Here is a 57,671-nt window from a genome sequence, read left to right as displayed (position 1 = left end):
CAGCAGTTTCTCTTTCAGGCCGCCAATCGGCAACACCTGACCACGCAGGGTAATTTCACCGGTCATTGCCACATCGGCGCGAACCGGATTCCCCGTCAGGCAGGACACCAGCGCGGTACACATTGCGATACCGGCGCTTGGGCCGTCTTTTGGCGTTGCCCCTTCTGGCACGTGAACGTGAATATCACGTTTCTCGTAGAAATCACCGTTGATACCCAGCTTTTCCGCACGAGCACGGACGACGGTCAGCGCCGCCTGGATAGACTCCTGCATAACTTCACCGAGGGAGCCGGTATAAGTCAGCTTGCCTTTACCCGGTACGCAGGCGGTTTCGATGGTCAGCAGGTCGCCGCCCACTTCCGTCCACGCCAGTCCGGTCACCTGGCCTACGCGGTTTTCGCTGTCGGCACGGCCGTAATCAAAGCGCTGCACCCCAAGGTAATCCTTCAGGTTGTCACCGTTGATTTCGATGTGCTTGAGCGATTTATCCAGCAGCAGCTGTTTCACCGCTTTACGGCAGAGCTTGGAGATTTCACGCTCCAGGCTACGGACACCCGCTTCACGAGTGTAGTAGCGGATAATGCCCACAATGGCGCTGTCATCCACTTTCAGCTCGCCTTTTTTCAGGGCGTTGCGCTCAATCTGCTTCGGCAGCAGGTGCTGTTTGGCAATGTTCAGCTTTTCGTCTTCGGTATAGCCAGACAGGCGAATCACTTCCATACGATCCAGCAGCGGCGCCGGAATGTTCATGGAGTTAGACGTTGCGACAAACATCACGTCGCTAAGATCGTAGTCCACTTCCAGGTAGTGATCGTTAAACGTCACGTTCTGTTCTGGATCAAGCACTTCCAGCAGCGCAGAAGCAGGATCTCCGCGCATGTCGGAAGACATCTTGTCGATTTCATCCAGCAGGAACAGCGGGTTTTTCACCCCGACTTTGGCCATCTTCTGGATCAGTTTACCCGGCATAGAGCCGATGTAAGTCCGGCGGTGACCGCGGATTTCCGCTTCATCACGCACGCCGCCCAGCGCCATACGCACATATTTACGGCCCGTGGCTTTAGCGATGGACTGGCCCAGAGAGGTTTTACCTACCCCCGGCGGTCCAACCAGGCACAGAATTGGCCCTTTCAGCTTGTTCACGCGGCTCTGGACTGCGAGATATTCCAGAATGCGATCTTTCACACGTTCCAGACCGTAATGGTCGGTATCGAGGATTTCCTGCGCCTGACGCAGATCTTTTTTGACCTTGCTGCGGGCGTTCCACGGAACCTGAACCATCCAGTCGATGTAGCCGCGCACCACGGTGGCTTCCGCAGACATCGGCGACATCATTTTCAGCTTCTGCAGCTCGGCTTCGGTTTTCTCGCGCGCTTCTTTCGGCATTTTCGCCGCGTCAATTTTGCGCTTAAGCGCTTCATTTTCATCAGGCGCGTCGTCCATTTCGCCCAGTTCTTTCTGAATCGCCTTCATTTGCTCATTCAGATAGTACTCGCGCTGGCTTTTTTCCATCTGCTTTTTAACGCGGTTGCGAATGCGTTTCTCAACCTGCAGCAGATCGATTTCCGACTCCATCATCGCCATCAGGTATTCGAGACGCTCGTTGATATCGGACATCTCAAGCACAGATTGCTTGTCCGACAGCTTAAGCGGCATATGGGCGGCAATGGTATCGGCCAGACGTGCAGGATCGTCGATGCTGTTCAGCGACGTCAGCACTTCTGGTGGAATTTTTTTGTTCAGCTTGATGTAGCCTTCAAACTGATTGATTGCGGTGCGAACCAGGACTTCCTGCTCGCGCTCTTCAATCGCCGGCGAGTTCAGGTACTCCGCCTGCGCAGAGAAATGGTCGCCGTTGTCAGACAGCGTGGTGATACGCGCGCGCTGAAGCCCTTCTACCAGTACTTTTACCGTACCGTCAGGCAGTTTCAGCATCTGCAGAATTGAAGCAACAGTACCTACAGTGAACAGGTCGTTAACACCTGGCTCATCCGTCGAAGCCTCTTTCTGCGCCACCAGCATGATTTTCTTATCATGGTCCATTGCAGCTTCCAGGCAGCGAATGGATTTTTCACGCCCGACAAACAGTGGAATAACCATGTGCGGATAAACCACCACATCGCGCAGCGGCAATACGGGGATTTCAATGCGTTCAGAACGCTCAGGATTCATAGAGCTCTCTCTTAGTTTAATGTCCGCCAGGTGATTTGGTGAACGCTTCCGCTCCACCAACAAGTAAATCAGTATATGGGGCTGTTTCCCGGACATTCAACTGTAGGAATGCAGGAAAAATAAATGGGGGATAAAATCCCCCATTTTCTTATTAACTGACTGGTTATTCTGGCGAATTATTCACCGGATGCCTGCTGCGCTTCCGGCTTACCATAAATTAATAGCGGTTTGGACTGGCCAGCGATGACGGACTCGTCAATCACCACTTTTTCCACGTCATCCAGAGATGGCAGATCGTACATAGTGTCCAGCAGCGCGCCTTCCACGATGGAACGCAGGCCACGAGCACCGGTTTTACGGATCATCGCTTTCTTCGCAATCGCGTCGAGCGCTTCATCCCGGAATTCCAGCTCTACGCCTTCCAGATTGAACAATGCCTGATACTGTTTGGTCAGGGCATTTTTCGGCTCTTTCAGGATCTGGATCAGCGCGTCTTCGCTCAGTTCGCTTAAGGTCGCAACTACCGGCAGACGACCAATGAACTCAGGGATCAGACCAAATTTGATCAGATCTTCTGGTTCTACCTGGCCGAGCAACTGGCCTTCGCTGGCTTTCTCAGACTTCGCTTTTACCGTTGCGCCAAAACCGATACCTGAACCCGTTTCCACGCGGTTGGCGATAACTTTATCCAGGCCTGCAAATGCGCCGCCGCAGATAAACAGAATCTTGGAGGTATCAACCTGCAGGAATTCCTGCTGCGGATGCTTACGGCCACCCTGAGGTGGAACGGCAGCCACGGTGCCTTCAATCAGTTTCAGCAGCGCCTGCTGTACGCCTTCACCGGACACGTCACGGGTGATGGACGGGTTATCAGATTTGCGGGAGATTTTATCGATCTCATCGATGTACACGATACCGCGCTGAGCTTTCTGTACGTCGTAGTCGCATTTCTGCAGCAGCTTCTGAATAATGTTTTCAACGTCTTCGCCCACGTAACCTGCTTCAGTCAGCGTGGTAGCATCGGCCATAGTAAATGGTACATCCAGCAGGCGAGCCAGCGTTTCTGCCAGCAGCGTTTTACCGCTACCGGTCGGGCCGATCAGCAAGATGTTGCTTTTACCCAGCTCAACGCCGTTGGACGTGTCGCTGTTGCGCAGACGTTTGTAGTGGTTGTAAACCGCAACCGCTAACACTTTTTTCGCTTGCTCCTGGCCGATAACATAATCGTCAAGATGGTGGCGAATTTCGTGCGGCGTTGGCAGCGCGCTGCGTTCACGGTGCGGCGCAACTTCTTTAATCTCTTCGCGAATGATGTCGTTACATAAATCGACACACTCATCGCAGATATACACTGACGGCCCGGCAATCAGCTTGCGCACTTCATGCTGGCTTTTGCCGCAAAAAGAGCAGTACAGCAGTTTGCCTGAACCGTCTTTGCGCTTATCTGTCATCAGTAAAACCTCTTCTCTTTTCTGTGTGCTACCACCGGTAGCACAAGTGCCATTCTACGGCGCAGCCGATAGCGAAGCGTTAAGTCAGGCCGCGACTTTGACTATAGTATAGCGGCCTAAAGCTTCGGGCATTAGTTACGGTGAGTCAGGATCGAATCGACTAAACCGTACTCTACCGCTTCGCTTGCGGAGAGGAAACGATCGCGCTCGGTGTCTTTCTCGATTTGTTCAAGCGATTTGCCCGTATGTTCCGCCATCAGCTCGTTCATACGTGCTTTCACTTTCAGGATCTCTTTCGCGTGGATTTCGATATCCGTCGCCTGGCCCTGATAGCCGCCCAGCGGCTGGTGAATCATGACGCGGGAGTTCGGCAGGCAGAAACGCTTACCTTTTGCCCCAGCGGTCAGCAGGAATGCACCCATCGAGCAGGCCTGGCCCATACAAATGGTGCTGACGTCCGGCTTAATAAACTTCATGGTGTCGTAAATCGACATCCCGGCCGTAATTACGCCACCCGGAGAGTTGATGTAAAGATAGATATCTTTTTCCGGGTTTTCTGCTTCCAGAAACAGCATCTGCGCCACAATCAGGTTAGCCATATGATCTTCTACCTGACCGGTCAGGAAGATGACGCGCTCCTTAAGCAGACGAGAATAGATATCGTATGAACGTTCGCCGCGGGATGTTTGTTCAACAACCATCGGCACCAGGGCCATATGGGGTGCTAATTGATCTCGTTCGCCACTGTATGACATGTCCGTCTCCTGGAGTAATTAAGCCTACTGTACTGATTCTACTTGAGACGCAGGATATTGACTATGTTCCTTGCGCCAATTCTGGACGGAGTCAGTCAGGGATTGTTAATGGAACCTCACCCGAATAATGGGGATGATTTGCCCTGTTTCAAGCATAACAACCTTTTGTTGTTACGCTAACCCTGAAATGGGGATTTATTGATGGCTTATCGTGTGATTTAGCAATAAAAAAAGCCCGCCACCAAAAGGTGACGGGCCTGATGCAGCGGTTTTTGGCTAATTAGCCAAAAAGCACTTACGCCTGCTGGTTCATCAGCTCGCTGAAAGTGGTCGCTTTTTCGGACACTTTCGCTTTAGCCAGAACGGCTTCAACAGCCTGCTCTTCCAGCGCAACGTTGCGCATGTTGTCCATCAGCTCTTTGTTTTTACCGTAGAACTCGATGACTTCAGTCGGATCTTCGTAGGCAGAAGCCATTTCTTCGATCAGACCTTTAACACGCTCTTCGTCAGCTTTCAGCTCATGGGTACGAATCACTTCGCCCAGCAGCAGACCAACAACTACGCGACGTTTAGCCTGCTCTTCGAACAGTTCACGTGGCAGTTCCAGAGCCTGTTTCTCGTTGCCACCGAAACGCTGTGCAGCCTGACGACGCAGAACGTCGATTTCGCCGTCGATCAGCGCAGCTGGCACATCGATGTTGTTGGCGTTAACCAGACCGTCGATTGCCTGAGACTTGATGCGGTTACGCACGGCGCCTTTCAGTTCGCGATCCATGTTTTTACGCACTTCGGTACGCAGACCAGCTACGGAACCATCTTCAACGCCGAAACGCTTGATGAACTCTTCTGTGAATTCTGGCAGCTCACGTGCTTCAACTTTCTTCAGCACGATGTCGAACTTCGCCGCTTTCCCTTTCAGGTTTTCAGCGTGATATTCTTCCGGGAAGGTCACTTCGATAGTGAACTCTTCGCCCGCTTTGTGGCCAACGATACCGTCTTCGAAGCCAGGGATCATACGACCCTGACCCATTGCCAGCACGAAGTCAGAGGCTTTGCCGCCTTCGAACACTTCGCCGTCAACGGAACCGGTGAAATCGATGGTAACGCGATCTTCTGCAGTCGCTGCAGCGTCGCTGTCTTTCCAGGTCGCCTGCTGCTTGCGCAGGGTGTCCAGCATGGCATCAACGTCTTCGTCGGTCACTTCAACAACCGGTTTTTCAACTTCGATGGCTTCCAGACCCTGCAGCTCAACTTCTGGGTACACTTCAAACTCTACCGCGTAGGTGAAGTCTTCGCCCAGTTTGTATTCGCCCGGCACGTAGTTAGGTGCGCCAGCCGGATTGATCTTCTCTTTGATGATCGCATCAATGAAGTTGCGGCTCATCAGTTCACCCAGCACGTCCTGGCGTACAGATGCGCCATAACGCTGAGCAACTACGGTCATCGGCACTTTACCCTTACGGAAGCCGTCGATACGTACTTTTTTAGCCACGTTGACCAGCTCGCTTTTTACAGCGGTTTCGATGCTGTCTGCAGCGATGGTAAGCGTGAGACGGCGGCCAAGGCCCTGAGTGGTTTCAACTGAAACTTGCATCTTGTTACCTCAAAAAATCACAGTGCTCGGTCAACTCTGGAAGCCCTGGTGGCTTCACAGAACCAGGATGTTCTCTGAATCAGAAACACATTCCCTGTCGTCAGAATCATCCCGAAGACATTCAAAAAATAAGACGCAGCATTATAGCGGCATCACTGGGGTGAGTCGAGAACGGCAATAGCGCTCGGCTGCGGCCTTTTTCACACTTCTTTGTCATTTATTCTTTTTTGCCCGCTCCCTTAAAGAGGCAGACAAAACAAAACGGCCCGCAGGCCGTTTTTGGAAACGCAGTATACATACCGCAACATAACGGAAAAGTTCCCTTAGTTGCAAACGCTTAGCGGTTAATCAGGCAATGCTGCCCGCGCCACGGCAGTTCGGGGAGGCAAACACGGTATCCTGCAGCCCTTCCCACTCTTTGACAGTGTAAGTGTGCAGCGCCAGCGCGTGTACCGGGCCTGCCAGTTCCTCGCTCAATGTGCCATAAATCATGCGATGGCGGTTTAAAAAGCGTTCGCCGGTGAAGCGATCGCTAACCAACACGACTTTAAAATGGCTTTCTGAACCCGCGGGGACATTGTGACGATAGCTTTCATCCACGACTTCCAGGTACGCGGGGGTAAAGGCGGCTTTTAACTTCTCTTCTATCTGCTCGCGTATCAGCATGAACTTTCTCCTCGACAACGTAGAGATGCCACTCATCCCTTTAAATGTTAGCCGCTTTTAGCCAGATTTTGCTTTGAACACAACAAAAATTTAACTTTCGCGGGCCTTTCTTCACCCGGTTATCAGAACGTTCATAGGGTTAAGGCACTAAACCGAATGAAAAGTGTCAGAAGGTTTTGCTGAAGCCCGGAAAAATGGCAACGCGATGAAATTCCGTGCGTTAAGCACTTCCCCTGCACGACCGCAGTGTTATGATGGCGTGATTTTTTATCAGCCTGCCCTTTGAGTACATTGAGAAAGCGAACATGTTAAAAAAATTACTTTTCCCGCTGGTTGCCATGTTTATGCTGGCCAGCTGCGCAACACCGCCAACGACCATTGAAGTGTCACCAAAGATCACTCTGCCACAGCAGGATCCAAGCCTGATGGGCGTGACGCTAAGCATCAACGGTGCCGATCAGCGTACCAGCCAGGCGCTGGCGAAAGTGACCCGTGACAATCAGCTAGTCACGCTGACGCCATCCCGCGATCTGCGCTTCCTGCTGCAGGAAGTGCTGGAGAAGCAGATGACCGCGCGCGGTTATATGATTGGGCCAAACAGTCCGGTTGATCTGCAGATCATCGTTAACCAGCTGTATGCAGACGTTTCCCAGGGTAACGTGCGCTACAACATCGCCACTAAAGCGGATATCTCCATCATTGCTACCGCGAAGAACGGTAACAAGATGACCAAGAACTACCGCTCCAGCTATAACGTTGAAGGCGCGTTCCAGGCTACCAATAAAAATATCGCTGACGCGGTTAACTCCGTGCTGACCGATACCATTGCGGATATGGCTCAGGACACCAGCGTTCACGACTTCGTCAAGCAGAACGCTCGTTAATTTTTACCCCGTTGGCCTGCTCACGCGGGCCAACAACAGAGTTTGCACAATTCCCCTATGTCCAATCATTATCTGCGCATCTTTCAGCAGCCAAAATCAGCCATTTTGCTGATTCTGGGCTTTGCGTCCGGCCTGCCTTTAGCCCTGACTTCAGGTACGCTTCAGGCCTGGATGACCGTCGAAAATATCGACCTGAAAACCATCGGTTTCTTCTCGCTTGTAGGCCAGGCCTACGTCTTTAAGTTTCTTTGGTCGCCGGTAATGGACCGCTACACCCCGCCGCTGCTTGGGCGTCGACGTGGCTGGCTGTTAATCACGCAAACTCTGTTGTTGGTGGCGATTGCCGCCATGGGGTTCCTTGAACCTTCCTCGCAGCTGCGCTGGATGGCTGCGCTGGCGGTGATCATCGCCTTCTGTTCAGCCTCTCAAGACATCGTCTTTGATGCCTGGAAAACTGACGTTTTGTCTGCCGAGGAACGCGGGACCGGCGCCGCCATCAGCGTGCTTGGCTACCGCCTGGCAATGCTGGTTTCCGGCGGTCTCGCGCTGTGGCTGGCGGACCGCTATTTAGGCTGGCAGGCCACCTACTGGCTGATGGCGGCCCTGCTTGTGCCCTGTATTATCGCCACACTTTTGGCGCCAGAACCTACAGATGCCGTCCCCGTCCCTAAAAGTCTGGAGCGCGCCGTCGTTGAACCGCTGCGTGACTTCTTTGGCCGCAACAATGCCTGGCTAATTTTGCTGCTAATTGTGCTTTATAAGCTGGGCGATGCCTTTGCCATGAGCCTGACTACCACGTTCCTGATCCGCGGCGTTGGCTTTGATGCCGGTGAAGTCGGCGTGGTGAATAAAACGCTGGGGCTGTGCGCCACCATTTTCGGCGCGCTGCTTGGCGGAATGCTGATGCAAAAGCTAACGCTGTTCCGCGCCTTGCTGATCTTCGGCATTTTGCAGGGCGTGTCCAACGCCGGTTACTGGCTGCTGTCGGTAACGGATAAAGACATGATTACCATGGCGAGCGCGGTGTTCTTCGAGAACCTCTGCGGCGGCATGGGCACTGCAGCCTTCGTGGCGCTGCTGATGACGCTGTGCAATAAGTCATTTTCAGCCACCCAGTTTGCGCTGCTTTCCGCGCTTTCCGCCGTTGGCCGAGTGTATGTCGGCCCGATTGCTGGCTGGTTCGTGGAAGCCCACGGCTGGCCAACGTTCTACCTGTTCTCTGTCGTCGCCGCAGTACCGGGGATCCTGCTATTGCTGGTCTGTAAGCGCACGCTGGAGTTCACTCAGCAAAACGAAACCTTCATGTCACGTAGCGAATTTGCCCCGGCTTACCGCCTGGCGCTGCGTATTCTCGGCTTTGGCTGCCTGCTGCTGGCGGCGTGGCTGCTGGTTATTATCAGCAATGCGCTGGGGCTGACCGAATGGACGTTTGGTTTACAGCTGCTGGAATGGGGCGCTTTGTTCGCCATCGGTGGGATTCTGTTTGGCGGCCTGCTGGACTTCCTCGCCCTGCGCAAAACGGCGCTTATCTGATAAGAATAAAAACCGGGCAGATTACCGCCCGGTCTGAGAAAGCCGGCAAGGTCACCCTGCCGGCTTTTTTATCGCCTTAAGCCAGCGCGTGCGCCGCTGCGTTTTGCCCGGCAAGCGTACCAAAGATGATGATATCGGCGACGGCATTACCGCCGATGCGGTTTGCACCGTGAATACCGCCCACAACTTCACCCGCAGCCCAGACGCCCTGAATCACCTGATGCTGTTCAGTCACCACTTCTGCGCTGGTGTTAATAGTGACACCGCCCATCGTGTGGTGAACCCCCGGCGCAATGCGGATCGCGTAGTATGGCCCGGTGTCCAGCGGGAAACGCATCCCGGTGGTACGCCCAAAGTCTTCGTCCTTTTTCTGCTTCACAAAGCCGTTGTAACGATCCAGCGTTTGCTGCAGCGCGTGCGCATCCATATTCAGCTTCACCGCCAGCTCTTCCGCCGTTGGGGCGCTGATCACAAACCCACGGGCAATATATTCATCCGCCGCTTTGTTGTTCTGGCGTACCTGCTCATCAAACAGGATCCAGGCACTTTTTTCCGGCAGAGCGATAATCTCTGCGGAAACCTTGTCACGGGTTTCCAGCTCATTGAAGAAGCGCTGCCCTTCCTGACTGACCAGAATAGCCCCGCCGCCGCGAATGGACTCGGAGATCAGATAAGAGGTGGTTTGCTCCACGGTCGGGTGGATCTGGATCTGATCCATGTCCACCGTACCGGCGCCGATCTTCTCCAGCAGGGCAATACCGCTCCCGGTTGCGCCTTTATGGTTGGTGGTCACAAAACCTTTCAGCTCAGGGCGGTAGTGAACCACCATTTTACGGTTGGCGCTGAAGCCGCCGGTAGCCACAACCACGCTTTTCGCCAGCAGAATATGGTGCTCGTTATATTCGTTCGCAACCTTAACCCCGGTTACCACACCATTTTCATGCAGGATCTCCTCCACGGTGGTATCCAGCAGAACGTCGATACTGCGCTGGTTGACGTTGTTGACCAGGCCGCTTATCAGGAAGCCACCAACGGCCGAGCGGTCTGCCGGGCGGTGCGTACGGTCAATGCTCATCCCGCCGGTGATGGTGATGTCGTTCAGGACGATATCCAGGCTTGCCAGCCAATCAATGGCGCCTGGCGCGCGCTCGACGAACTCTTTGAGCAGCTCAGTATTGTTTCTGAATTTACCGCCTTTCAGCGTCTCATCGTAAAACAGCTCTTTGCTGTCTTTGATGCCCTTCATCGCCTGGAAGCGAGTCTCCGCGGCGTTCATGCCTACGGAAGCTTTGATGGTGTTGCCGCCGATGGTTGGCATCTTCTCGATGATCACCACGCGGGCACCGGCGTCGGAAGCACGAATAGCCGCCGCCAGTCCTGCGCCCCCGCTGCCGATCACCGCCACATCGTAGCTTTGTGGCGCATCCGGGTTACCGCCTTCTTCAATCACATGCTCTTTGCTGGACGTGGTCATCGCGCGGGAGACTGCTTTCTTCAGGGCCTCACTTTGTGCCGTTGCCCCGGTCACCGCATCCACATACGGGCTGTTGGCCACCAGCATACGCGAACGTAAAATTTCGAAACTTGGGGTGAAGTCGACATCTACCGAATCGTCCTGCACCAGGGTAATGTCGGTGATACGGTCGGTGTCGAGCGTGACGCTGATTTTGAGCTTGAGCGCTTCGGCCTCCACTTTCTCCTGGAAGACCCCGGCTTTGTATTTGCGGCCAGACGTACTGGTGTCGCGGATCATGGCATCGACCAGCGAGAAGCGCCACAGCGGCTCGGGGATCAGCAGCTCTTCGCGCTTGGTGCTGTCGATGAACAGATCCAGCGTTTCATTTTTTAGAATGCGATCGGCCCAGTCCGGGTAAGCAATACAGGCTTTACCGACGGCAATCAGGTCGTAACCCAGGCCCAGCGCTTCTTCGGCATCGCTGCGGTTAACGACGCCCCCGACCCCGATAACCGGCACTTTCGCCAGCGTTTCAGACCGCATCGTCAGATATTTGTTGATCAGCATGGTCGGATCTTTGGTATCAACGATCGACGCACGCTTGAAATAACCCACGGAGAAGTGCAGGTAATCCACGCCCCTTTCCGCCAGCTTTTCCAGCAGGTACATGGTGTCGTCAAAGCGAATGCCCGGTACCTCAATCTCTTCCGGCGAGAAACGGTAGCCGATAATAAAGGAAGCATCGGCGAAGCGGCTGGCCATTTTGTGGGTGATTTCGAGCACTTCCAGCGGGAAGCGTGCGCGGTTGTCTCGGCTGCCACCCCACTTATCGTCACGCTGGTTAGAGTTTGGCGAATAGAACTGCTGGATCAGGTAAGTGTTTGCGCCGTGGATCTCCACGCCGTCAAACCCGGCTTTAATGGCACGGTTAACGGCATCGCCAAACTTGGTGATCATCACATCCACTTCTTCGGCGGTAAGGGCTTCTGGCGTGGTGGCCCCTTCACGCGGTGCGGCAATGGCGCTTGGCGCGACGGGCTTCTTGCCACCAATCAGCTCCGGCTCAACCATCCGGCCGCCGTGATAAATCTGCAGAATGGCTTTAGAGCCACGGGATTTAATCGCGCTGGCAATGCGCGCGAGTCCTGGGATTTTGTTGTCACTGTCGATAGCCAGTGCGCCAGGGAAAGCGGGACCTTTAGGATCGATAAAGCAGCATTCAACAATGACCGTGCCGATCGTGCCGGCACGTTCGCGATAATATTCAACCAAATCACTCGGCACGCTACCGTCGTAAAAACCGGTACAGGTGGTCATCGGCGCCATGATCAGGCGATTTTTCAGCACCGCGCCGTTGGGCAGGGTGAGTGGCTTCAGGATCGGAGTTTTGGAGTTCATTCTTTATCATTCCAGCAGGTGAGGTCGACATTGTCCGGCACTCAATGAATAGCCCCGGCAGGCAACACAATTATCAGGAGTAACGTAATTTGAATTTGGGAACAGAAACGGCAATTTTGCGGAATATATTTTTCGAATGTTAGTCAACACCTTAAAAAAAGCAAATACAAATAATAACCATAAATAACAAAAGGTTTTATATCACTTTGCTTCTACTGAATAGCCGATGGCAATCAGCGACGCGGCATATTTACATCAGGTTACGATTTGATCTTTAACCACTTAAATACTATGGATATAAATGATACGAATTTTTTAGTTAAATAAAATCGTTGGCTTTTTGCTATACAGAAACCAAAATCAAATACCTGGCACGGCCAGCAGGAGCGCAAAAGAAGGGATAATCTCCCACTATTTCAGTATGATGAAGGATTCAAGAAACAATCTCTTATCACTCAATAAATATGAGGTTAAAGGGAGGCAGGGAGCTGGTGCGATGAGCGGTCAGATTTGCACCGGTTAAAAAAACTATCATGAATGTATAAAATTCTGCCTATAAAAGATGAGGTGGAAATAAAAGTCGGGAAACAGGTTTTACAGGGAATATTAATCGAATTCATCATGATAACTTTAAGGCACAGGCTATGACTAACACCTCACCAATAAGCGCGACAACGAAAGCATCGCCCCCAGATGCGGGGAATAAAAAGCGCTTGATATTGCTATTTTTACCGATCCTTATCAGCATCATTATATTACTGCTTCCGGTTCCGGCCGGATTAGAGCCCTACGCATGGCACTTCTTCGCCATCTTCGTCGGCGTGATTGTCGGGCTGATCTTCGAACCCTTACCAGGGGCAGTTATCGGGTTGACGGGCATCGTGGTTATCGCGCTGTTCAGCCAGTGGCTATTGTTTAGCCCGGCCGAGCTGGCAGATCCTAAATTTAAGCTGGCGAGCCAGTCCTTCCAGTGGGCGGTCAGCGGCTTTAGCAACTCCACCGTGTGGCTGATCTTCGGCGCCTTTATGTTTGCCGCCGGCTACGACAAAACGCAGTTTGGCCGCCGTCTGGCGCTGATTCTGGTGAAGTACCTGGGTCGACGCAGCCTGACGCTGGGCTACGCGATCACCTTCGCCGACCTGCTGCTCGCCCCGTTCACGCCGTCTAACACCGCGCGCAGTGGGGGCACTATTTACCCGATTATTGCTAACCTGCCGCCGCTGTATGGCTCTCTGCCGAATGACCCAAGCTCGCGCAGAATTGGCTCTTACCTGATGTGGGTGGCGATCAGCGCCGCCTGTATCACCAGCTCGATGTTCCTCTCCGCACTGGCACCGAACCTGCTGGCGCTGGCGCTGGTGAAAAGCATCATCGGCTTTGAGATCTCCTGGGGCATGTGGTTCCTCGCCTTCCTGCCGCTGGGCGTGCTGCTGATCCTCACCATGCCGCTGCTGGCTTACTGGTTCTACCCGCCGGAAGTGAAGGTGAATGACGAAGTGCCGAAGTGGGCTGCCGCAGAGCTGGAAAAACTGGGCAAACTGTCGCGCAACGAAATCCTGCTGCTGCTGTTCGTGTGTAGCGCCCTGTTGATGTGGATTTTTGCCGCTGCGTGGATTGAACCTGCGATGGCCGCCCTGCTGGTTATCGTGTTGATGCTGTGGACCGGGGTTCTGAACTGGAACGATATCATCAGCAATAAACCAGCCTGGAATACCTTCGCCTGGTTTGCCACCCTGGTGGCGCTGGCCGATGGCCTGGCCCGCGTGGGCTTTATTGCCTGGCTGGGTAAAGAAGGTGCCGCACTGCTGCACGGTTTCGACCCACAGGTGTCGGCGGTGATGCTGCTGGTGGCGTTCTACCTGCTGCACTATCTGTTTGCCAGCACCACGGCACATACCACCGCCCTGCTGCCGGCCACGCTGACCATCGCCGCATCCATTCCGGGTATTAATATGCCGGTCTTCTGCCTGATGATGGTGACCTCGCTCGGCGTGATGGGGATCATCACCCCGTACGGCACCGGCCCAAGCCCGATTTACTACGGCAGCGGCTACCTGCCAACCAAAGATTACTGGCGCATGGGCACCATCTTTGGCGCCATTTTCCTCTGTTCGCTGATGCTTATCAGCTACCCGTGGATGGTGCTGATGTTCTGATGCACAACGTTTGATGCGAAAGCCCCCGAATTAATCGGGGGCTTTTTTTGCTTATGAGACATGTCAGAGACGCTCGCACAGTAAAGTTAGCGCTGTAGGTGTCGGATAGAATATGACCAGACGCACCTTAAAGACACTCTCCTGACTGTATATAAAACACTCAAAACCGAAAGCAATCGGCGTTTAATCCCCTGGATGAAATGTAATTAATACCGGATAGTTACTTTTTTTGTCTATTAATTACCCAGACCATTAAGTGTTACCGTCGAGGACTATTTATCGTAATTAAATACAGTTTTCTTTAATTACTTTGTTCAATAAGCATTAAAAGATTATCCTTAACGATTCAGCCCGGTGAGAAATTAATATTTGTTGGAAACATGTGACAAATGCTGCCGCATTGTTAATTAAATGTATTTTAATTTGACTGGTTATACTCATTTCCCCGGACTATTTCCGCCAACATAGGTTTTCGTTATAACCTGCGGAGCCCGCGCACCAACGCTAGATTTTACAGTTTGTTGCATTCTGTGTGACATCGTAGGCAGAACCCGGTAACACCCTACTGACACTGCGCCATTCATGTTTACAGTAATGTAACCTTCCCGTAAAATGCCGGCACACTTTAAACGACAATAGAGCTCCCTGGAATTGAGGTCGTTAAATGAGACTCAGGAAATACAATAAAAGTTTGGGATGGTTGTCATTAATCGCAGGCACTTTTTTACTCAGTGGCTGTGATTCTGCACTCCTGGATCCCAAAGGACAGATCGGACTGGAACAACGTTCACTGATACTGACGGCCATCGGCCTGATGTTGATTGTCGTTATCCCTGCAATTGCAATGGCTATCGGTTTTGCCTGGAAGTATCGGGCATCCAACAAAGACGCCAAATACAGCCCTAACTGGTCGCACTCGAACAAAGTGGAAGCTGTAGTCTGGACGATTCCTATCCTTATCGTTATCTTCCTCGCGGTACTGACCTGGAAAACCACTCACTCTCTTGAACCTAGCCGCCCGCTGGAACATGAAGCGAAGCCGGTGACCATCGAAGTTATCGCCATGGACTGGAAATGGTTCTTCATCTATCCGGAGCAGGGTATCGCTACGGTGAATGAAATCGCCTTCCCGGCCAATACCCCAGTGGAATTCAAAATCACCTCTAACTCGGTGATGAACTCCTTCTTTATTCCGCGCCTGGGTAGCCAAATCTACGCAATGGCAGGTATGCAGACCAAACTGCACCTGATTGCCGATGAAGCAGGCACCTACGACGGTATTTCGTCAAACTACAGCGGTAAAGGTTTCTCCGGCATGAAGTTCAAGGCTATCGCCACGCCGGACATGGACACCTTTAACCAATGGGTTGCTAAAGCGAAACAGTCTCCTGAAGTCATGAACGATATGGCGACCTACGAGAAACTGGCCGCACCAAGCGAATACAACAAAGTCGAATACTTCTCCAGTGTTAAACCTGATTTGTTTAAAGACGTGATTAACAAATTTATGGGACACGGGAGCATGCACATGACCAAGCCGGAAGGTGAACAGGCTTCCCATGACGATATGAAAGGCATGGAAGGTATGGAAGGCATGGACATGAGTCACGCGGAAACCTCTCACTAAGGGGCCGAGGAATAATACGATGTTCGGAAAACTTACACTGGATGCAATCCCGTACCATGAGCCAATTGTCATGGTTACGGTTGCGGCAATCATCGTCGGGGGACTGGCGCTGCTTGCGGCTATCACTTACTTCGGTAAGTGGGAATATTTATGGAAAGAGTGGCTAACTTCCGTTGACCACAAACGCCTCGGCGTGATGTACGTTATTCTTGCTATCGTCATGCTGCTGCGCGGCTTTGCCGATGCGGTAATGATGCGTAGCCAGCAGGTGCTGGCCTCCGCCGGCGAAGCGGGCTTCCTGCCGCCTCACCACTACGATCAGATCTTTACCGCCCACGGCGTTATCATGATCTTCTTCGTGGCGATGCCTTTTGTTATCGGCCTGATGAACATCGTTGTGCCTTTACAGATTGGCGCGCGTGACGTTGCCTTCCCATTCCTGAACAACCTGAGCTTCTGGTTCACCGTTGTCGGCGTGGTGCTGGTTAACATCTCCCTTGGGGTGGGCGAATTCGCTCAGACCGGCTGGGTGGCATATCCGCCGCTATCGGGGATTGAGTACAGTCCGGGCGTCGGGGTCGATTACTGGATCTGGAGTCTCCAGCTATCCGGTATCGGTACGACACTGACCGGTATTAACTTCTTTGTGACCATTCTGAACATGCGTACCCCGGGTATGACTATGTTCAAAATGCCGGTGTTCACCTGGGCTTCGCTGTGTACTAACGTACTGATTATCGCCGCGTTCCCAATCTTCACCGTGACCGTCGCGCTGCTGACCCTTGACCGCTACCTTGGCACCCATTTCTTTACCAACGATATGGGTGGCAACATGATGATGTACATCAACCTCATCTGGGCATGGGGCCACCCGGAAGTTTATATCCTGGTGCTGCCGGTGTTTGGTGTGTTCTCTGAGGTGGTTGCAACCTTCTCTAAAAAGCGTCTGTTCGGTTACACCTCTCTGGTGTGGGCGACCATCGCGATTACCGTTCTGTCGTTCATCGTTTGGCTGCACCACTTCTTCACCATGGGCAGCGGTGCGAACGTAAACGCCTTCTTCGGTATTGCCACCATGATTATCGCCATCCCGACCGGGGTGAAGATCTTCAACTGGCTGTTCACCATGTATCAGGGCCGCATCGTCTTTAACTCTGCGATGCTGTGGACCATTGGCTTCATCGTCACCTTCTCTATCGGTGGGATGACCGGTGTTCTGCTGGCTGTGCCGGGCGCGGACTTCGTGCTGCACAACAGCCTGTTCCTGATTGCACACTTCCACAACGTTATCATCGGCGGCGTGGTCTTCGGTTGCTTCGCAGGTCTGACCTACTGGTGGCCAAAAGCGTTCGGCTTCACGCTGAACGAAACCTGGGGCAAACGCGCCTTCTGGTTCTGGATTATCGGTTTCTTCGTGGCATTTATGCCGCTGTACGTGCTCGGCTTCATGGGCATGACCCGTCGTCTGAGCCAGCAGATCGATCCACAGTTCCACACCCTGCTGGTTGTTGCGGCCTGTGGTGCGGCGCTGATCGCTCTGGGCATTCTGTGCCAGCTGATTCAGTTCTACGTCTCTATCCGTGACCGCGAGCAGAACCGCGATCTGACCGGTGACCCATGGGGTGGCCGTACGCTGGAGTGGGCAACTTCTTCCCCACCTCCGTTCTATAACTTCGCCCACCTGCCGCACGTTCACGAGCGTGATGCATTCTGGGAGATGAAAGAGAAAGGTGAAGCGTACAAGCAGCCTGCGCACTATGAAGAGATTCATATGCCGCGCAACAGCGCAGCCGGTATCATCATCGCTGCATTCAGCACCGTGTTTGGCTTTGCCATGATCTGGCACATCTGGTGGCTGGCGATTGTTGGCTTTGCCGGCATCGTTATCACCTGGATTGCGAAAAGCTTCGACGAAGATGTGGATTACTATGTTCCGGTGGCTGAAGTCGAAAAACTGGAAAATCAGCATTTCGAAGAACTCACCAAAGCAGGGCTGAAAAATGGCAACTGAGACTGTAAATAACGCCCACGCCGCGGAGCACGGGCACCACGATGCAGGAACCAATAAGGTCTTTGGTTTCTGGATCTACCTGATGAGCGACTGCATTCTGTTCTGTTGCTTGTTCGCGACCTATGCCGTTCTGGTGAACGGCACTGCAGGTGGCCCGGCAGGGAAAGACATCTTCGAACTGCCGTTCGTGGCCGTTGAAACTGCCCTGCTGCTGGTGAGCTCCATCACCTACGGCATGGCGATCATCGCCATGAACAAAGGCAACAAAAGCCAGGTTATCTCCTGGCTGGCGCTGACCTTCCTGTGCGGTGCAGGCTTCGTTGGGATGGAAATCTATGAATTCCATCACCTGATCAAAGAAGGCTACGGCCCGGATCGCAGCGGCTTCCTGTCAGCGTTCTTCGCGCTGGTTGGTACTCACGGTCTGCACGTAACGTCCGGTCTGGTGTGGATGGCATTCATGATGATTCATGTTTCCCGTCGCGGCCTGACCAGCACCAACCGTGCGCGTCTGATGTGCCTGAGCCTGTTCTGGCACTTCCTTGACGTGGTTTGGATCTGCGTATTCTCTGTAGTCTATCTGATGGGGGCAATGTAATGAGTCATTCAACTGAACATAGCGGCGCCCACCACGGTAGCGTGAAGACCTACATGACAGGTTTTATCCTGTCTATCATCCTGACGGCTATCCCGTTCTGGATTGTAATGGAAGGCACGGCCTCTCACGGCACCATGCTTGCCGTGATCCTGGTGACTGCAGTCGTCCAGATTCTGGTGCACCTCGTGTGCTTCCTGCATCTGAACACCTCGTCGAGTGAGCGCTGGAACCTGGTGGCCTTCGCCTTTACGGTGCTGATTATTGCCATTCTGGTGATTGGCTCGATCTGGATTATGTGGAACCTCAACCTGAACATGATGGTTCACTAAGAGCGGCATGTATGATTAAGCAATACCTGCAAGTAACGAAACCAGGAATTATTTTCGGTAATTTAATTTCTGTCATTGGGGGATTTTTACTGGCCTCGAAGGGCAGCATTAATTACCCGCTGTTCCTCTACACGCTGGTTGGCGTATCACTGGTGGTCGCATCAGGTTGTGTTTACAACAACTTTATCGACCGCGACATCGACCAGAAAATGGAGAGAACAAAAAATCGGGTGCTGGTTAAAGGCCTGATTTCACCGAAAATTTCGCTGGTGTACGCCACCGTGTTGGGTATTGCTGGCTTCATGCTGCTGTGGTTTGGTGCTAATCCGCTGGCGATGTGGCTGGCCGTGATGGGCTTCGTGGTGTATGTCGGGGTGTATAGCCTCTACATGAAACGCCACTCGGTCTACGGCACGCTCATCGGCAGCCTGTCCGGTGCGGCTCCTCCGGTTATCGGCTACTGTGCCGTGACCAACGAGTTCGACACCGGTGCCGCTATCCTGCTGGCTATCTTTAGCCTGTGGCAGATGCCGCACTCGTACGCGATTGCCATCTTCCGCTTTAAAGATTACCAGGCCGCCAATATTCCGGTACTGCCAGTGGTAAAAGGCATTTCCGTCGCCAAGAACCACATCACGCTGTACATCATCGCTTTTGCGGTGGCGACGCTGATGCTTTCTCTGGGCGGCTATGCCGGATACAAATACCTGATCGTCGCCGCGGCGGTCAGCGTCTGGTGGCTGGGCATGGCGCTGCGGGGCTATAAAGTGGAAGACGATAAGGTCTGGGCGCGCAAGCTGTTCATCTTCTCTATCGTGGCCATTACCTCGCTGAGCGTCATGATGTCGGTCGATTTTATGGTGCCAGACTCACATAATCTGCTGACTTACGTCTGGTAAGTCGCGAAAAGCATAAAAGGGCACCTCGGTGCCCTTTTTTATCAGTATCATCAAAGCACCTGCCCTGTAATATCTGCTAAATAACTAACGATTTACCCTCCCCTGCCCTCGCACTACACTAAGGCCGACTTTTTATCTGAGGTGGTAATGAACGATTACAAAATGACGCCCGTCGAGCTGCGTGCGACGTGGGGTTTAGGCACTGTCTTTTCCCTGCGCATGCTGGGTATGTTTATGGTATTGCCGGTTCTTACCACCTGGGGTATGGCGCTGCAGGGCGCAAGCGAAGCGCTCATCGGCCTGGCGATCGGCATATATGGCCTGGCTCAGGCCGTCTTCCAGATCCCTTTCGGCCTGCTTTCTGACCGTATTGGCCGCAAGCCGCTTATCGTTGGCGGGTTGGCTATCTTTGTGCTCGGCAGCGTTATTGCCGCGCTGAGCGACTCCATTTGGGGCGTCATTTTAGGCCGTGCGCTGCAGGGCTCCGGCGCAATCGCCGCCGCTGTCATGGCGCTACTCTCCGATCTAACCCGTGAACAGAATCGAACCAAAGCGATGGCCTTTATCGGCGTCAGCTTCGGGGTAACGTTCGCCATCGCAATGGTGCTCGGCCCGATCATTACTCAGGCGCTTGGCCTGCAGGCGCTGTTCTGGATGATTGCTGTCTTAGCCACCTGCGGCATTTTGATTACGATTTGGCTGGTCCCGAATACCAAAACGCACGTGCTTAACCGCGAGTCGGGAATGGTCAAAGGCTGCTTCCGCAAGGTGATGATGGAGCCGAAGCTGCTGAAGCTGAATTTCGGCATCATGTGCCTGCATATCATGCTGATGTCCACCTTTGTCGCCCTGCCGGGCCAGCTTGAACAAGCAGGCTTTCCGGCGGCTCAGCACTGGAAAGTCTATCTCTGCACCATGCTGATTTCGTTTGTTTCGGTCGTACCCTTCATTATTTATGCCGAAGTTAAACGCCGCATGAAGCACGTCTTTGTGGGCTGCGTAGCGGTACTTCTGGTTGCCGAGATCGTGCTTTGGGGCGCGGGCCCACACTTCTGGGATCTGGTGATTGGCGTGCAGCTATTCTTCCTCGCCTTTAACCTGATGGAAGCGATTCTGCCTTCACTTATCAGCAAAGAATCTCCGGCGGGCTACAAAGGCACCGCCATGGGCATCTACTCCACCAGCCAGTTTATCGGCGTAGCCATCGGCGGATCGCTAGGCGGCTGGCTGAACGGGCTGTTTGATTCGCAAACTGTCTTCCTGGCAGGCGCGGTGCTGGCGATGGTCTGGCTGTTCGTCAGTTGGACAATGCAGGAGCCGCCTTACGTCAGCAGCCTGCGCATTGAGCTGCCGGAAAGCAGCGCGAACGACGAGCATTTGCGTGAAAGATTACTGGCTCAGCCAGGCGTGAGTGAAGCGAATATCATTCCGGAAGAACGCAGCGCGTATGTCAAAATCGACAGCAAGCTGACAAACAGATATGAGATTGAGCAGGTGGTAAAAGGATAAAACATCCCTCACCTGATGCGGTGAGGGATTAAGCAGCATCCCCTCTCTTTTTAAGGAGAGGGAATAGATCAGTCGCGGAAGTTCTTAAACTGGAACGGCTGCCCCAGATTGCCGCCACGAATCAGCGCCATTACGGCCTGTAAATCATCGCGAGCTTTACCCGTCACGCGGATCTCTTCACCCTGAATCTGGGTCTGAACCTTCAGCTTGCTGTCTTTAATCAGCTTAATGATTTTCTTAGCAACGCTTGCTTCAATACCCTGTTTCAGCTTAGCTTCCACGCTCCAGGTTTTGCCGCTGTGAACAAACTCTTCAGGCACATCAATAGAGCTGCCTTCGATGCCGCGCTTAAGCAGCTTGGCGCGCAGGATATCCAGCAGCTGGTTTACCTGGAAGTCAGATTCGCTGGCAACTTTGATGGTCTGATTTTTTTCATTCAGCTCAAAGCTTGCCGGCACGTTGCGGAAGTCAAAACGGGTCGCCAGCTCGCGCTCGGCGTTCTCTACCGCGTTGTTTACTTCCTGCAGGTCGATTTCAGAAACGATATCAAAAGATGGCATGTGTTTTCTCCCTCTCTGGTTTGCGTTGCATAATACCCGCTGGGCTGCGCAAAACAACCTGTTAAAGAGCCGGGAAGCCGATAACGCTATAATAGAAAGTAAGTTTAGCATTCGCGTAGTGTGCGAATGGGGAGGCAATAATGAAAATCACCGTGCTGGGTTGCGGTGCGCTGGGTCAGCTCTGGTTGACCGCACTTCACAAGCAAGGGCATGAGCTTCAGGGCTGGCTGCGTGTGCCGCAGCCGTATTGCCACGTCAATCTGCTCGATAACACCGATGGCAGCGTCTTTAACGAGTCCTTCACGGCTAACGATCCCGAATTTCTCGCCACCAGCGACCTGCTGTTAGTAACGCTCAAAGCGTGGCAGGTTTCCGATGCCGTGCGCACTTTGGCGGCCCAACTTCCTTCGGGCTGCCCGATATTGCTGCTGCATAACGGGATGGGCACGCTGGATGAGCTAAGTGGCCTGCCCCAACCTTTGTTACTCGGGTTAACTACTCAGGCGGCCAAAAGAGACGGAAACGTGATTGTGCACGTCGCTTCCGGCATCACTCACGTTGGCCCGGGGAACGCAAAAGCCAGCGACTTCAGCTACCTTGCCGATATACTCCATGCCGCGCTGCCCGATGTGGCCTGGCACAACAATATCCAGCCGGCGAGCTGGAACAAGCTTGCGGTAAACTGCGTGATAAACCCGCTGACCGCGCTGTATAACTGCACGAACGGCGAGCTGAAGCATCATCCCGATGAGGTGGCCAGCATTTGTGAGGAAGTGGCCCAGGTGATGACGCGCGAGGGCCATCATACCTCACCCGAAAGTTTGCTGGATTATGTCGGGCAGGTGATTGAAAGCACGGCTGAAAATACCTCATCGATGCTGCAGGACATCCGCCTGGAGCGCCACACGGAAATTGACTATATCACCGGCTACCTGCTGCGCAGAGCGAGAGCTCACGGCGTCCCTGTGCCGGTGAATGCCCGGCTCTATGAGCAGGTTAAACGTAAGGAGAATAAATATGAGCGCACAAGCGCTGGTCTGCCTGGCACCTGGCACTGAAGAGACCGAAGCGGTTACCACTATCGATCTGCTGGTTCGCGCCGGGATCAAGGTGACGACGGCAAGCGTTGCCCCCGACGGCGACCTGAAAATTGTTTGCTCACGTGGCGTGAAATTACTGGCGGATGCACCACTGGTTGAAGTGGCCGACGGCGATTTTGACATCGTAGTGCTCCCTGGTGGCCTGAAAGGTGCCGAATGCTTCCGCGACAGCCCGCTGTTGGTCGAGACCGTGCGTCAGTTTCATCTGTCGGGCAGAATCGTTGCTGCCATTTGCGCGGCGGCGGGCACGGTTCTGGTCCCGCATGAGCTGTTCCCGATAGGTAACATGACCGGTTTCCCTGGCCTGAAGGACACCATTCCCGAAGGGCAATGGCAGGATAAACGCGTCGTCTGGGATCCACGAGTCAACCTGCTCACCAGCCAGGGGCCAGGAACCGCGATTGATTTTGCACTGAAGATTATCGATTTGTTGGTGAGCCGCGAAAAAGCTCATGAAGTGTCGCAGCAGCTGGTGCTGGCGGCAGGGATTTATAGCTTCAGGGATTACCAGTAAGAGCCCCTCACCCTAACCCTCTCCCCAAAGGGGCGAGGGAACCAGGACTGTGCACTCCCTCTTCTTTCGAGAAATCGAGCTAATCAGAACTCTCTTTCTAAAAGGGATAGAGCACTTCCCCTGAATTCTCCCTCTCCCTTTTAGGGAGAGGGCCGGGGTAAGGGTCAGTCCTTTACGGGCGGTAAACCTTAATATTCTTAAAGCCCTGCTCGCTCAGATACAGCGCCTGCAGGCGGCTCATCACGCCACGCTCGCACCACAGCAGGTAAGTTTTGCTCTGGTCGAGATCGCCGAACTTAGTGCTCAGCTTGTAGAACGGCAGCGCCACAACCTCAACGCCTTCCAGCGCAAAAGGTTTCTCATCGACTTCGTCGTTGGAGCGAATGTCCAGCAATACCTCGTTGGCACCAAACGCATTAACCGTTTCGACCTCCTCGACTTCCTGCTTCGTCTGGGTCGCAATATCGCGGATATCGATATTGGTCGCCTCGGCAACCACGCGATCCAGAATCGAGAAGTCAAACTTCTGCTCTTCTTCCTCAATCTTCGCCTTCACCGCTTTCACGGTCGGGCTTTTCGAGATCACGCCGCAATACTCAGGCATAGTGCGAGCAAAATCAGCGGTACCGATTTCACGGGCCAGATCGATGATGTGTTCTTTGTCGTGGGAGATCAGCGGACGCAGAATCAGCGTATCAGAAACGTTGTCGATCAGGCGCAGGTTGGTCAGCGTCTGGCTGGACACCTGGCCTAACGCTTCACCGGTCACCAGCGCCTGAACGCCATAGCGCTCGGCAACCTGAGAGGCGGCACGCACAAACATACGTTTCAGCACCACGCCCATCTGCCCGTCTTCGACTTTCTCCAGGATCTCGCCTACCACTGGCTCAAAGTTAATGGCGACAAAGCGCACACGGTGGGAACTGCCGAAGCGGTTCCACAGGTAATGAGCCACCTGCTTAACGCCGATCTCATGGGCAGCACCGCCCAGGTTAAAGAAGCAATAATGCACGCGGCAGCCGCGGCGCATCAGCATGTAGCTCGAAACGCCGGAGTCGAAACCACCGGATATCAGCGACAGCACGTCTTCCTGAGTCCCGATAGGGAAACCGCCGATGCCTTCATAACGACCTTTAACCAGCAGCAGACGATCGTTTTCGATCTCAAGGTTAACCGTCACGTCCGGATCGTTGAGCTTAACGCGCGCAGATTCGATGTGCTGATTCAGGCCGCCGCCAACGTAGCGCTCAACTTCAATGGAGCTGAATTCGTGTTTGCCACGGCGTTTTACGCGCACGCAGAAGCTCTTACCTTCCAGTTTGTCGCGGTACAGCTCCAGCGCTTGCTCAAAAATGTTGTGCATGTCGGTGTACGGCACATCTTCAACTTCAAGAATGTGGTGGATACCCGGAATGCGGGTCAGCGCTTCACGAATGGCAATACGCTGGTTTTCATCTTTGGCGCGAACTTCAATATTGTCCCAGTGGCGAACAACCGCCAGGCTCTCATCGTAGTGTTTTAAAACGTTACGAATATTCCCGGTGAGCATCTTAATAAAGCGTATGCGCACAGATTGGCTCTTGATGGTGATTTCCGGGAACAATTTAATGATAAACTTCATGGCGGTAAGGGTTCGTTTAGTCAGCCGGGCTGGCTGCGCAGCACACGGGCATAGAAAGAAGTACTTGCAGCGGCGTCATGCCACCTGCATCCGAGGCGCGCAAGTATATCACCATCCCACAAAGACTGCGCACCTTAACCGACTTGTACGAGCTAGCTTGATAATCACATTGACTCCGCTACCATGTCGGCGTCGAATTAAAACAGAGTCAGACATTCACCATGCCGAAAAAAACCGAATCTACGGCCAGCTTCGAAACCGCACTGGTCGAACTGGAGCAAATAGTTACTCGTCTGGAAAGCGGCGACCTCGCCCTTGAAGAGGCGTTAAACGAATTTGAGCGCGGCGTGCAGCTGGCTCGCCAGGGGCAAGTGAAACTCCAGCAGGCAGAGCAGCGCGTACAGATCTTACTGAGCGACAGCGAAGACGCCCCTCTGACTCCCTTTACCCCGGGCGCCGAGTAATATGGATTTTAATCAACAGCTTCAGGCCCACGTTGTACGGGTTAACGACGCTATTACACGCTTCCTGGCACCGCTGCCGTTTCAGAACAGTCCACTGGTTGAAGCGATGCACTATGGCGCACTATTGGGCGGTAAACGCCTGCGTCCGTTCCTGGTGTACGCCACCGGAGAAATGTTTGGCGTCGCCGACGAAGCGCTCGACGCTCCTGCTGCGGCAGTGGAATGCATTCACGCCTATTCCCTGATTCACGATGATTTACCGGCCATGGACAACGACGATTTACGTCGCGGACAGCCGACCTGCCACATTAAATTTGGCGAAGAGAATGCCATTCTGGCCGGAGATGCCCTGCAAACGCTGGCGTTTTCTATACTGAGTGATGCGCCAATGCCCGGCGTTGACATTAGCGATCGCCTGGCGATGGTTTCGGAACTCGCCACCGCGAGCGGCGTTGCGGGCATGTGTGGCGGCCAGGCGCTGGATTTAGAAGCCGAAGGCAAGCAAGTTGACCTGGCTTCCCTGGAGCGCATTCACCGCCATAAAACCGGGGCATTGATTCGCGCCGCTGTTCGTTTGGGCGCGCTGAGTGCTGGTGAAGCAGGCCGTAAAGCCCTGCCGATTCTTGACCGCTATGCCGCAAGCATCGGCCTCGCTTTCCAGGTTCAGGATGACATTCTGGACGTTGTCGGCGATACCGCCACGATAGGCAAACGCCAGGGTGCCGACCAGCAGTTGGGCAAAAGTACCTATCCGGCGCTGCTGGGGCTTGAACAGGCGCAGGCAAAAGCGCAGGATCTCTATCAGGAAGCACTGCAGGCTCTGGCCGAACTTGCCAGGCTGTCGCTGGACACGGCGGCACTGGAAGCGTTAGCCAACTACATTATCCACCGTGATAAATAACGTATAACAACGATGAGTTTAGATTTCTGATGAGTTTTGATATCGCCAAATACCCGACCCTCGCTCTGGTGGATGCCAGCCCGGATCTGCGAGTGCTGCCTAAAGAGAGCTTGCCTAAGCTTTGCGATGAGCTGCGCCGTTATCTGCTCGACAGCGTAAGCCGCTCCAGCGGGCACTTTGCCTCCGGCCTCGGCACGGTCGAACTGACCGTGGCGCTGCACTACGTCTATAACACGCCGTTTGATCAACTCATCTGGGACGTCGGCCACCAGGCCTATCCGCACAAAATTCTGACCGGCCGCCGCGATAAAATCGGCACTATTCGCCAGAAAGGCGGCCTGCATCCGTTCCCATGGCGCGCGGAAAGCGAGTACGACGTGCTGAGCGTGGGCCACTCTTCCACGTCCATTAGCGCAGGTATCGGGATCGCCGTCGCCGCTGAAAAGGAAGGAAAAGACCGCAAAACCGTCTGCGTAATTGGCGATGGCGCAATTACCGCCGGGATGGCCTTCGAAGCGATGAACCACGCCGGCGATATTCGCCCGGACATGCTGGTCGTGCTTAACGACAATGAAATGTCGATTTCCGAGAACGTCGGCGCGCTGAACAACCATCTGGCGCAGCTGCTTTCCGGCAAGCTTTATTCGACGTTACGTGAGGGCGGCAAGAAAGTCTTCTCAGGCGTACCGCCGATTAAAGAGCTGCTGAAGCGCACCGAAGAACACATCAAAGGCATGGTAGTGCCGGGCACGCTGTTTGAAGAACTCGGCTTTAACTACATCGGGCCAATTGATGGCCACGACGTGATTGGTCTGGTCAATACGCTGAAGAATATGCGCAGCCTGAAAGGCCCGCAGTTCCTGCATATCATGACTAAAAAAGGGCGTGGCTACGCGCCAGCGGAAAAAGATCCGATCAGCTTCCACGCTGTACCGAAGTTCGATCCCCAGAGCGGAACGCTGCCGAAAAGCACCGGTGGCCTGCCGAGTTACTCGAAGATTTTCGGCAACTGGCTGTGCGAAACCGCAGCCCACGATGACAAGCTGATGGCTATTACTCCCGCCATGCGCGAAGGCTCTGGCATGGTGGAGTTCTCGCGTCAGTATCCTGACCAGTACTTTGATGTCGCGATTGCCGAGCAGCACGCGGTGACCTTCGCTGCGGGCCTGGCGATTGGCGGCTATAAGCCAGTGGTTGCGATCTACTCCACCTTCCTGCAGCGCGCTTACGACCAGGTGATTCACGACGTAGCGATTCAGAAGCTGCCGGTGATGTTCGCCATCGACCGCGCCGGTATTGTCGGCGCTGACGGCCAGACGCACCAGGGTGCTTTTGATATCTCCTTCCTGCGCTGCATCCCGGACATGGTTATCATGACCCCGAGCGACGAAAACGAATGCCGCCAGATGCTGCATACGGGTTACCACTACAGTGCAGGCCCAAGTGCCGTGCGTTACCCGCGCGGGACCGGAACCGGCGCAGAGCTGGAACCGCTCGCGGAGCTGCCGATAGGTAAAGGCGTTGTGAAACGCGAAGGCGAAAAAATTGCGCTGCTCAACTTCGGCACTTTGCTGCCGGAAGCCGCCGCGGCAGCCGAAGCGCTGAACGCCACGCTGGTCGATATGCGTTTTGTTAAGCCCCTGGATGAAGCCTTGATTCTCGAACTTGCTGCCAGCTACGACTCTCTGGTAACGATTGAAGAGAACGCCATTATGGGCGGGGCCGGGAGCGGCGTAAACGAAGTGCTGATGGCACACCGTAAACCGGTTCCGGTGCTTAACCTCGGCCTGCCTGATTTCTTCATTCCTCAGGGCACTCAGGAAGAAGCGCGCGCGGCGATTGGCCTCGACGCCGCCGGGATCGAAGCTAAGATCCGGAGCTGGCTAAGTTAACTTCATCCGTACACTAAATAATTCAACCCACAGCACGACGGCAAGTGAACATATCCCGATGAGCTTACTTAGGTAAGTGATTCGGGTATGAGAGCGCCGCCAACACCGCTGTGGTTTGAAGGATGACGTGTACGGCCTGCTATGCTTAATAGATATTCCTACATAGCAGGAGCGATATCGTGCAATACAATCCTTTAGGTACCACCGACCTTAACGTCTCCCGCCTTTGCCTCGGCTGCATGACCTTTGGCGAACCGGACCGCGGCAGCCATGCCTGGACGCTTCCCGAAGAGAGCAGCCGGGAGATAATTCGCCATGCGCTGGAAAACGGCATCAATTTCTTCGACACCTCAAATAACTACTCCGACGGCAGCAGCGAAGAGATCTTAGGTCGTGCGCTGAGCGACTTTGCTCGCCGCCAGGACGTTGTGGTTGCCACTAAGGTTTACAACAAAGTTGGCGATTTACCTCAGGGCCTCTCCCGCCCACAGATCCTGCGTTCAATTGATGACAGCCTGAAACGGCTCGGTACCGACTACGTTGATTTACTGCAAATCCACCGCTGGGACTACAACACGCCCATTGAAGAGACGCTAGAGGCACTTAACGACGTGGTTAAGGCCGGGAAAGCACGTTATATCGGCGCCTCTTCAATGCGCAGCGATCAGTTTGCTCAGGCCCTCGCCTTGCAGTCTCAGGCAGGCTGGGCGCGGTTTGTCACCATGCAGGATCATTACAACCTGATTTATCGCGAAGAAGAGCTGGAGATGCTCCCGCTGTGCTACAAAGAAAATATTGCGGTGATCCCGTGGAGCCCTCTCGCGCGCGGCAAGCTGACTCGGCCATGGGGAGATACCACAGCCAGATCCGTCTCGGATGAAGTGGGAAAATCGCTGTACCAGACCAATAACGAAAACGACGCGCTTATCGCCGAGCGGCTGGCAAATATCGCAGCGGATAAGGGCGTTTCACGCGCGCAGGTAGCGCTGGCCTGGCTGCTCAGCAAACCGGGTATTGCCGCGCCTGTTATTGGCCCTTCAAGGCAGGAACAGCTGGATGATTTACTGGGTGCCGTAGATTTAACGTTGAAGCAGGAAGAAATTGCCGAGCTGGAAACCCCGTATCAGCGGCATCCGGTGGCAGGGTATAAATAATCGCCCTCACCCCGGCCCTCTCCCAAAGGGAGAGGGGGAAAATCGTTGTCGCCTTTAAGTCCTCTTATCTTGAAGACCGAGCGGAAACTTTATTGTTTTAGCCCCCTCTCCCTTTTAGGGAGAGGGGGAAAATCGTTGTCGCCTTTAAGTCCTCTTATCTTGAAGACCGAGCGGAAACTTTATTGTTTTAGCTCCCTCTCCCTTTTAGGGAGAGGGGGAAAATCGTTGTCGCCTTAAGTCCCCTTAACTTGAAGACCGAGAGGAGACTTTATTGTTTTAGCCCCCTCTCCCTTTTAGGGTGAGGGGGAAAATCGTTGTCGCCTTAAGTCCCCTTAACTTGAAGACCGAGAGGAGACTTTATTGTTTTAACCCCCTCTCCCTTTTAGGGTGAGGGGGAAAATCGTTGTCGCCTTAAGTCCCCTTAACTTGAAGACCGAGAGGAGACTTTATTGTTTTAGCCCCCTCTCCCTTTTAGGGTGAGGGGGAAAATCGTTGTCGCCTTAAGTCCCCTTAACTTGAAGACCGAGAGGAGACTTTATTGTTTTAACCCCCTCTCCCTTTTAGGGAGAGGGTTGGGGTGAGGGTCATGACCAGCCACTACGAAAAGTGGTCGTAACCCTTCATCTCCAGCGTCACCGGCTTCCCTTCGCGGGTAAACTGTAACCCTTCCGACGCAGAAACAATCTGCCCGATACAGGTATAAGGCACGCCCAGATTGCCGATAGCCACGTCCAGTGCGCCACGGTTTAGCTCCGGCACGGTGAAGCACAGCTCATAGTCTTCGCCCCCGGACATCGCCCATTTCAGCGCCTGCTCTGGTTCAACATGCTCGCGCAATGCTTCGGAATACGGCAGCAAATCGAGATCGATACGTGCCCCGCAGTCGCTGGCCTTCAGGATATGACCGAGATCGGAAATCAGTCCGTCAGAAAGATCGATGGCGCTGTTGGCCAGATCGCGCAGCGCCTGGCCGTGTAAAACACGCGGCGTTGGGCGTAAATGTCGCTTGAGCAGGTAATCCGCATGCTGTGCATTCGCAACCTGCAGACGTTCCTGCAGGATAGCAAGGCCAGCCGCGCTGTCGCCCGGCGTGCCGGTGACATAGATCCAGTCCCCGGCTTTTGCACCGCTACGCTTGAGCGCTCGTCCGGCAGGGATCATACCGTGAATGCCCAACGTCAGGGAAAGCGGACCGCGGGTTGTGTCGCCGCCAATCAGCTGCATATCGTAATAATCCAGCTGTTCGAACAGGCTGTCGCTGAATGCCTCCAGCCACGCTTCATCCACTTCCGGGAGCGTGATCGCCAGCGTCAGCCAGGCGGGATCTGCGCCCATTGCGGCCAGATCGCTTAAATTCACCGCCAGCGCCTTATAGCCCAAATCCCGCGGATCGATATCCGGCAGGAAGTGATTACCGCTCACCAGCGTATCGGTGCTGATCGCCAGCAGTTGTTTTTCGGGTACCGACAGCAACGCACAGTCGTCGCCAATACCGGCTTCCACATCACGACGAGAACTTGTAACGCGATCGAAGTAACGGGCAATCAGGGAAAACTCACCGCATGCCATGCGTGATACCTCAGGAATGTCAGTTGCAGGAAAAAAGAAGGCCGGGAAAACCCGGCCAGGAGATTACTTCTTGTGGGGACGAATAGCGGGAGCGGCTTTGTCGAGAACGCCGTTGACGAACTTATGGCTGTCTTCGGCACCGAAGGTTTTCGCCAGCTCAATCGCTTCGTTGATGGCCACTTTGTACGGCACATCATCACGTTTGGACAGTTCAAACAGCGCAATGCGCAGTACCGCTTTTTCCACCTGACCCAGCTCTTCAAGCAGACGGGACAGGTAAGGCTTCATCAGCCCATCCAGATACGCGCTGTTGGTAGCCACGCCGCTCAGCAGCTCGCGGAAGTAGACAACGTCAACGTCTTTGACGTCCTGTTCCGCCAGGAACTGGTATTCAACATCAGCGATGTCGTTTTTAGACAACTGCCAGGAGTAGAGCGCCTGGACGGCACACTCACGGGCGCGGCGACGAGCAGCAGGTTTCACGGATTTCCCCTTACAAAAATCAGGCCTTGATGGCTTTCAATACATTAATCATTTCAAGCGCGGTCAGTGCAGCTTCTGCACCTTTGTTACCGGCTTTGGTGCCAGCACGTTCGATGGCTTGTTCAATGCTTTCAGTGGTCAGCACGCCGAAGGCAACGGGAATACCGCTGTCCTGGCCTACGCTTAACAGACCGTTGCTGGCACCGCCGGCAACGTATTCGAAGTGTGCAGTGCCTCCGCGAATCACGGTACCCAGCGCGATAACAGCATCGTATTTACCGGTTTTTGCCAGTGCATCAGCGGCCAGCGGCAGCTCGTAAGCGCCTGGCACCCAAACTACGGTGATGTTTTTGTCTTTCACCTGACCAATGCGTTTCAGGGCGTCGATAGCACCTTCCAGCAGGCTGTCATTGATGAAGTTGTTAAAACGCGCGATGGTGATGGCGACGCGAGCGTCAGGAGTAGCAACAGCAGCTTCAATAATGTTCATAATCTTCCTTTACGGGTTCTGTTTAGCCCCGCAGGGGGGCGGATTTTATCATAATCTTTTCGTGACTGCTTACGTTTTACTGGCGTCCGTAAATGGGCGTCAAATGCAGGCACAAATCGGGGCCAACCTGGCGGACTTCGCTAAAGCTGAACTCCGGCGCATCAGCAAGTTTTTCAAGGCCAGGAAGCTCGCACAAACCGCGGGCATCATTGCCTAATAATTTTGGTGCGACATAGACAATCAGCTCGTCCACCAGCCCTGCCTGTAACAGCGCCCCGGCAAGCGTTGCCCCTGCCTCAACCCAGACAGAATTCACCTGGCGTTTGCCAAGCTGCATCATTAACACGACCAAATCAAGGTGGCCATTATGTTCAGGCACCAGCAGTTGCTCGACGTCCTCCGGCCAGGGTTGTTCATCCGCCTGGCTGCGGGCGAGCCAGGTTTGCCCCGGATTGGCAATAATTTGGTGCTGCGGCGTTACCCGGTTTTGGCGATCCAGCACAATACGAATCGGCTGACGCAAATCCTGTTCGGCATAAATAGCCTGGCTGACGCTATCCAGTTCATCCCAGCGAACCGTTAATGACGGGTTATCTGCCAATACGGTCGCGTCGCTGGAAAGAATCGCGGCACTTCGCGCGCGCTGGCGCTGCACATCGCGACGCGCCTGGGGAGAGGTAATCCATTTACTCTCCCCGCTCGCCATCGCGGTACGGCCGTCCAGCGAGGCACCTAACTTAAGCTGAATATACGGGAATCCGGTGCGCATACGCTTGAGGAACCCGCGGTTCAGCGCTTCGGCTTCGTTCATCATCAGGCCGTGGCTGACTTCAATGCCCGCCTGCTGCAAACGGTAGAGGCCCCGACCGGCAACCTGCGGATTAGGGTCCTGCATGGCGGCCACCACGCGAGACACACCCGCAGCAATCAAAGCATCACAACACGGTGGCGTGCGGCCATGGTGGCTGCAGGGCTCGAGCGTGACGTAAGCCGTGGCGCCCCGGGCCTGTTCGCCTGCCATGCGTAAAGCGTGCACTTCTGCATGAGGTTCCCCGGCGCGAAAGTGAAACCCTTCCCCCACAATCTTGCCGTCTTTGACTATCACGCAGCCGACATTCGGGTTCGGTGCGGTGGTAAAACGCCCGCGCTTAGCCAGCTCAAGCGCTCGAGCCATAAACTGTTCATCAAGGGACATCGGCATTAATCCTGTAAACGGGCGATTTCTTCACCAAATTCTTTGATATCTTCAAAGCTACGGTAGACCGAAGCAAAGCGAATATAGGCGACTTTATCCAGCTTTTTGAGCTGCTCCATCACCAGGTTACCGATGAGTTTACTCGGGATTTCGCGTTCGCCGGTTGCTCGAAGGTGCGACTTAATATGGCTGATAGCCATTTCCACATCGTCAGAATTGACCGGACGTTTTTCCAGCGCTTTCAGGATGCCGCTGCGCAGTTTGTCTTCGTTAAACGGCTCGCGCACCTCATTACTCTTCACCACTCTCGGCATCACCAGCTCCGCAACCTCGAAAGTCGTGAAGCGTTCGTGGCAAACCAGGCACTGGCGCCGACGGCGTACGGAGGAACCTTCCCCCACCAGGCGAGAGTCGATAACTTTGGTGTCCACGGCGAAACAGAATGGGCAATGCATAGCGTTTCCTGCTGGGATTATAAAGATGAACAATAGTTTACCGCGAAGTTGCGGGAGTACAAAGACAGCGCCGACCCTGCAACGTCAAATATGACTTTTCAAGCGCGAAGAACTACGCTTAAATCAGCGAACCTTAACAAGGAAAAACTAACCATGACAAAGACTTACTTAAGAATTATCCTGGTTTCAAGCCTGATGAGCCTGACCGCTTGTGCCCAGCAAACTGAAGTGCGTCAGATGCGCAGTCAAATTGGTTCGTTAAATCAGGAAATGACCAAACTAAGCCAGCAAACGGTGAAACTGACCCAGCAGAATGCCCTGAATGCGAAGTCGACCAGCGGTGTTTATCTGCTGCCGGGCTCAAACACAGCGGCACGTCTTAACAGCCAGATTGGTAACCTGAAAATGTCGCTGACCAACGTTGCAGCTGAAGCCAATGGCACCCGCGCCACGCTGCTGATTCAGGGAGAATCCAACGATCCGCTGCCGGCTTTCAGCGGCAAAGTCGAGTGGGGGCAGATCCAGGGCACCACGGACAACTTCCAGGAAGTTAACGTGCAAACTCAGTCCATAGACGCTCCGGCCAGCATTCTCGCCCCAAGCGACGTGTCGATTCCGCTTCGCCTGCCCGGCATCACGCCCGATCAATTAGGGTTTGTGCGCGTTCATGATATCCAGCCAGTCTCTACCGCCCAGCCAGCGCCCGCGCAATAACTTGTCACTCCCTTGCCTCGGGCTGATTTCAACCGCAGCTTCGCTTCTTACCCTCACCCTGGCCCTCTCCCTAAAAGGGAGAGGGAATAAAAATCCCCCACCGCTGGTTTTCTCCCTACCTCTCTGGGGGAGAGAATAAATCATCGTCAGTTTTCCCCCTCTCCCTCTGGGAGAGGGCCGGGGTGAGGGTTGTAATAACTCCGCTTTAATCCGGGAGATTTGAAAGGAAAAGGTGATTCGGAGACCGTACCCGACAAGAGAACCTGTCACACTCTTTCACACGCCCCGCACAATATGTGAAGCAACCCCTCTATTGTGACCTCGCCTTTTGAGTGATCTAAATCACACTTATATGTAACAACCTGGCATACGTTTGCGTAATTTGACGAAGCAGGTACAATCACGCCGTTTTTAATGTGCGCAAACGTGAACGCAATCGATTACGCATATGAGAAGAATGTGAAATAGAACATATTTTTGTGAGCAGGGATTTCTATAATAGTCGCGCTGCAAAGGTCCTTCCCCTGAGACCGGCGGCCAGGGATGACATCTCACATCCGCATCGCACCAAAATTACGTAAACAGTGGCTAAAAATATGAAAAAAATTATTCTGGCAGCCGGCACCGTTCTGGCGCTTTCCAGCTCTTTCTCTGCCAGCGCAGATGAAGCAAAAAACAGCGAATACCTCTCCGACTGGTGGCACCAGAGCGTTAACGTTGTCGGCAGCTACCACACCCGTTTCGGGCCGCAGCTGCGCAACGATACCTACCTGGAATATGAAGCGTTTGCCAAAAAAGACTGGTTCGATTTCTACGGCTACGTGGATGCGCCAGTCTTCTTTGGCGGCAACACCCAGGCGAAAGGGATCTGGAACCACGGTTCCCCACTGTTTATGGAAATCGAACCTCGCTTCTCCATCGATAAGCTGACCGGGACCGACCTGAGCTTTGGCCCGTTCAAAGAGTGGTACTTCGCGAACAACTACATTTACGACATGGGTCGTAACCAGGCTAATCGCCAGAGCACCTGGTACATGGGTCTGGGTACCGATATCGACACTGGCCTGCCGATGAGCCTGTCGATGAACGTGTATGCCAAGTATCAGTGGCAGAACTACGGTGCCTCTAACGAAAACGAGTGGGATGGCTACCGCTTCAAGGTGAAATACTTCGTGCCGATCACCTCCCTGTGGGGCGGTAAACTGAGCTATATCGGTTTCACTAACGTAGACTGGGACTCTGACCTGGGCAACGAGCAGTACCGTACCAATAACTCAGTTGCGTCCAGCCACATCCTGTCCCTGAACTACGATCACCTGCACTATTCCTTCGTGGCTCGTTACTTCCATAACGGCGGCCAGTGGAAAGATGGCGATCAGCCGTTCTTCATGAACGAGCGCGTGAAGTCTACTGGCTTCGGCTACTATGTGGTTGTTGGTTACAACTTCTAATCGCCACCACCTGTAAAAAAACCGGCCCTCTGGCCGGTTTTTTTATTTCTCAGGCAGGTAGCCTTTCGCCTTCTGAAGGGCAATAAAAGCCTGCAGAGAACGATCGTGGCGTTCCTGAAACACACGCCCGGTTAAATGAATATCCCGGCAGCGATCCAGCCTGAAGCTACGATAGTCATTCCGAGCCTCGCACCAGGCCACCAGCAGCCAGACCTCACCCCAAAATGACAATCCAAGAGGGTGAATATCCCGCTCCGTCAATTCCCCTTTTTCATCCTCATACAGCAGATGAACAACCTGACATTTGTCGATGGCGGAATGAAACAGATCGAACCAGGCTTTCACCTGCGGAAACTTGTTAAAATTTGGCGAGATAATACGGCTGCGTTCGGCAACCCGGCGCTTTTCTGGCGTCAGCACTGCGAGGAGCTTTTCGTGCACGGACTCAGCAGATTTCGCCAACGATTCCCCGCTCCAGGTTTGCACCATTCTTAGCGCCGCAATCACCGCCTCCACCTCTCCGGTCGTCAGCATCAGCGGAGGAAGATCGTACCCGGCCAGCAGGCGATAGCCGCAGCCCGCCTCCCCTTCTATCGGCACGCCGGAGAGGGAGAGATCCTGAATGTCACGGTAGATAGTTCGCTCCGAGACTTCCAGCCGTTCGGCAAGCTGTGCAGCCGTCGTCAGACGCCTGCCGCGCAGGATTTGCACTATCTGAAATAATCGATCGGCTCTTCGGCTCATGGGCATTCCGGGAAAAATAAGGCCTGCCCGAGCGGCAGGCTTTAGCGTCAGTATTGAGGCTTAAACCGGCTGATGCAACCCAACGCGGTTGCCTTCGCTGTCGATCATTAACGCAATCGTGCCGATATCATAGGGCAACACCTGCGGACCAAAGTCCAGACGGCCACCCGCCACTTCTACCTGCTGTAATGCTTTAACGATATCGGGCGTATAAAGATAAATCACCGCGCCTGTCTCAGAAGGCACAAACCGCTCTCCCTTCACTAAAGAGCCGCCGGTGGCAGGTTGGTCATACGAAAATACAGCATTCTCCACGCCGGCTATCGTTTCGCGACGAAATTCAGCGTTCAGTACGCGTTGGTAAAAAGCAACCGCTCGCGCCATATCGGTAACGGGGATCTCAAACCAGTTGATGAGTGTGCTCATTGTTTTTCTCCTGTGTTGTCAGTAACCACGAGTCTACTGGCCCCCTCCTGACACCATACTGTCAGGAGAAAAACACCGGACGAAAAAAAACCGCAGCTCGAAGGCTGCGGTTTTATCAGACGCTTAACGCTATTACGGCAGAATGGACGGCTGATCCGCCCCTTCTTTCTCTACCTTTTGCTGCAGCATGTGCTCGCGCTTCATGCCCAGTTTCAACGCCAGCGCAGAGGCAACGTAGATAGAAGACACGGTACCGATGGTGACACCGATAAGCATCGTCAGGGAGAAGCCTTTCAGCAGCGCCCCACCGAACAGATACAGCATCAGGATAACCACTAAGGTGGTACCGGAAGTGATCAAGGTCCTTTGCAGCGTCTGGGTCAGGGAGACGTTAAAGATCTCGTAAGGCGTCCCGCGGCGGATCTTGCGGAAGTTTTCACGAATACGGTCCGAAACCACGATGCTGTCGTTCAGCGAGTAGCCGATAACCGACATCAGCGACGCGACGATGGTCAGGTCAATCTCAATGTGGAACAGCGACAGCACGCCCATGGTAATCACCACGTCGTGCGCCAGCTTGATAACCACACCGGCAGCCAGACGCCACTCGAAGCGGAACCCAACGTACACCAGAATCGACAGCAGCGCGACGAGCAGCGCCATCGCACCGTTTTGAGCCAGATCCGCCCCCACGCTTGGGCCGACAAACTCAATACGCTTCACTGCCGCATTCTGGCTGGTCGCTTCGTTAATCACGCTCACAACCTTGCTGCCGAGCACCTGGCCGCCGGTTTCGCCTTTAGCAGGCGGCATACGAACCATGATGTCACGGCTGCTGCCGAAGTTCTGCACCAGCGGCTCTTCAAAGCCCGCCTTCTGCAGCGCGGCGCGCATGGTGTCCAGCTCGGCTGGTTTTTCCAGTCCGATTTCGATAACCGTACCGCCGGTAAAGTCCAGGCCCCAGTTGAAGCCTTTCACGCCGATAATCGCGACGGAAAGGATCAGCAGGATGCCGGAGATGCCGAAGGCCCAGTTGTCCCAGCGCATAAAGTCATAGACTTTACGGCCGTGGTTCAATTGTTCAACAGTATATTCCTGTGCCACAACGCACTCCTTAGATAGACAGCTTGTTGATGCGTTTGCCGCCGTACAACAGGTTCACGATGGCACGGGTGCCGACGATTGCGGTAAACATCGAGGTCGCAACGCCAATACCGGTGGTAATAGCAAACCCTTTGATCGCCCCGGTGCCCACGGCATACAGGATGATAACTTTGATAAGCGTGGTGATGTTGGCATCGAAAATGGAGCTGAACGCGCCTTTGTAGCCTTCATCAATCGCCTGCTGTACCGAACGCCCGTTTCGCAGTTCTTCTTTGATACGTTCGTTAATCAGTACGTTGGCGTCCACCGCTACCGCAAGGGTTAAGACGACACCCGCAATACCCGGCATGGTCAGCGTCGCCCCCGGCAGCAGGGACATGATCCCCACAATCAGCACCAGGTTAGCCAGCAGCGCAGAGGTCGCAATCAGGCCAAACTTCCTATAGAAGAAGACCATAAAGATGATGGAGACCACCAGACCTGCCAGACACGCTTCCAGGCCCTGCTTGATGTTTTCCAGACCCAGGGTTGGACCGATGGTACGTTCTTCAACAATCTGAATCGGCGCAATCAGCGCACCCGCACGCAGCAGCAGAGAGAGCTGGCGAGCTTCATTCGGATTGCTAATCCCGGTGATACGGAAGCTGTTACCCAGGCGAGACTGAATGTTCGCCACGTTGATAACTTCTTCTTCTTTCATCAGGACGGAACGGCCATTCGCGTCTTTCTTACCGCTGTCCTTGTACTCCACAAAGAGCGTTGCCATCGGCTTGCCGATGTTGTCTTTGGTGAAGTTAGACATGATGTTACCGCCAGCGCTGTCCAGGGAGATATTTACCTGAGGCTGATTGTATTCATCCATGCTGGACGTGGAGTCAGTGATATGGTCCCCGGTCAGAATCACGCGCTTGTACAGCACAACCGGCTGGCCTTCGCGAGTCTGCTTCACTTCGGAGTCACCCGGCACGCGGCCAGACGCTGCCGCAGAGGCATCCACGTTGGTATTCACCAGGCGGAATTCCAGCGTAGCGGTTGCGCCCAGGATTTCTTTCGCACGTGCGGTGTCCTGAATACCCGGCAGCTCAACCACGATGCGGTCAGCACCCTGGCGCTGCACCAGCGGTTCGGCGACGCCAAGCTGGTTCACACGGTTACGCAGGATGTTGATGTTCTGCTGTACCGCGTACTCACGCGCTTCGCTCAGGCGAGCATCGCTCATCACCGCACGCAGCGTATTGCTACCCTGGTTGGAGAACACCAGATCGCGATGGCGGGAGGAGAGGTAATCTCTTGCAGAATCGCGCGCGCTTGAATCACGGAAGACGATGTCTACGCCGTAATTGTCGGCTTTACGCACGTTGGTATAAGCAATGCCCTTGTCGCGCAGGTCGCTGCGCAGGCCATCGATATTTTGTTCCTGGAGTTTGCCCAGCGCTGTGTCCATATCGACTTCCATCAGGAAGTGGACGCCGCCGCGCAGGTCAAGGCCGAGCTTCATCGGGTTCGCACCGATAGTCGACATCCAGCGAGGGGTAGCAGGAGCAAGGTTAAGCGCCACAACATAGTTGTCACCCATCACGCTCATCAGCGCTTCACGCGCACGGAGCTGTGTATCGGTAGAGTCGAAGCGAGCGAGAATAGCGCCCTCTTCCAGCGCCACAGACTTAGCGGTGATATTTTCTTGTTTTAAGGTGTTTTCGACCTGGATCAGCGTTTGTTCACTGGCGGCGGCACCGCGCACGCCAGTTAACTGAACTGCCGGATCCTCACCATACAGGTTGGGAAGCGCATACAGCAGGCCGATCGCCAGCACAGCGATCAGCATGATGTACTTCCACAAAGGATAACGGTTTAACACGTGTAGTTCCCTTAGGGAAAACGAAAATTACAGCGCCTTCATGGTGCCTTTCGGCAGAACGGCAGCTACGAAATCACGTTTGATAACCACTTCGGTGGTATCGTTCAGCGCGATAGCAATGTAGCCAGTTTCAGCTACTTTGGTTACGCGGCCAACCAGGCCACCGTTGGTCAGCACTTCATCACCCTTGGAGATGGAGTCCATCAGTTTTTTATGCTCTTTGGTACGCTTTTGCTGCGGACGCAGGATCATAAAATAGAAAATCAGGCCGAAGACCACCAACATTGGAATCAAAGTCCATTGACTCTGTCCTGGAGCAGCACCCGCAGAAGCGACAGCATCAGAAATGAAAAAGCTCATTAAAATTCCCTCATTATTAAATTAATCAACGTTCAAAGGTGGAACCGGCTTACCTGTCCGCTCGTAAAAATCCGTCACGAAGTGGTCTAATTTACCCTCTTCAATGGCCTGGCGTAAACCAGCCATTAAACGCTGGTAATAGCGCAGGTTATGAATGGTATTGAGACGCGCGCCCAGTATTTCGTTGCAACGGTCAAGATGATGCAAGTAGGCACGTGAATAATTGCGACACGTATAGCAATCACACTCGGCATCGAGCGGGGCGGTGTCATCTTTATGCTTAGCATTGCGGATTTTCACTACGCCGTCCGTCACGAACAGGTGACCATTACGCGCATTACGAGTTGGCATGACGCAGTCGAACATGTCGATACCGCGACGTACCCCTTCAACCAGGTCTTCCGGTTTACCTACGCCCATCAGGTAACGTGGTTTGTCGGCAGGGATTTGCGGGCAGACGTGCTCCAGAATACGGTGCATGTCTTCCTTCGGCTCACCTACCGCCAGGCCGCCGACAGCGTAGCCATCAAAGCCAATCTCTACCAGACCTTTTACTGAGATATCTCGTAAATCTTCGTAAACGCTGCCCTGGATAATGCCGAACAGCGCATTTTTATTCCCAAGAGAATCAAAGCGATCGCGGCTACGCTGCGCCCAGCGCAGGGACATTTCCATGGAACGCTTCGCGTAATCCCAGTCCGCCGGGTATGGCGTACATTCGTCGAAGATCATCACGATATCGGAACCCAGATCGTACTGAATTTCCATGGATTTTTCAGGATCGAGGAAAATCGGATCGCCGTTGATCGGGTTGCGGAAATGCACGCCCGCTTCGGTGATCTTACGGATGTCGCCCAGGCTGAACACCTGGAAGCCACCGGAGTCCGTCAAGATTGGGCCTTTCCACTGCATAAAATCATGCAGGTCGCCGTGCAGCTTCATGATTTCCTGGCCTGGACGCAGCCATAAATGGAAAGTATTGCCCAGGATAATCTGTGCGCCCGTGGCTTCAACTTCTTCCGGCGTCATCCCTTTTACGGTGCCGTAAGTGCCCACCGGCATGAAGGCCGGGGTTTCGACGGTGCCACGTTCAAAGACCAGGCGACCGCGTCGTGCGCGGCCGTCGGTGGTATCTAATTCAAATTTCACATTTCCTCCAGCACCAGAGAAACAGTCTGGTGATTAAATAAACGTCGCGGGCAGGTGCCCGAGACGGAATGCTTTGAGGTGGGTTACCCTCACCCCGGCCCTCTCCCTGGAAGGGAGAGGGGGAATTCTTTCTCTGTTATCCAATACTCTCACCGGGGAGAGAGCATACATCCCTTATTATCCCCTCTCCCCCATGGGGAGAGGGTTAGGGTGAGGGGCAATCACGCCCCCGGGCGCTCGTTTATCGCCTGCGGATTACAGGTAATGAACATCGCATCACCGTAGCTAAAGAAGCGATATTCCGCCTTCACCGCTTCGTGGTAAGCGTGCATCGTATTTTTATAACCGGCAAACGCGGAGACCAGCATAATCAGCGTAGACTCCGGCAGGTGGAAATTCGTCACCAGCGCGTCGATCACTTTGTACTGATAGCCCGGGTAGATAAAGATTTGGGTATCGCCGAAGAACGGCTCGATCAGGTCATTTTTCGCAGCCTGAGCGGCACTTTCCAGGGAGCGTACCGACGTGGTTCCGACCGCAATAACGCGATTGCCGCGCGCTTTACAGGCCAGCACTGCGTCCACAACATCCTGAGGCACTTCGGCATATTCAGAGTGCATGATGTGGTCTTCGATGCTGTCCACGCGCACCGGCTGGAACGTCCCCGCCCCGACGTGCAGCGTGACGAACGCCATATCGACACCTTTATTGCGCAGCTTTTCCAGCAACGGCTCGTCAAAGTGCAAGCCTGCTGTCGGCGCAGCAACCGCCCCCGGCTTCTGGCTATAAACCGTTTGATAAAGCTCGCGATCGGCTTCTTCATCCGGGCGGTCGATGTACGGTGGCAGCGGCATATGGCCGATGTTATTCAGAATATCAAGTACGGCGCGTTCGTCGTTAAACTCGACTTCAAACAGGGCATCATGGCGCGCAACCATGGTGGCGTGTACGCTTTCATCATCGCCCAGCAGCAATTCAGCACCGGGTTTTGGCGCTTTAGAGGCGCGAATGTGTGCCAGAATGCGTTTATCATCCAGCATTCGCTCGACCAGCACTTCAATTTTCCCGCCGCTGGCTTTCCGGCCAAACAGGCGAGCCGGGATAACGCGGGTGTTATTGAACACCAGCAGGTCGCCGGGGTTGAGCTTGTCGAGCAAATCGGTGAAAGTGCCATGCGCCAATGCGCCCGTCGGCCCGTCAAGTGACAGCAAGCGGCAGCTGCTGCGCTCGGCTTGCGGATAATGAGCAATCAGGGATTCAGGCAGTTCAAAGGAAAAATCAGCAACGCGCATGGTATAGCACTCAGACTTAAAAACAGGCGGCTTAGTCTAGTGGCAGGGGGCTTTCCCTGCAACACGTTTACCCTGCTCAGGCCGTTTTAACGCCATAAATGGAATAACTATTCGATGAATTTTCTCGCCCACCTGCATCTGGCACATCTGGCCCAAAGTTCACTGCTGGGAAATTTGCTGGCGGATTTCGTGCGCGGCAGCCCGGACGACAGCTTTTCGCCCGAGGTCGTGGCCGGCATTTATATGCACCGCAGAGTCGATGCCCTCACGGACGGACTGCCGGAAGTGGCTCTCGCCCGCGGCTGGTTCAGCCCAAAGACGCGGCGAGTGTCGCCGATTTCTCTGGATATTATGTGGGACCACTTCCTGTCACGCCACTGGCATAAAGTCTGCCCGGATATCGGGCTCGAGGATTTTGTCGCCTATGCTCGCGGGCAGATTGTGCCCAAGCTTGACGACACGCCGCCGCGTTTCATTAATCTTAATAACTATTTGTGGCGCGAACGCTGGCTGGAGCGTTATCAGGATATGGACTTTATTGCTAACGTTCTCAATGGGATGGCAAGCCGTAGACCAAAACTCGATGCCCTGCGAGATTCCTGGCACGATCTCGACGCCCATTATGACCAACTGGAGGCATTGTTCTGGCAGTTCTACCCGCGCATGATGGCGATGGCGGAACAAAAAAGTTTGTGATCGTTCCCGGTTCACGTTAGAACAACTTGCCCTTTTCGGAAAAAGGGCTATCTTGGTTACCGGCATCAACATATGCGTCTTTTTGATAGCCAAAACCTATCTGATTGATTGGCAAGATGCCATTGAGCTACATGGAATGGAGCCCCTATACTCCCCCCGTTGCGTTAACATTCACTTTAACAAAATTAACAGGAGTACATATGGTCCTGGTTACTCGTCCAGCCCCTGACTTTACCGCTGCTGCCGTTCTGGGCAATGGCGAAATTGTTGAAAACTTCAACTTCAAAAAACACACCAACGGTAAAGCCACCGTTGTGTTCTTCTGGCCGATGGACTTCACCTTCGTTTGCCCGTCTGAACTGATCGCGTTCGACAAGCGTTACGAAGAATTCCAGAAACGTGGCGTAGAAGTCGTTGGTGTATCTTTTGACTCCGAGTTCGTACACAACGCATGGCGTAAAACCCCGGTTGATAAAGGCGGCATCGGCGAAGTGAAATACGCGATGGTTGCTGATATCAAACGTGAAATCCAGCAAGCCTATGGCATCGAACACCCGGAAGCGGGCGTTGCACTGCGCGGCTCCTTCCTGATCGACAAAGCCGGTATCGTTCGCCACCAGGTGGTTAACGATCTGCCACTGGGTCGTAACATCGACGAAATGCTGCGTATGGTTGACGCGCTGCAGTTCCACGAAGAGCACGGCGAAGTGTGCCCGGCTCAGTGGGAAAAAGGGAAAGAAGGCATGAACGCGTCTCCGGACGGCGTTGCTAAGTACCTGAGCGAGAACGTTGCTAAGCTGTAATCGCTAAGCAAGTTCGAAGAAAAGGCCGCGATTGCGGCCTTTTTTATTTTTTGTCAGAAAGCAAAACAGGAACAGCCCATCACGCCCCAGAACGCCGTCTCATCGCCGACAGGAATCGAGGAATTACGCGCCACATCATGCTGATGCCCGTGGACGTTGCAGCTGCCACAGCACTGATGAACCGTTGCCATCATCCCTACTTTTGCTGCCGCAGGCGGGGCGGAACGGTAATGCCCCGGCACGGTCACCACTGGCGACCAGTCTGGCAGAACAGGAATGGCTGGCGGAGCCAAAGGCGTAAAGTCGCCGGTCGCGTAAACCACTTTTCCATCCACCACGGTCATCACCGATTCAATACCCTTGATAGCCTCTTCCGGCACGCTGAAGTAGTCCTGAGACAGCACAACCAGGTCAGCCAGTTGCCCCGCCTGAATCCGCCCTTTCTTACCCTGCTCGTTAGAGAACCAGGCGCTGCCCGCGGTCCATAGCTCAAGGGCGACATCGCGGGACATGCGGTTATTCTCGTCGTACATCTGCATCCCGCCCACCGTGCGCCCGGACACCAGCCAGTAAAGCGCCGTCCAGGGGTTGTAGCTGGCCACTCGCGTGGCGTCTGTGCCCAACCCCACGGGTACGCCCGCCGCGAGCATTTTCGCCACCGGCGGCGTTTGTTTCACCGCCTCAATCCCGTAGCGCTCCGCATAGTATTCCCCCTGGAAAGCCATACGGTGCTGAACCGCAATCCCACCGCCCAGCGCCTTAACGCGGTCGATGTTGCGCTCGGTAATCGTCTCCGCGTGGTCAAACAGCCAGTGCAGGCCGTTGAACGGAATATCGCGGTTCACCTTTTCGAACACGTCCAGCATACGGCTGATGGACTCGTTGTAGGTGGCATGCAGCCGGAACGGCCAGCGGTGTTCAACCAGATGGCGCACCACTCGCTCCAGCTCCTGCTCCATACCGTCCGGCAAATCCGGGCGTGGCTGCAGGAAGTCTTCAAAGTCAGCCGCCGAGAACACCAGCATTTCGCCGGCCCCGTTGGCGCGGTAGAAATCGGTACCCTGCCCCGGCGTCAGCATGTCGGTCCATTTTTCAAAATCTTCCAGCTCATGCTGAGGGCGCTGGGTAAACAGGTTATAGGCAATCCGCACCGTCATCTGTTTTTTGCTGTGCAGCTCGTCGATAACCTGGTAATCCTCAGGGTAGTTCTGGAAACCACCGCCCGCATCGATCGCGCTGGTCACGCCCAGGCGATTCAGCTCGCGCATAAACTGCCTCGTTGAGTTCACCTGCATCTCCAGCGGCAGTTTCGGCCCTTTTGCCAGCGTGGAATAAAGGATCATCGCGTTAGGTTTCGCCACCAGCATTCCGGTCGGATTTCCGTTGCCGTCACGGACAATCTCACCGCCCGGCGGATTCGGCGTCTCTTTGGTGTAACCCACCGCTTTCAACGCGGCCCGGTTGAGCAAGGCTCTGTCATACAGATGCAGAACGAATACCGGCGTATCGGGCGCAGCTTCGTTTAACTCTTCGATGGTGGGCATACGGCGTTCGGCAAACTGGAACTCTGTCCAGCCCCCCACCACGCGGACCCACTGCGGTGACGGCGTACGCAGCGCCTGTTCTTTTAGCATACGTAGGGCATCGGCCAGCGAAGGCACGCCTTCCCAGCGCAGCTCAAGGTTGTAGTTCAGTCCACCGCGAATCAGGTGCAGGTGGGAGTCGTTCAGGCCCGGGATAACCGTGTGGCCTTTCAAATCGACGACCTGAGTACCTTCTCCGGCAAAGCTCATCACATAGGCGGTGCTGCCCGCCGCCAGAATTTTACCGTCTTTAATCGCTACCGCTTCGACCAGCGGATTTTCTTTATCCAGCGTGTGAAACTGGCCATGAGTCAAAATCAGTGAGGCGTGTTGAGACATAATCAGGGACTCCTGAGAAATCATGCTTTTTTAAGCCAACCAGCAAACAACTTCGTCACCATCGGCATCCAGAGCCAGACCACCAGCGCCACCACACAGGCATCGTTAAGCAAGTGCCCGGGAAGCGTGCCGCGTAAGCCGGGGAATAACATCCCCGTCACCCACGGCACAAGGTTGGTGCTGGGGAAGATAACCAGCAGCGTAATCAGGAACTGCTTCCACTGCGGCGGGCGTTTCACCGTCGCGCTTTCCGGGGTAAACCAGAAAGCCGTTTCGGTGTGCACCTGTACTTTGTCATCGTCGGCAAGGGAGGATTTGATCTCTTCCACAAGGCGATGGCGCTCAGGGGAGTCAGTCCAGGCATTGAGATGTTCAAGCGTGTCGAAGCGAATCACCACGTTATAGGTGTCGTTCCCGGCCGTGGGGCGAATCACATGCACCCCAAGATGACCGGGGAAATGAGCGGCGGTCGGCATGATCTTTTCCAGCCATTGCTCGTAGCGAGCAGCCTCGCCTGGCCGGATTGCGTGGGTGATCACCAGCGTAACGGTATTGTTGTCGGCCATGCCGCAATTCCTGAGTCAGAATGGGGAGGAAAAACGGAGCGGCGAACCCGCCCCGAGTGTGATCCATCAGGCTTTACGTTCCGGCGCGCCGTGAACCATCGTATAAGCGTAGTCGACGCCCATGCCGTAAGCCCCGCTGTGGTCACGAACCAGGTTCATCACCGCGTCGTAAGTTTCTTTGCGTGACCAGTCGCGCTGGTACTCCAGCAGAACCTGCTGCCAGGTCACCGGCACGGCGCCAGCCTGCACCATCCGGTCAATCGCGCGCTCGTGGGCATCCACAGAAGTCCCGCCAGAAGTGTCGGTCACCACATACACTTCAAAGCCTTCTTCCAGCGCCATCAGCGCCGGGAAGGTCAGGCACACTTCGGTCCACAGCGCTGAAATAATCAGTTTTTTACGACCCGTCGCCTTCACCGCCTCAACAAAGGCTTTATCCTCCCAGGAGTTCATGGAAGTACGCTCAATGGGCTTAATTTCAGGATGAACGGCTAATAATTCAGGCCAGATATAGCCGCTGAAGCTTTTGGTTTCGACGGAGGTATAAATCGTCGGAACCTTAAATATTTTGCCCGCCTTTGCCAGCGCCACCGTGTTATTTTTCAGGGTCTGGCGGTCAATATTCGCCACGCCGAAAGCCATTTGCGGCTGGTGATCGATGAAAATAAGGGCGGAGTTAGTTGGGTCAATCAGTTCACGAATAGACATTTTATTCCCTCAGCTATCAATGAGTTATTAAGGCATCCATCTCTGGATGACGCCTTTATTTTCTGCATACTGCCGCAGGGTTGATAGCCGGAATTTTCTAACGTCTTATTTAATTTTTTGGTGATAGACTTTTGCAAGGACAAAGCCCGAACGGATTATCACTATGCGCGTAAATTTAGATGTGCTGCTTATTCTTGATGCCTTAGACAAGCACGGCAGTTTTGCCGCCGCCGCTGAATCGCTGTTTAAAACGCCAGCCGCGCTGAGTTATATGGTGCAAAAGCTGGAAAACGATCTGAATATTAAACTGCTGGATCGCTCGGGCCATCGGGCTAAATTTACCGACACCGGCAGGATTGTGCTGGAAAAAGGGCGAATGGTGCTCAGCGCTGCGAAGGATCTGGAAAGCCAGGCTTTGCGCTCAACCTCCGGCTGGGAAAAAACGCTTACCATTGCGCTGGACGGTTCATTTCCCTTCCACCTTCTGCTGCCGTTGATGGACGAGTTCTACGCCCTCGACCAACAGACCACGCTTAATTTTACCCACCATACGCTGGCAGGTGCCTGGGAAGAGCTGACCCACAACGGCGCGAACATTATTCTCGGTGCCATTAACGAGCCGCCGACGTCATCCGAGTACTCCTACAAGATGCTGGGCACGCTGGACAACGTGTTTGTCGTCTCCCCCAAACACACGCTGGCAAAAGCGGAACATGTGCTTTCCAGCGACGAAGTTTGCCGCCATCGTGCGGCCATCATTGGCGATACGGCGCGTTACTGCCAGCCAATCAACACCAATTACATTGAAGAGCAAGAGCGCGTGGTGGTGTACGACTTCCCGAGCAAGGTCGCGATTCTGGTATCAGGCCTGGCCTGTGGATTTTTACCCCGCCACATTGCCCAGCCACTGCTGAACAGCGGCAAATTGATTGAAAAACCGGTTGTGTCGTTCCGTCAGACGGATGTGACCTACATCGGCTGGCATAACCGGGGCGAAGGCCTGGCCGCACGCTGGTGGCGAGAAAAGATCATTGAAGGGGATTTGGTCAACGCCCTGTATCAGCCCCCGACGGAGAGCTAAACCTCTCCCCGCCGGGTAGACGACCTAAAGACTGCGCCAGACCGCTGCGCTGACGGCAGGCAAGCTCAGCTCGCGGTTAATGAGCGCCGCCTCGCCTTCCATCTGCGTCCAGGCTCTGCCGCTCAGCAGGGCATCCCACGGGAGCGTGACCTGAGCTGCATTGCCACGGTTGATTGCCACCAGAACACGTTCGTTTTGATAAGCCCGCACGAACACTACGACGTCCTGCTCAGCGTAGATGACCCGGCAGCCGCCGTGACGCAGCGCCCGGCTCTGTTTGCGCAGCTTGCCAAGCCGCTGATAAAGCGCCAGCAGATCTGCATCCTGATCCTGCGTCTGCCACGGGAAAGGCTTGCGGCAGAAAGGATCGTTGTTGCCGTCCAGCCCCACCTCATCACCGTAGTAAATACAGGGCACGCCGGGCCAGGCATACAGCCAGATGACGGCCAGCGGCAGGCGGGCAACATCCTTCCCAAGAATCGATTTAAAGCGGGCGGTATCGTGGCTGTCGAGCTGGTTAAACATACGCAGCTGCTGCTGGTGGGAAAGCGCTGAGCGATACTCTTCCATCCATGCCATACAGGTTTGGGCGTCGATATCCTGCGGCTCGTAAGAGATATCAGTGTTCGCCAAAAATCCCCACAGCGGGAAAGTAAAACCGCGATAGTTCATGGCGGCATCTTCGGCATCGGCCTGCAGCCACTGCCGGGCATCGCCAAAGTGCTCGCCGAGAACGTAAGCATCCCGTTTGGTTTCTTTTGCCGCCCGGGTAATGCCGCTAACGTGCAGCAGGTTATTTTTCGCCCCGCCGCCTTCACCCAGCATATGCACCACGTCCAGCCGCCAGCCGTCAATGCCCCAGGGCTCCTTCAACCAATGACGCACAATGCTTTGCTCTCCCCGGTAAATTTCATCCACCAGCGTGGCCGAACGGTAGTCCAGCTTAGGCAGGCTGGAATAGCCCAGCCAGTCCAGTGCCATCCCTTCGTCAGAAAAACTGTACCAGTCGCGCCACGGTGACTGCGGGTTATGGCAGGCGCCGTTCTCAGCGTGCTGATGCCTGTCAAACCAGCCGTGCGTATCTCCGCTGTGGTTAAAAACGCCGTCCAGCATCAGCTTCATACCCTGCCGCCGCGTATTTTCTCTCAGCCGCAGGAAAGCGGCGTTACCGCCAAACTGCTCGTCCACCTGCCGGTAATCCTGAGTGTCGTACTTATGCACGCTGGGCGCGGTAAAAATAGGGTTCAGATAAAGTGCCGTCACGCCGAGCTTTTTCAGGTACGGCAGCTTTTCGCTGATACCGTCCAGATCGCCCCCGTAAAAGGTCGATCCTCCGGCTTCCCCGGTTAAAGGCTCATCCCATTCCCGGCGGACGATATCCCTCCCGGCAGCGTGATGAAAATAAACGTTATCCTGCTCCGGCTGGCGATTAGCACCGCGAGCAAAACGATCCGGGAAGATCTGATAGAACACCTGATCCTGCACCCAGTCCGGGCCGTCATCCGGCGTATCGAAGGCGAACTGTTCCAGCCGGGCCGGAGGTGTTTTCTGGAAGCCCTGAGGTGTGTACCAGCGCTGCCTGTTCTGCCAGAGCAGCTTAAAGCTGTAGCGACGGCGCGGCTGCCCTTCGGCGGTATCAAGGGTAACTTTCCAAGCGACAACCCCCTCAAGGGGAGCCTGTTTCTGGCGCGTCATAGCCAGAGAGATCTCTTCGTTATCTTTCTCGCCGCGCAGAATCACTTTCTCCGGCAGGTCTTCCCCCGCCAGCCACAGGGTGATGACAAGGCTTCGTTCCCGCTTCTGGATAAACGGCGCCACCGGCAGGTGCCAGGCATTCAACATAGTAACTTTCCCATCGCTTAAAAATGACGCCACCTTGCCACAGCATAAGGCTTTATCACTCATCATTCCGGGTTAATTTGGGGGAGGACAGAAGGGGTGGAGATGGGAGAAATTATTCCCCTCACCCCGGCCCTCTCCCCTGAGGGGCGAGGGGGAAAACCGAATGAGGAGAACTTTATTTAACCCTCTTATCCCCTCTCCTTTGCAGGGAGAGGGTTAGGGTGAGGGTAAACCAGAAGCGACGCTCGAACCGAATCAGCCACTAAACTGGCAATGACTGCGCGTTCGCCCGGCGCTTAACAACCCAGCCAATAAGCAGCAGCACAATCCAGCCGCAGCCCACGTACAGCGAAATACGGGTTTCCGGATGGTAGCCAATTAACCCAATGATAAACACCAGGAACACCAGACCCACCACGGTCGTCGCCACGCCGCCGGGGATCGGGAACTTCAGCGCTTTCGCCTCTTCCGGCGACAGGCGGCGGCGGAAGGCAATCTGCGACAGCAGGATCATAATCCACACCCAAACGGTAGCGAAGGTTGCCAGCGACGCAATCACCAGGAAGACGTTCTCCGGCATGATGTAGTTCAGGTACACCGCCAGCAGCAACGCACAGGCCATCACTACAACAGTGACCCACGGAATACCGTTGCGGGAGGTTTTAGCGAAGAATTTAGGCGCGCTCCCCTGCTCGGCCATGCCGTGCAGCATTCGGCCCACGCCAAACACATCGCTGTTAATCGCCGAGAGCGAAGCCGTGATAACCACAAAGTTCAGAATACCGGCCGCGGCAGTGATGCCCATATGCTGGAAGGTCATCACAAACGGGCTGCCTTCAGTGCCCACCTGGTTCCACGGATAAATGGACATGATGACGAACAGCGTCCCCACGTAGAACACCAGAATACGCAGCGGCACGGAGTTGATGGCGCGTGGAATGGATTTTTGCGGATCTTTCGCTTCACCTGCGGTGATGCCGATAATCTCAATCCCGCCGTAAGCAAACATCACCATCTGCAGGGACATGATCATCCCCAGCCAGCCGTTACTGAAGAAGCCGCCGTTGCTCCACAGGTTATGGATGCCGGTTGCCTGGCCGCCGTTGCCAATCCCCCACACGATAATGCCGATCCCGGCAATAATCATGATGATGATGGTGGCAACCTTGAAGAACGAGAACCAGAACTCCAGCTCGCCGAACACCTTCACACTCATCAGGTTGATAGCGCTGATAATCAGCACCACGCTAAGCACCCAGACCCAGTGCGGGACCGCCGGGAACCAAATGCCCATATAGATCCCAAACGCGGTCACGTCGGCGATAGCAACAATCAAAATCTCAAAGCAGTAGGTCCAGCCGGTAATGTAGCCCGCCAACGGCCCAAGGTTGTCCTGAGCATAGCGGGAAAACGAGCTGGCAGCGGGGTTGTGCACCGACATTTCGCCCAGAGCGCGCATGATGATATAGGCCGCGACGCCGCCGATGATATACGCCAGCAAAACGCTCGGCCCCGCCATTTTGATGGCGTCCGCCGAACCGTAAAATAACCCTGTGCCAATCGCCGACCCCAGCGCCATAAATCGAATGTGCCGGGTGCTCAAACCGCGCTTGAGCTTGTTGGTGTTTTCCATGAATCCAAGTACCACGCTTTACAATAAAAAAACCACGGAGGACGACTCCGTGGTTGCTTAGCAATCAAAAACTTAGTGGGCGGCGGAGGTGACCTGGCGCCCTGCTGCTTTGTCCCAGATGGCGGTGATCACCACCATCGCAACGGTCGGCAGCAACCACGCAAGTCCCTGATCCGCCAGCGGCAGTTTCGCCGCCCAGCCAGGCAGCATGTCGCTGATGGCCGATGCCTTAATGCCGTCAATGATACCAAACAGCAGGCTTATCAGCATCGCCGGGGCGATAACGCGGGTGGAGTTGTTCCACCACGGACGAGTAAAGCTCAGCACCACCAGCGCGATACAAGGTGGATAAATTGCCGTCAGCACCGGGATCGAAATCTGAATCAGGTGGCTCAGGCCCAGGTTGGACACCACCATCGAGAACAGACCGAGGATAAATACCAGCGAGCGGTAAGAGAGCGGCAGATACTGGCTAAAGAACTCCGCACAGGCGCAGGTCAGGCCAACGGCTGTAACCAGGCAAGCCAGGAAAATCAGCGCCGCGAGGAAGAAGCTACCGGCCCCGCCAAAGGTATGTGCCACATAGGCGTGCAGAATAGCCGCGCCGTTGGCTTTCTGATCGACCAGGTTCGCGCTGTCGGAACCGAGGTGGAACAGTGCCAGGTAGATAACCGTCAGGCCGATACCGGCAATCAGACCAGCCCAAATCGTGTAGCGGGTCAGCAGGCGAGATTCGGTTACACCGCGAGAGCGCGCGGCATTCACAATAACAATCCCGAACACCAGCGACGCCAGCGTGTCCATCGTCAGGTAGCCGTTCACGAAGCCGTTAGAAAACGCCGCGTTCTGGTAGGCTTCAGTCGCCGTGCTCAAGCCACCGGCTGGCCACAACACCGCCCCGGCCGCCAGAATAAGCAGCGCGATGATTTTCACCGGTGCCAGCACGTGGCCCACGGTATCCAGCAGCTTACCAGGATAAAGAGAAATCCCGATCACCAGCGCGAAGTAGACCACGCTGTAGATAAACAGCGGCATATCACCCATGCCGGTCAGCGGGGCAATCCCCACTTCAAAGGAAACGGTGGTGGTACGCGGCGTGGCAAACAGCGGCCCTACAGCCAGGTAGCAGACCGTCGCCAGCAAAATACCGGCGCGGCGGCCAATCGGCGAGCTGAGGCTATCAATACCACCGCCCACGCGGGCAATCGCCACGATAGTCAGAACGGGTAAACCTACCGCCGTCACCAGGAAGCCAAGCGCCGCCGTCCAGACGTGCTCGCCAGCCTGTAAGCCAACCATAGGAGGGAAAATAATGTTGCCCGCGCCCACAAACAGCGCAAAGGTCATAAAGCCCAGCGCGATGATGTCACGAGATTTCAAATGATAGGTCATAAAATAAAGCAGCCTGTGGATGTGTGGTGTTGAAAATGCTCAAATTTTTAAACCGACGTTCAGTCCAAATAACGTTCGGTAAAAACGCGGTTATTACCGGTAACGACAGCGGAATATGCTTCTCCGGATCGGTGGCGAAGAATAGTTAGTCGAATTACCACGCAATTTCAGTCGGTCTGGTAATAACAGGGGGGCAATTAAAACGCTTATAGCGTTTGAAGACAAGAAGGGATCGGGAAACCAGAAATATATCCTTTAAAAATACGCATAAGCAGTGAATAAAGTTGATTATACGCTTTTGTTATGGCTTATCATTCGGACAAAAAAGCATCAATTCGATATTCATCACTTAACGAGTGGTGAAAATACAAACAAAAAGGCCAGAAAACTGGCCTGTGGAAAGCGAACTTGACGGTTGCGGTGAATTAATGTGCCGCCACCGCTGACTCAGGGGCAATTAAGCGCTCGGGCAGAATGAACGAAAACGTCGATCCCTGCCCCGGTACGCTTTCGATATCCAGCCGTGCATCATGATGGCTAAGGGCGTGCTTCACGATAGCCAGCCCAAGGCCGCTGCCCCCTGTCTGCCGGGATCGCGCTTTGTCTACGCGGTAGAAACGCTCCGTCAGGCGCGGAATGTGCTCGGCGGAGATCCCCGGCCCGGTATCCTTCACGCTGAACGCTACGCCGTGAGGCAGTCTGTGCCAGGTGACGGTGATGTGCGTCCCGGCTGGCGTGTGATTCACCGCGTTATATACCAGGTTTGAGATCGCGCTGCGCAGCTGTTCTTCGTTGCCGTAAACCTGCAGCCCTGGCTCAACGTTAAAAGTGAGCGTTTGCTTCTGCTGGCTCAACGTCTGCGCCTCCCGCTCAACCACGCGCAGCATCAGCGGCACGTCGATTTTTTCATTCATCGACAGCGTGGGCGCAGCTTCAATGCGCGACAGCGTTAACAATTGCCTCACCAGCCCTTCCATGCGAGAGGTTTGCTCGCGCATGGTATGCAGCGCTTTGTCCCGCAGCGGCCCTTCCAGAGCCTGATCCTGCATCATCTCCAGATAACCCTGTAACACGGTCAGCGGCGTGCGCAGCTCATGGCTAACGTTGGCAAAGAAGTTACGGCGAGCACCTTCAAGCTGATGCATCTGCGTGACGTCTCGCGCCACCATCAGCCACTGCCCGTCGGCGTAGGGCATCACGCGGAACTCAAGATGACGGCCATTGTTTAGCACCAGCGTCAGCGGGCGACCAAACTGCTGCTTCGCCACGTATTGCGAAAATTCGGGGTAACGCAGCAAGTTGAGGATATTTTGGCCGTTATCGTCCGGCCAGCGCAGGCCAAGCAGCTGCTGTGCCAGGCCGTTACACCAAAAAATGGTGCCTTCTTCGGTGGTCAACACCACCGCATCGGGTAGAGATTCAGCTCCGCTTCGGAAGCGTTTGATCAGGTTGCCTAACTCTTTGCGGCGCTTTTTATTACGTAACTGCATCTGGTGCAGCCCGTACAGCAGAGGTTCCCAGCTTCCCCGCCCGGGCGGCGGGGTCATGCTGCGGTCAACCCACAGCCACCAGGAAAGACGAAGTAAATTCCAGAAATGCCAGCTTAGCAGGGCGGTCACCGCCGCCAGTAAAAACCACGGCAGGTGGCCAAAAATCAATCCGAGAATTGCCGCTGGCATACAACAGAGCACCAGCTCCAGTACCAGCCTTTTCCATGACAGCCGTTCCAGCACGCGTCACGCTCCTGTCAGCATATTAAAAACGGGTTGAAAAACGATAACCCGTGCCGCGAACTGTTTGCACCATTTTGTCATGACCACTTGTTTCCAACGCTTTACGCAGGCGACGAATATGCACGTCTACGGTACGGTCTTCAACGTAAACGTTAGTTCCCCACACGTTATTAAGCAGCTGTTCACGGCTGTAAACGCGCTCCGGGTGGGTCATAAAGAAGTGTAACAGCTTAAATTCAGTTGGCCCCATGTCGAGCGGATCTTCGCCGGTCATCACGCGGTGTGAGGACGGGTCAAGGCTCAGCCCCTGCATCTCAATCACCTCTTCCACCGCCATCGGGGAAATACGACGCATCACGGCTTTAATACGCGCCACCAGCTCTTTAGGAGAGAATGGCTTAGTGATGTAATCATCGGCACCGACTTCAAGGCCACGCACGCGATCTTCTTCTTCGCCACGCGCGGTCAGCATCATCACCGGAATTTCCCGGGTCAGCGCTTCACGCTTCAGGTGCTTGATAAACTGGATCCCGGAACCGCCTGGCAGCATCCAGTCCAGCAGGATCAGGTCGGGGAAAGGTTCAATCAGCAGGTTAACCGCGCTGTCATAATCTTCCGCCTCTACCGACTGGAAGCCATTTTGCTCGAGCACAAAGCTCACCATTTCACGAATCGGAGCTTCATCTTCTACGACTAAAATGCGTCTCGCCATGATTTACCCTGTTGAAAAGAGACCATCTCTTATTAATTGTGCGCCAGTATGCGTCAGATTTATGACAGATTTATGAAAAAGATGACGGCCAGATATTTCACCTTTTTGAATTATGACAGCCACGGATTTTTACTGACGGTTACGCTGCCAGCTCAATAGCTTATAATCGGTAATTCGCCTCTTTGCCATGGGACAGGTTATGCGCATTCTCCACACATCAGACTGGCACCTCGGCCAAAACTTCTATACCAAAAGCCGGGCTTCTGAACATCAGGCCTTTCTCGACTGGTTGTTAAACGCCGCGGTCGAACATCAGGTGGATGCGATCCTCGTGGCGGGAGATATCTTTGATACCGGCTCGCCGCCGAGCTACGCCCGTGAAATGTATAACCGTTTTGTCGTGCAGCTGCAGCGCACCGGCTGCCAGCTCGTGGTGCTGGCGGGGAATCACGATTCCGTAGCCACCCTGAATGAATCCCGTGAGCTGCTGGCCTGCCTGAATACCCGAGTGATTGCCAGCGCCCGCCATAACAAAGACGAGCAGGCGCTGCTGCTCAATCAAAAAGACGGCACGCCGGGGGCGATTCTCTGCCCGATACCTTTCCTGCGTCCTCGCGATATTCAAAGCAGCCAGGCCGGGCTGTCCGGTCATGAAAAACAGCGCTCTTTAATGGAGGCCATCAGCGAACATTATCAGCAATGCTTTGATGCCGCCGCTGCCCTTAGAGACGACAGGCCGCTGCCGATTATCGCCACCGGGCACCTGACCACTGTGGGCGTGACGAAATCCGATGCGGTGCGCGATATCTATATTGGCACGCTGGATGCCTTCCCGGCGCAGCACTTCCCGCCCGCCGACTACATTGCGCTTGGGCACATTCATCGCGCGCAAAAAATTGGCGGCACGGAACATATTCGCTACAGCGGCTCACCGATTCCGCTGAGCTTCGACGAAACCGGCAAAGCGAAAACCGTTTTTCTGGTGACATTCAACGACGGGGCGCTGGCCAGCGTCGAGCCTCTGGAAGTCCCCATCAGCCAGCCGCTGGCCATAGTGAAAGGGTCTCTGCGTGAAATCGAACAGCAGCTTGAGCAGTGGCGAAATGCGCCGACTGAACCCAAAGTTTGGCTGGATATTGAGATCGCCACCGACGAATATCTGCACGACATGCAGCGCCAGGTGCAGGCGCTCACCGACGATTTGCCGGTCGAAGTCGTTCTGCTGCGCCGCAGCCGGGAACAGCGCGAACGGGTGATTGCCAGCCAGCATAAAGAAACGCTGAGCGAGTTAAGCGTTGAAGAGGTCTTTGAGCGGCGGCTAAGCCAGGAAGAAACCAGCGAGGAACGCGCCGCCAGGCTAAGAACGCTGTTTGCCCAAACCCTTTCAGATTTGCACCAGCAGGAGGAACAGGCATGAAGATCCTCAGCCTGCGGTTAAAAAACATCAACTCCCTGAAAGGCGAGTGGAAAATTGATTTCACCCAGGAGCCTTTCGCCAGTAACGGACTGTTTGCCATCACCGGCCCCACGGGCGCGGGCAAAACCACCCTGCTGGATGCTATTTGCCTGGCGCTGTACCACAAGACACCGCGCCTCAACACCGTGTCGCAGTCGCAAAATGACCTGATGACCCGTGACACGGCGGAATGCCTGGCTGAAGTCGAGTTTGAGGTAAAAGGCACGGGTTACCGCGCGTTCTGGAGCCAGAACCGCGCCCGCAACGCGGCCAACGGCAATCTTCAGGCACCTCGCGTGGAGCTGGCTCAAATCGACGATGGCAAAATTCTCGCTGATAAAATCAAAGACAAGCTGGAGATTATCGCCTCGCTCACCGGGCTGGACTACGACCGCTTCACCCGCTCGATGATGCTCTCCCAGGGGCAGTTCGCCGCCTTTTTAAACGCCGATGCCAACGACCGCGCCTCGCTGCTTGAAGAGCTGACCGGCACGGAAATTTACGGCACCGTTTCCGCCGCGGTGTTTGAAAATCATAAGCAAATCAAAAGCCGCCTTGAAAACCTGCTGGCTCAGGCCTCCGGCGTCGCGCTA

The 57,671-nt window shown here is 54.5% G+C and carries 50 protein-coding genes (2 of these 50 cut by a window edge); 22 read left to right on the top strand and 28 right to left on the bottom strand.

From position 1 onward, the window contains the following. The 5 genes from lon to bolA all read right to left on the bottom strand — a co-directional run. Positions 1–2,172 carry the 5' portion of an endopeptidase La gene (gene lon / locus LH86_RS10245; RefSeq protein ID WP_008454618.1) on the bottom strand. It extends 183 nt beyond the left edge of the window, so the window shows 2,172 of its 2,355 coding nt (coding positions 1–2,172); its start codon is at positions 2,170–2,172; its stop codon lies off the left edge, out of view. Between the two features lie 176 nt (positions 2,173–2,348). After that, the gene (gene clpX, locus LH86_RS10240; protein ID WP_008454617.1) at positions 2,349–3,623 is read right to left on the bottom strand and encodes an ATP-dependent protease ATP-binding subunit ClpX; all 1,275 of its coding nucleotides are present in this window, start codon (positions 3,621–3,623) and stop codon (positions 2,349–2,351) included. 131 nt (positions 3,624–3,754) lie between these two features. Further along, positions 3,755–4,378 (bottom strand): ATP-dependent Clp endopeptidase proteolytic subunit ClpP, encoded by a 624-nt coding sequence (gene clpP / locus LH86_RS10235; RefSeq protein ID WP_008454616.1) that lies wholly within the window; start codon positions 4,376–4,378, stop codon positions 3,755–3,757. Positions 4,379–4,673: 295 nt separating this feature from the next. Then, complete coding sequence (gene tig / locus LH86_RS10230; protein WP_039290784.1) at positions 4,674–5,972, bottom strand: trigger factor; 1,299 nt, start codon at positions 5,970–5,972, stop codon at positions 4,674–4,676. 348 nt (positions 5,973–6,320) lie between these two features. After that, positions 6,321–6,638: a transcriptional regulator BolA gene (bolA, locus tag LH86_RS10225; protein WP_008454607.1), complete on the bottom strand. Its 318-nt coding sequence runs from the start codon at positions 6,636–6,638 to the stop codon at positions 6,321–6,323. A 305-nt stretch (positions 6,639–6,943) separates the two neighbouring features. On the opposite strand from bolA, the gene LH86_RS10220 reads away from it, so the two are divergent. Next, positions 6,944–7,522: a lipoprotein gene (locus LH86_RS10220; RefSeq protein WP_008454604.1), complete on the top strand. Its 579-nt coding sequence runs from the start codon at positions 6,944–6,946 to the stop codon at positions 7,520–7,522. 57 nt (positions 7,523–7,579) lie between these two features. Beyond that, entirely contained in the window at positions 7,580–9,055 is a 1,476-nt protein-coding gene (gene ampG, locus LH86_RS10215; protein ID WP_039300888.1) for a muropeptide MFS transporter AmpG, read from the top strand. 76 nt (positions 9,056–9,131) lie between these two features. On the opposite strand, the gene LH86_RS10210 is transcribed toward ampG, so the two are convergent. Further along, positions 9,132–11,909, bottom strand: a complete 2,778-nt coding sequence (locus LH86_RS10210; protein ID WP_039300885.1) for a flavocytochrome c — start codon at positions 11,907–11,909, stop codon at positions 9,132–9,134. A 644-nt stretch (positions 11,910–12,553) separates the two neighbouring features. On the opposite strand from LH86_RS10210, the gene LH86_RS10205 reads away from it, so the two are divergent. From LH86_RS10205 to LH86_RS10175, 7 genes are all read left to right on the top strand, one after another. Continuing rightward, the gene (locus LH86_RS10205; protein WP_039300883.1) at positions 12,554–14,065 is read left to right on the top strand and encodes an anion permease; all 1,512 of its coding nucleotides are present in this window, start codon (positions 12,554–12,556) and stop codon (positions 14,063–14,065) included. A gap of 664 nt (positions 14,066–14,729) precedes the next feature. Continuing rightward, complete coding sequence (cyoA, locus tag LH86_RS10200) at positions 14,730–15,692, top strand: cytochrome o ubiquinol oxidase subunit II (RefSeq protein ID WP_039300880.1); 963 nt, start codon at positions 14,730–14,732, stop codon at positions 15,690–15,692. 19 nt (positions 15,693–15,711) lie between these two features. Continuing rightward, a complete protein-coding gene (cyoB, locus tag LH86_RS10195) occupies positions 15,712–17,703 on the top strand; it encodes a cytochrome o ubiquinol oxidase subunit I (RefSeq protein ID WP_039290766.1) in 1,992 nt (663 codons plus the stop codon). Continuing rightward, on the top strand, positions 17,693–18,301 hold the full coding sequence (locus LH86_RS10190) for a cytochrome o ubiquinol oxidase subunit III (protein ID WP_039300877.1): 609 nt from the start codon (positions 17,693–17,695) through the stop codon (positions 18,299–18,301). The genes cyoB and LH86_RS10190 overlap by 11 nt, the downstream gene beginning before the upstream one ends. Beyond that, on the top strand, positions 18,301–18,630 hold the full coding sequence (locus LH86_RS10185; protein ID WP_008454594.1) for a cytochrome o ubiquinol oxidase subunit IV: 330 nt from the start codon (positions 18,301–18,303) through the stop codon (positions 18,628–18,630). Before LH86_RS10190 ends, LH86_RS10185 begins: the two co-directional genes overlap by 1 nt. A gap of 11 nt (positions 18,631–18,641) precedes the next feature. Beyond that, on the top strand, positions 18,642–19,529 hold the full coding sequence (gene cyoE / locus LH86_RS10180) for a heme o synthase (protein WP_008454592.1): 888 nt from the start codon (positions 18,642–18,644) through the stop codon (positions 19,527–19,529). 147 nt (positions 19,530–19,676) lie between these two features. Beyond that, the gene (locus tag LH86_RS10175) at positions 19,677–21,038 is read left to right on the top strand and encodes an MFS transporter (RefSeq protein WP_039300874.1); all 1,362 of its coding nucleotides are present in this window, start codon (positions 19,677–19,679) and stop codon (positions 21,036–21,038) included. 68 nt (positions 21,039–21,106) lie between these two features. On the opposite strand, the gene LH86_RS10170 is transcribed toward LH86_RS10175, so the two are convergent. Further along, the gene (locus LH86_RS10170; protein ID WP_008454581.1) at positions 21,107–21,598 is read right to left on the bottom strand and encodes a YajQ family cyclic di-GMP-binding protein; all 492 of its coding nucleotides are present in this window, start codon (positions 21,596–21,598) and stop codon (positions 21,107–21,109) included. A gap of 140 nt (positions 21,599–21,738) precedes the next feature. Here LH86_RS10170 and panE point away from each other — a divergent pair, with 140 nt between their 5' ends. Then, positions 21,739–22,656, top strand: coding sequence for a 2-dehydropantoate 2-reductase (panE, locus tag LH86_RS10165; RefSeq protein ID WP_039300870.1), 918 nt, complete (start codon positions 21,739–21,741; stop codon positions 22,654–22,656). After that, complete coding sequence (yajL, locus tag LH86_RS10160) at positions 22,616–23,212, top strand: protein deglycase YajL (protein ID WP_008454578.1); 597 nt, start codon at positions 22,616–22,618, stop codon at positions 23,210–23,212. Before panE ends, yajL begins: the two co-directional genes overlap by 41 nt. Positions 23,213–23,384: 172 nt before the next feature. Here yajL and thiI read toward each other — a convergent pair whose 3' ends face one another. After that, on the bottom strand, positions 23,385–24,833 hold the full coding sequence (thiI, locus tag LH86_RS10155) for a tRNA uracil 4-sulfurtransferase ThiI (RefSeq protein WP_039300868.1): 1,449 nt from the start codon (positions 24,831–24,833) through the stop codon (positions 23,385–23,387). 221 nt (positions 24,834–25,054) lie between these two features. Between thiI and xseB the strand changes: the two genes are divergently transcribed. The 4 genes from xseB (at position 25,055) to LH86_RS10135 (ending at position 29,244) form a co-directional block, all read left to right on the top strand. Then, positions 25,055–25,297: an exodeoxyribonuclease VII small subunit gene (gene xseB, locus LH86_RS10150; RefSeq protein ID WP_039300865.1), complete on the top strand. Its 243-nt coding sequence runs from the start codon at positions 25,055–25,057 to the stop codon at positions 25,295–25,297. Position 25,298: 1 nt separating this feature from the next. Further along, on the top strand, positions 25,299–26,198 hold the full coding sequence (ispA, locus tag LH86_RS10145) for a (2E,6E)-farnesyl diphosphate synthase (RefSeq protein ID WP_039300862.1): 900 nt from the start codon (positions 25,299–25,301) through the stop codon (positions 26,196–26,198). 29 nt (positions 26,199–26,227) lie between these two features. After that, positions 26,228–28,090, top strand: a complete 1,863-nt coding sequence (gene dxs, locus LH86_RS10140) for a 1-deoxy-D-xylulose-5-phosphate synthase (RefSeq protein ID WP_039300860.1) — start codon at positions 26,228–26,230, stop codon at positions 28,088–28,090. A gap of 179 nt (positions 28,091–28,269) precedes the next feature. After that, a complete protein-coding gene (locus LH86_RS10135; RefSeq protein ID WP_039300857.1) occupies positions 28,270–29,244 on the top strand; it encodes an aldo/keto reductase in 975 nt (324 codons plus the stop codon). A gap of 597 nt (positions 29,245–29,841) precedes the next feature. Here LH86_RS10135 and thiL read toward each other — a convergent pair. From thiL to nrdR, 5 genes are all read right to left on the bottom strand, one after another. Next, positions 29,842–30,813: a thiamine-phosphate kinase gene (gene thiL, locus LH86_RS10130; RefSeq protein ID WP_039300854.1), complete on the bottom strand. Its 972-nt coding sequence runs from the start codon at positions 30,811–30,813 to the stop codon at positions 29,842–29,844. 63 nt (positions 30,814–30,876) lie between these two features. Beyond that, positions 30,877–31,296 (bottom strand): transcription antitermination factor NusB, encoded by a 420-nt coding sequence (gene nusB / locus LH86_RS10125; protein WP_008454563.1) that lies wholly within the window; start codon positions 31,294–31,296, stop codon positions 30,877–30,879. A gap of 19 nt (positions 31,297–31,315) precedes the next feature. Next, positions 31,316–31,786, bottom strand: a complete 471-nt coding sequence (gene ribE, locus LH86_RS10120) for a 6,7-dimethyl-8-ribityllumazine synthase (RefSeq protein ID WP_008454557.1) — start codon at positions 31,784–31,786, stop codon at positions 31,316–31,318. A 76-nt stretch (positions 31,787–31,862) separates the two neighbouring features. Continuing rightward, positions 31,863–32,981 carry a bifunctional diaminohydroxyphosphoribosylaminopyrimidine deaminase/5-amino-6-(5-phosphoribosylamino)uracil reductase RibD gene (ribD, locus tag LH86_RS10115; RefSeq protein WP_039306072.1) on the bottom strand — a complete coding sequence of 373 codons (1,119 nt, stop codon included), beginning with the start codon at positions 32,979–32,981 and terminating at the stop codon, positions 31,863–31,865. A 5-nt stretch (positions 32,982–32,986) separates the two neighbouring features. After that, a complete protein-coding gene (nrdR, locus tag LH86_RS10110) occupies positions 32,987–33,436 on the bottom strand; it encodes a transcriptional regulator NrdR (RefSeq protein ID WP_008454553.1) in 450 nt (149 codons plus the stop codon). A 153-nt stretch (positions 33,437–33,589) separates the two neighbouring features. On the opposite strand from nrdR, the gene LH86_RS10105 reads away from it, so the two are divergent. Both LH86_RS10105 and LH86_RS10100 read left to right on the top strand, forming a co-directional pair. Beyond that, positions 33,590–34,150 (top strand): DUF3251 domain-containing protein, encoded by a 561-nt coding sequence (locus LH86_RS10105; RefSeq protein ID WP_039300851.1) that lies wholly within the window; start codon positions 33,590–33,592, stop codon positions 34,148–34,150. 596 nt (positions 34,151–34,746) lie between these two features. Then, a complete protein-coding gene (locus LH86_RS10100; RefSeq protein ID WP_039300848.1) occupies positions 34,747–35,601 on the top strand; it encodes a nucleoside-specific channel-forming protein Tsx in 855 nt (284 codons plus the stop codon). 42 nt (positions 35,602–35,643) lie between these two features. Here the strand turns inward: LH86_RS10100 and LH86_RS10095 are convergent, their stop codons facing one another. From LH86_RS10095 to queA, 7 genes are all read right to left on the bottom strand, one after another. Then, positions 35,644–36,345, bottom strand: coding sequence for a helix-turn-helix transcriptional regulator (locus LH86_RS10095; protein ID WP_039300846.1), 702 nt, complete (start codon positions 36,343–36,345; stop codon positions 35,644–35,646). A gap of 60 nt (positions 36,346–36,405) precedes the next feature. Continuing rightward, complete coding sequence (locus tag LH86_RS10090; protein WP_039300843.1) at positions 36,406–36,771, bottom strand: VOC family protein; 366 nt, start codon at positions 36,769–36,771, stop codon at positions 36,406–36,408. A 132-nt stretch (positions 36,772–36,903) separates the two neighbouring features. Further along, positions 36,904–37,875 carry a protein translocase subunit SecF gene (gene secF / locus LH86_RS10085; RefSeq protein WP_008454542.1) on the bottom strand — a complete coding sequence of 324 codons (972 nt, stop codon included), beginning with the start codon at positions 37,873–37,875 and terminating at the stop codon, positions 36,904–36,906. A 10-nt stretch (positions 37,876–37,885) separates the two neighbouring features. Further along, the gene (gene secD, locus LH86_RS10080; protein WP_071842824.1) at positions 37,886–39,733 is read right to left on the bottom strand and encodes a protein translocase subunit SecD; all 1,848 of its coding nucleotides are present in this window, start codon (positions 39,731–39,733) and stop codon (positions 37,886–37,888) included. A gap of 27 nt (positions 39,734–39,760) precedes the next feature. Then, positions 39,761–40,093: a preprotein translocase subunit YajC gene (gene yajC / locus LH86_RS10075; RefSeq protein ID WP_008454538.1), complete on the bottom strand. Its 333-nt coding sequence runs from the start codon at positions 40,091–40,093 to the stop codon at positions 39,761–39,763. Positions 40,094–40,114: 21 nt separating this feature from the next. After that, positions 40,115–41,242, bottom strand: a complete 1,128-nt coding sequence (gene tgt / locus LH86_RS10070) for a tRNA guanosine(34) transglycosylase Tgt (RefSeq protein WP_039290735.1) — start codon at positions 41,240–41,242, stop codon at positions 40,115–40,117. Positions 41,243–41,463: 221 nt separating this feature from the next. Continuing rightward, positions 41,464–42,534: a tRNA preQ1(34) S-adenosylmethionine ribosyltransferase-isomerase QueA gene (gene queA, locus LH86_RS10065; protein WP_039290733.1), complete on the bottom strand. Its 1,071-nt coding sequence runs from the start codon at positions 42,532–42,534 to the stop codon at positions 41,464–41,466. A gap of 114 nt (positions 42,535–42,648) precedes the next feature. Here queA and acpH point away from each other — a divergent pair, with 114 nt between their 5' ends. Further along, entirely contained in the window at positions 42,649–43,230 is a 582-nt protein-coding gene (acpH, locus tag LH86_RS10060) for an ACP phosphodiesterase (RefSeq protein WP_039300837.1), read from the top strand. A gap of 200 nt (positions 43,231–43,430) precedes the next feature. Continuing rightward, positions 43,431–44,033, top strand: a complete 603-nt coding sequence (locus LH86_RS10055; RefSeq protein WP_008454530.1) for a peroxiredoxin C — start codon at positions 43,431–43,433, stop codon at positions 44,031–44,033. Between the two features lie 53 nt (positions 44,034–44,086). On the opposite strand, the gene LH86_RS10050 is transcribed toward LH86_RS10055, so the two are convergent. From LH86_RS10050 to LH86_RS10040, 3 genes are all read right to left on the bottom strand, one after another. After that, positions 44,087–45,955, bottom strand: coding sequence for an amidohydrolase (locus LH86_RS10050; RefSeq protein ID WP_039306069.1), 1,869 nt, complete (start codon positions 45,953–45,955; stop codon positions 44,087–44,089). A 20-nt stretch (positions 45,956–45,975) separates the two neighbouring features. Further along, complete coding sequence (locus LH86_RS10045) at positions 45,976–46,521, bottom strand: antibiotic biosynthesis monooxygenase (protein ID WP_039300834.1); 546 nt, start codon at positions 46,519–46,521, stop codon at positions 45,976–45,978. A 66-nt stretch (positions 46,522–46,587) separates the two neighbouring features. Further along, complete coding sequence (locus tag LH86_RS10040) at positions 46,588–47,229, bottom strand: hydrolase (protein ID WP_039300831.1); 642 nt, start codon at positions 47,227–47,229, stop codon at positions 46,588–46,590. Between the two features lie 163 nt (positions 47,230–47,392). Between LH86_RS10040 and LH86_RS10035 the strand changes: the two genes are divergently transcribed. Beyond that, positions 47,393–48,310 carry a LysR family transcriptional regulator gene (locus tag LH86_RS10035; protein WP_039300826.1) on the top strand — a complete coding sequence of 306 codons (918 nt, stop codon included), beginning with the start codon at positions 47,393–47,395 and terminating at the stop codon, positions 48,308–48,310. A 24-nt stretch (positions 48,311–48,334) separates the two neighbouring features. On the opposite strand, the gene malZ is transcribed toward LH86_RS10035, so the two are convergent. The 5 genes from malZ to phoB form a co-directional block, all read right to left on the bottom strand. Then, a complete protein-coding gene (gene malZ, locus LH86_RS10030) occupies positions 48,335–50,152 on the bottom strand; it encodes a maltodextrin glucosidase (RefSeq protein ID WP_039306066.1) in 1,818 nt (605 codons plus the stop codon). A 262-nt stretch (positions 50,153–50,414) separates the two neighbouring features. Beyond that, positions 50,415–51,785 carry a proline-specific permease ProY gene (proY, locus tag LH86_RS10025; RefSeq protein WP_039300823.1) on the bottom strand — a complete coding sequence of 457 codons (1,371 nt, stop codon included), beginning with the start codon at positions 51,783–51,785 and terminating at the stop codon, positions 50,415–50,417. 72 nt (positions 51,786–51,857) lie between these two features. Further along, the gene (gene brnQ, locus LH86_RS10020) at positions 51,858–53,177 is read right to left on the bottom strand and encodes a branched-chain amino acid transporter carrier protein BrnQ (RefSeq protein WP_039300821.1); all 1,320 of its coding nucleotides are present in this window, start codon (positions 53,175–53,177) and stop codon (positions 51,858–51,860) included. Between the two features lie 425 nt (positions 53,178–53,602). Further along, the gene (gene phoR / locus LH86_RS10015; RefSeq protein ID WP_039300819.1) at positions 53,603–54,910 is read right to left on the bottom strand and encodes a phosphate regulon sensor histidine kinase PhoR; all 1,308 of its coding nucleotides are present in this window, start codon (positions 54,908–54,910) and stop codon (positions 53,603–53,605) included. A gap of 22 nt (positions 54,911–54,932) precedes the next feature. Continuing rightward, entirely contained in the window at positions 54,933–55,622 is a 690-nt protein-coding gene (phoB, locus tag LH86_RS10010) for a phosphate response regulator transcription factor PhoB (RefSeq protein ID WP_008454506.1), read from the bottom strand. 199 nt (positions 55,623–55,821) lie between these two features. On the opposite strand from phoB, the gene sbcD reads away from it, so the two are divergent. Both sbcD and sbcC read left to right on the top strand, forming a co-directional pair. Next, positions 55,822–57,039, top strand: coding sequence for an exonuclease subunit SbcD (gene sbcD, locus LH86_RS10005; protein WP_039300817.1), 1,218 nt, complete (start codon positions 55,822–55,824; stop codon positions 57,037–57,039). After that, positions 57,036–57,671, top strand: the 5' portion of a protein-coding gene (gene sbcC / locus LH86_RS10000; RefSeq protein ID WP_039300814.1) for an exonuclease subunit SbcC. Its footprint extends 2,520 nt past the window's final position; the window shows 636 of its 3,156 coding nt (coding positions 1–636); its start codon is at positions 57,036–57,038; the stop codon falls past the right edge of the window. Before sbcD ends, sbcC begins: the two co-directional genes overlap by 4 nt.

The sequence above is a fragment of the Cedecea neteri genome (assembly GCF_000758325.1).
Lineage (GTDB): Bacteria > Pseudomonadota > Gammaproteobacteria > Enterobacterales > Enterobacteriaceae > Cedecea > Cedecea neteri_B.
This window is presented reverse-complemented; position numbering and strand designations above follow the sequence as displayed.

Coding starts and splice junctions, on each gene's coding strand:
- sbcD (WP_039300817.1), top strand. CDS start 55,822: ATGCGCATTCTCCACACATCAGACTGGCACCTCGGCCAAAACTTCTAT.
- LH86_RS10040 (WP_039300831.1), bottom strand. CDS start 47,229: ATGTCTATTCGTGAACTGATTGACCCAACTAACTCCGCCCTTATTTTC.
- LH86_RS10205 (WP_039300883.1), top strand. CDS start 12,554: ATGACTAACACCTCACCAATAAGCGCGACAACGAAAGCATCGCCCCCA.
- LH86_RS10090 (WP_039300843.1), bottom strand. CDS start 36,771: ATGAGCACACTCATCAACTGGTTTGAGATCCCCGTTACCGATATGGCG.
- dxs (WP_039300860.1), top strand. CDS start 26,228: ATGAGTTTTGATATCGCCAAATACCCGACCCTCGCTCTGGTGGATGCC.
- cyoB (WP_039290766.1), top strand. CDS start 15,712: ATGTTCGGAAAACTTACACTGGATGCAATCCCGTACCATGAGCCAATT.
- proY (WP_039300823.1), bottom strand. CDS start 51,785: ATGGAAAACACCAACAAGCTCAAGCGCGGTTTGAGCACCCGGCACATT.
- LH86_RS10220 (WP_008454604.1), top strand. CDS start 6,944: ATGTTAAAAAAATTACTTTTCCCGCTGGTTGCCATGTTTATGCTGGCC.
- brnQ (WP_039300821.1), bottom strand. CDS start 53,177: ATGACCTATCATTTGAAATCTCGTGACATCATCGCGCTGGGCTTTATG.
- panE (WP_039300870.1), top strand. CDS start 21,739: ATGAAAATCACCGTGCTGGGTTGCGGTGCGCTGGGTCAGCTCTGGTTG.
- tig (WP_039290784.1), bottom strand. CDS start 5,972: ATGCAAGTTTCAGTTGAAACCACTCAGGGCCTTGGCCGCCGTCTCACG.
- thiL (WP_039300854.1), bottom strand. CDS start 30,813: ATGGCATGCGGTGAGTTTTCCCTGATTGCCCGTTACTTCGATCGCGTT.
- clpX (WP_008454617.1), bottom strand. CDS start 3,623: ATGACAGATAAGCGCAAAGACGGTTCAGGCAAACTGCTGTACTGCTCT.
- thiI (WP_039300868.1), bottom strand. CDS start 24,833: ATGAAGTTTATCATTAAATTGTTCCCGGAAATCACCATCAAGAGCCAA.
- clpP (WP_008454616.1), bottom strand. CDS start 4,378: ATGTCATACAGTGGCGAACGAGATCAATTAGCACCCCATATGGCCCTG.
- LH86_RS10095 (WP_039300846.1), bottom strand. CDS start 36,345: ATGAGCCGAAGAGCCGATCGATTATTTCAGATAGTGCAAATCCTGCGC.
- LH86_RS10190 (WP_039300877.1), top strand. CDS start 17,693: ATGGCAACTGAGACTGTAAATAACGCCCACGCCGCGGAGCACGGGCAC.
- ispA (WP_039300862.1), top strand. CDS start 25,299: ATGGATTTTAATCAACAGCTTCAGGCCCACGTTGTACGGGTTAACGAC.
- bolA (WP_008454607.1), bottom strand. CDS start 6,638: ATGCTGATACGCGAGCAGATAGAAGAGAAGTTAAAAGCCGCCTTTACC.
- ribE (WP_008454557.1), bottom strand. CDS start 31,786: ATGAACATTATTGAAGCTGCTGTTGCTACTCCTGACGCTCGCGTCGCC.
- LH86_RS10105 (WP_039300851.1), top strand. CDS start 33,590: ATGACAAAGACTTACTTAAGAATTATCCTGGTTTCAAGCCTGATGAGC.
- LH86_RS10100 (WP_039300848.1), top strand. CDS start 34,747: ATGAAAAAAATTATTCTGGCAGCCGGCACCGTTCTGGCGCTTTCCAGC.
- ampG (WP_039300888.1), top strand. CDS start 7,580: ATGTCCAATCATTATCTGCGCATCTTTCAGCAGCCAAAATCAGCCATT.
- cyoE (WP_008454592.1), top strand. CDS start 18,642: ATGATTAAGCAATACCTGCAAGTAACGAAACCAGGAATTATTTTCGGT.
- LH86_RS10055 (WP_008454530.1), top strand. CDS start 43,431: ATGGTCCTGGTTACTCGTCCAGCCCCTGACTTTACCGCTGCTGCCGTT.
- LH86_RS10175 (WP_039300874.1), top strand. CDS start 19,677: ATGAACGATTACAAAATGACGCCCGTCGAGCTGCGTGCGACGTGGGGT.
- LH86_RS10210 (WP_039300885.1), bottom strand. CDS start 11,909: ATGAACTCCAAAACTCCGATCCTGAAGCCACTCACCCTGCCCAACGGC.
- cyoA (WP_039300880.1), top strand. CDS start 14,730: ATGAGACTCAGGAAATACAATAAAAGTTTGGGATGGTTGTCATTAATC.
- yajC (WP_008454538.1), bottom strand. CDS start 40,093: ATGAGCTTTTTCATTTCTGATGCTGTCGCTTCTGCGGGTGCTGCTCCA.
- LH86_RS10050 (WP_039306069.1), bottom strand. CDS start 45,955: ATGTCTCAACACGCCTCACTGATTTTGACTCATGGCCAGTTTCACACG.
- LH86_RS10185 (WP_008454594.1), top strand. CDS start 18,301: ATGAGTCATTCAACTGAACATAGCGGCGCCCACCACGGTAGCGTGAAG.
- queA (WP_039290733.1), bottom strand. CDS start 42,534: ATGCGCGTTGCTGATTTTTCCTTTGAACTGCCTGAATCCCTGATTGCT.
- LH86_RS10035 (WP_039300826.1), top strand. CDS start 47,393: ATGCGCGTAAATTTAGATGTGCTGCTTATTCTTGATGCCTTAGACAAG.
- xseB (WP_039300865.1), top strand. CDS start 25,055: ATGCCGAAAAAAACCGAATCTACGGCCAGCTTCGAAACCGCACTGGTC.
- acpH (WP_039300837.1), top strand. CDS start 42,649: ATGAATTTTCTCGCCCACCTGCATCTGGCACATCTGGCCCAAAGTTCA.
- ribD (WP_039306072.1), bottom strand. CDS start 32,981: ATGTCCCTTGATGAACAGTTTATGGCTCGAGCGCTTGAGCTGGCTAAG.
- yajL (WP_008454578.1), top strand. CDS start 22,616: ATGAGCGCACAAGCGCTGGTCTGCCTGGCACCTGGCACTGAAGAGACC.
- malZ (WP_039306066.1), bottom strand. CDS start 50,152: ATGTTGAATGCCTGGCACCTGCCGGTGGCGCCGTTTATCCAGAAGCGG.
- phoB (WP_008454506.1), bottom strand. CDS start 55,622: ATGGCGAGACGCATTTTAGTCGTAGAAGATGAAGCTCCGATTCGTGAA.
- LH86_RS10045 (WP_039300834.1), bottom strand. CDS start 46,521: ATGGCCGACAACAATACCGTTACGCTGGTGATCACCCACGCAATCCGG.
- LH86_RS10170 (WP_008454581.1), bottom strand. CDS start 21,598: ATGCCATCTTTTGATATCGTTTCTGAAATCGACCTGCAGGAAGTAAAC.
- nrdR (WP_008454553.1), bottom strand. CDS start 33,436: ATGCATTGCCCATTCTGTTTCGCCGTGGACACCAAAGTTATCGACTCT.